Annotated in this window: 50 protein-coding genes (2 of these 50 only partly in view); 26 read left to right on the forward strand and 24 right to left on the reverse strand. The window is 74.4% G+C overall.

Annotated features, from left to right (window positions below):
• The 6 genes from ACRAKJ_RS36965 to ACRAKJ_RS36990 all read right to left on the reverse strand — a co-directional run.
• Positions 1 to 304 carry the 5' end (the start) of a ThuA domain-containing protein gene (locus ACRAKJ_RS36965; RefSeq protein ID WP_438922953.1) on the reverse strand. 335 nt of this gene lie to the left of the window's left edge, so 304 of the gene's 639 nt are visible here — the first part of the coding sequence; the start codon lies at positions 302 to 304; its stop codon lies off the left edge, out of view.
• An 11-nt stretch (positions 305 to 315) separates the two neighbouring features.
• Positions 316 to 1,608: an NtaA/DmoA family FMN-dependent monooxygenase gene (locus ACRAKJ_RS36970; RefSeq protein ID WP_438922954.1), complete on the reverse strand. Its 1,293-nt coding sequence runs from the start codon at positions 1,606 to 1,608 to the stop codon at positions 316 to 318.
• The gene (locus ACRAKJ_RS36975) at positions 1,605 to 2,624 is read right to left on the reverse strand and encodes an LLM class flavin-dependent oxidoreductase (protein ID WP_438922955.1); all 1,020 of its coding nucleotides are present in this window, start codon (positions 2,622 to 2,624) and stop codon (positions 1,605 to 1,607) included. Before ACRAKJ_RS36975 ends, ACRAKJ_RS36970 begins: the two co-directional genes overlap by 4 nt.
• A 79-nt stretch (positions 2,625 to 2,703) precedes the next feature.
• Positions 2,704 to 2,868 (reverse strand): hypothetical protein, encoded by a 165-nt coding sequence (locus tag ACRAKJ_RS36980; RefSeq protein ID WP_438922956.1) that lies wholly within the window; start codon positions 2,866 to 2,868, stop codon positions 2,704 to 2,706.
• Positions 2,869 to 2,896: 28 nt separating this feature from the next.
• Complete coding sequence (locus ACRAKJ_RS36985) at positions 2,897 to 3,535, reverse strand: FAD-dependent oxidoreductase (protein ID WP_438922957.1); 639 nt, start codon at positions 3,533 to 3,535, stop codon at positions 2,897 to 2,899.
• On the reverse strand, positions 3,532 to 4,194 hold the full coding sequence (locus tag ACRAKJ_RS36990; protein WP_438922958.1) for a TetR family transcriptional regulator: 663 nt from the start codon (positions 4,192 to 4,194) through the stop codon (positions 3,532 to 3,534). Before ACRAKJ_RS36990 ends, ACRAKJ_RS36985 begins: the two co-directional genes overlap by 4 nt.
• A 72-nt stretch (positions 4,195 to 4,266) precedes the next feature.
• On the opposite strand from ACRAKJ_RS36990, the gene ACRAKJ_RS36995 reads away from it, so the two are divergent.
• The 6 genes from ACRAKJ_RS36995 (at position 4,267) to ACRAKJ_RS37020 (ending at position 8,902) form a co-directional block, all read left to right on the forward strand.
• Complete coding sequence (locus ACRAKJ_RS36995) at positions 4,267 to 4,974, forward strand: MSMEG_6728 family protein (protein ID WP_438922959.1); 708 nt, start codon at positions 4,267 to 4,269, stop codon at positions 4,972 to 4,974.
• 75 nt (positions 4,975 to 5,049) lie between these two features.
• Positions 5,050 to 5,484: a DoxX family membrane protein gene (locus tag ACRAKJ_RS37000; RefSeq protein ID WP_438922960.1), complete on the forward strand. Its 435-nt coding sequence runs from the start codon at positions 5,050 to 5,052 to the stop codon at positions 5,482 to 5,484.
• A 104-nt stretch (positions 5,485 to 5,588) separates the two neighbouring features.
• On the forward strand, positions 5,589 to 6,428 hold the full coding sequence (locus ACRAKJ_RS37005; RefSeq protein WP_438922961.1) for an SDR family oxidoreductase: 840 nt from the start codon (positions 5,589 to 5,591) through the stop codon (positions 6,426 to 6,428).
• Between the two features lie 130 nt (positions 6,429 to 6,558).
• A complete protein-coding gene (locus ACRAKJ_RS37010; RefSeq protein ID WP_438922962.1) occupies positions 6,559 to 6,990 on the forward strand; it encodes a YciI family protein in 432 nt (143 codons plus the stop codon).
• 85 nt (positions 6,991 to 7,075) lie between these two features.
• Complete coding sequence (locus ACRAKJ_RS37015) at positions 7,076 to 8,317, forward strand: sigma-70 family RNA polymerase sigma factor (protein ID WP_438922963.1); 1,242 nt, start codon at positions 7,076 to 7,078, stop codon at positions 8,315 to 8,317.
• 150 nt (positions 8,318 to 8,467) lie between these two features.
• Positions 8,468 to 8,902, forward strand: coding sequence for a DUF6194 family protein (locus tag ACRAKJ_RS37020; protein WP_438922964.1), 435 nt, complete (start codon positions 8,468 to 8,470; stop codon positions 8,900 to 8,902).
• A gap of 99 nt (positions 8,903 to 9,001) precedes the next feature.
• On the opposite strand, the gene ACRAKJ_RS37025 is transcribed toward ACRAKJ_RS37020, so the two are convergent.
• Positions 9,002 to 9,574 carry a DinB family protein gene (locus ACRAKJ_RS37025; protein WP_438922965.1) on the reverse strand — a complete coding sequence of 191 codons (573 nt, stop codon included), beginning with the start codon at positions 9,572 to 9,574 and terminating at the stop codon, positions 9,002 to 9,004.
• Positions 9,575 to 9,639: 65 nt separating this feature from the next.
• Here ACRAKJ_RS37025 and ACRAKJ_RS37030 point away from each other — a divergent pair, with 65 nt between their 5' ends.
• Positions 9,640 to 10,743, forward strand: a complete 1,104-nt coding sequence (locus ACRAKJ_RS37030; protein WP_438922966.1) for an MFS transporter — start codon at positions 9,640 to 9,642, stop codon at positions 10,741 to 10,743.
• Between the two features lie 108 nt (positions 10,744 to 10,851).
• On the opposite strand, the gene ACRAKJ_RS37035 is transcribed toward ACRAKJ_RS37030, so the two are convergent.
• Positions 10,852 to 13,530, reverse strand: coding sequence for an AAA family ATPase (locus ACRAKJ_RS37035; protein WP_438922967.1), 2,679 nt, complete (start codon positions 13,528 to 13,530; stop codon positions 10,852 to 10,854).
• 407 nt (positions 13,531 to 13,937) lie between these two features.
• Between ACRAKJ_RS37035 and ACRAKJ_RS37040 the strand changes: the two genes are divergently transcribed.
• Both ACRAKJ_RS37040 and ACRAKJ_RS37045 read left to right on the forward strand, forming a co-directional pair.
• On the forward strand, positions 13,938 to 14,459 hold the full coding sequence (locus ACRAKJ_RS37040) for a hypothetical protein (protein WP_438922968.1): 522 nt from the start codon (positions 13,938 to 13,940) through the stop codon (positions 14,457 to 14,459).
• A 73-nt stretch (positions 14,460 to 14,532) separates the two neighbouring features.
• On the forward strand, positions 14,533 to 15,819 hold the full coding sequence (locus ACRAKJ_RS37045) for a PepSY domain-containing protein (protein ID WP_438922969.1): 1,287 nt from the start codon (positions 14,533 to 14,535) through the stop codon (positions 15,817 to 15,819).
• 73 nt (positions 15,820 to 15,892) lie between these two features.
• Here ACRAKJ_RS37045 and ACRAKJ_RS37050 read toward each other — a convergent pair whose 3' ends face one another.
• Positions 15,893 to 16,102 (reverse strand): DUF397 domain-containing protein, encoded by a 210-nt coding sequence (locus ACRAKJ_RS37050; RefSeq protein ID WP_438922970.1) that lies wholly within the window; start codon positions 16,100 to 16,102, stop codon positions 15,893 to 15,895.
• Positions 16,103 to 16,267: 165 nt separating this feature from the next.
• Positions 16,268 to 17,107, reverse strand: coding sequence for a Scr1 family TA system antitoxin-like transcriptional regulator (locus ACRAKJ_RS37055; RefSeq protein WP_438922971.1), 840 nt, complete (start codon positions 17,105 to 17,107; stop codon positions 16,268 to 16,270).
• A 184-nt stretch (positions 17,108 to 17,291) separates the two neighbouring features.
• Here ACRAKJ_RS37055 and ACRAKJ_RS37060 point away from each other — a divergent pair, with 184 nt between their 5' ends.
• Positions 17,292 to 18,986 (forward strand): hypothetical protein, encoded by a 1,695-nt coding sequence (locus tag ACRAKJ_RS37060; protein ID WP_438922972.1) that lies wholly within the window; start codon positions 17,292 to 17,294, stop codon positions 18,984 to 18,986.
• Here the strand turns inward: ACRAKJ_RS37060 and ACRAKJ_RS37065 are convergent.
• On the reverse strand, positions 18,920 to 21,052 hold the full coding sequence (locus tag ACRAKJ_RS37065; protein WP_438922973.1) for an NB-ARC domain-containing protein: 2,133 nt from the start codon (positions 21,050 to 21,052) through the stop codon (positions 18,920 to 18,922). The two genes, ACRAKJ_RS37060 and ACRAKJ_RS37065, sit on opposite strands and share 67 nt — an antisense overlap.
• 140 nt (positions 21,053 to 21,192) lie before the next feature.
• Positions 21,193 to 22,098: a LysR substrate-binding domain-containing protein gene (locus tag ACRAKJ_RS37070; protein ID WP_438922974.1), complete on the reverse strand. Its 906-nt coding sequence runs from the start codon at positions 22,096 to 22,098 to the stop codon at positions 21,193 to 21,195.
• Between the two features lie 97 nt (positions 22,099 to 22,195).
• Between ACRAKJ_RS37070 and ACRAKJ_RS37075 the strand changes: the two genes are divergently transcribed.
• A complete protein-coding gene (locus ACRAKJ_RS37075; RefSeq protein WP_438922975.1) occupies positions 22,196 to 22,558 on the forward strand; it encodes a YybH family protein in 363 nt (120 codons plus the stop codon).
• Here ACRAKJ_RS37075 and ACRAKJ_RS37080 read toward each other — a convergent pair.
• Entirely contained in the window at positions 22,539 to 23,837 is a 1,299-nt protein-coding gene (locus tag ACRAKJ_RS37080; RefSeq protein WP_438922976.1) for an isocitrate lyase/phosphoenolpyruvate mutase family protein, read from the reverse strand. The genes ACRAKJ_RS37075 and ACRAKJ_RS37080 overlap by 20 nt on opposite strands.
• Before the next feature lie 57 nt (positions 23,838 to 23,894).
• On the opposite strand from ACRAKJ_RS37080, the gene ACRAKJ_RS37085 reads away from it, so the two are divergent.
• The gene (locus ACRAKJ_RS37085) at positions 23,895 to 24,569 is read left to right on the forward strand and encodes a helix-turn-helix domain-containing protein (protein WP_438922977.1); all 675 of its coding nucleotides are present in this window, start codon (positions 23,895 to 23,897) and stop codon (positions 24,567 to 24,569) included.
• A gap of 138 nt (positions 24,570 to 24,707) precedes the next feature.
• Here ACRAKJ_RS37085 and ACRAKJ_RS37090 read toward each other — a convergent pair whose 3' ends face one another.
• Genes ACRAKJ_RS37090 through ACRAKJ_RS37100 form a run of 3 tightly spaced genes read right to left on the reverse strand, consistent with a single transcriptional unit; the run spans position 24,708 to position 27,542 of the window.
• Complete coding sequence (locus tag ACRAKJ_RS37090; RefSeq protein WP_438922978.1) at positions 24,708 to 25,712, reverse strand: hypothetical protein; 1,005 nt, start codon at positions 25,710 to 25,712, stop codon at positions 24,708 to 24,710.
• Positions 25,697 to 26,446, reverse strand: coding sequence for a protein phosphatase 2C domain-containing protein (locus ACRAKJ_RS37095; protein WP_438922979.1), 750 nt, complete (start codon positions 26,444 to 26,446; stop codon positions 25,697 to 25,699). Before ACRAKJ_RS37095 ends, ACRAKJ_RS37090 begins: the two co-directional genes overlap by 16 nt.
• Positions 26,447 to 26,501: 55 nt before the next feature.
• On the reverse strand, positions 26,502 to 27,542 hold the full coding sequence (locus ACRAKJ_RS37100; protein WP_438922980.1) for an ROK family protein: 1,041 nt from the start codon (positions 27,540 to 27,542) through the stop codon (positions 26,502 to 26,504).
• A 54-nt stretch (positions 27,543 to 27,596) separates the two neighbouring features.
• Here ACRAKJ_RS37100 and ACRAKJ_RS37105 point away from each other — a divergent pair, with 54 nt between their 5' ends.
• Both ACRAKJ_RS37105 and ACRAKJ_RS37110 read left to right on the forward strand, forming a co-directional pair.
• A complete protein-coding gene (locus tag ACRAKJ_RS37105) occupies positions 27,597 to 28,616 on the forward strand; it encodes a Gfo/Idh/MocA family protein (RefSeq protein WP_438922981.1) in 1,020 nt (339 codons plus the stop codon).
• Positions 28,613 to 29,074, forward strand: coding sequence for a heme-degrading domain-containing protein (locus ACRAKJ_RS37110; protein WP_438922982.1), 462 nt, complete (start codon positions 28,613 to 28,615; stop codon positions 29,072 to 29,074). Before ACRAKJ_RS37105 ends, ACRAKJ_RS37110 begins: the two co-directional genes overlap by 4 nt.
• Positions 29,075 to 29,281: 207 nt before the next feature.
• Here the strand turns inward: ACRAKJ_RS37110 and ACRAKJ_RS37115 are convergent, their stop codons facing one another.
• A complete protein-coding gene (locus ACRAKJ_RS37115) occupies positions 29,282 to 30,394 on the reverse strand; it encodes a serine hydrolase (protein ID WP_438924680.1) in 1,113 nt (370 codons plus the stop codon).
• A gap of 254 nt (positions 30,395 to 30,648) precedes the next feature.
• Between ACRAKJ_RS37115 and ACRAKJ_RS37120 the strand changes: the two genes are divergently transcribed.
• Positions 30,649 to 32,283 (forward strand): glycosyl hydrolase family 18 protein, encoded by a 1,635-nt coding sequence (locus ACRAKJ_RS37120; protein ID WP_438924679.1) that lies wholly within the window; start codon positions 30,649 to 30,651, stop codon positions 32,281 to 32,283.
• A 231-nt stretch (positions 32,284 to 32,514) separates the two neighbouring features.
• Here ACRAKJ_RS37120 and ACRAKJ_RS37125 read toward each other — a convergent pair whose 3' ends face one another.
• Complete coding sequence (locus ACRAKJ_RS37125; protein ID WP_438924678.1) at positions 32,515 to 34,287, reverse strand: M14 family zinc carboxypeptidase; 1,773 nt, start codon at positions 34,285 to 34,287, stop codon at positions 32,515 to 32,517.
• 162 nt (positions 34,288 to 34,449) lie between these two features.
• Here ACRAKJ_RS37125 and ACRAKJ_RS37130 point away from each other — a divergent pair, with 162 nt between their 5' ends.
• The gene (locus tag ACRAKJ_RS37130; RefSeq protein ID WP_438924677.1) at positions 34,450 to 34,692 is read left to right on the forward strand and encodes a DUF2630 family protein; all 243 of its coding nucleotides are present in this window, start codon (positions 34,450 to 34,452) and stop codon (positions 34,690 to 34,692) included.
• An 87-nt stretch (positions 34,693 to 34,779) separates the two neighbouring features.
• On the forward strand, positions 34,780 to 35,697 hold the full coding sequence (locus tag ACRAKJ_RS37135) for a MerR family DNA-binding transcriptional regulator (protein ID WP_438924676.1): 918 nt from the start codon (positions 34,780 to 34,782) through the stop codon (positions 35,695 to 35,697).
• 38 nt (positions 35,698 to 35,735) lie between these two features.
• Here the strand turns inward: ACRAKJ_RS37135 and recD2 are convergent, their stop codons facing one another.
• On the reverse strand, positions 35,736 to 37,901 hold the full coding sequence (gene recD2, locus ACRAKJ_RS37140; RefSeq protein WP_438924675.1) for an SF1B family DNA helicase RecD2: 2,166 nt from the start codon (positions 37,899 to 37,901) through the stop codon (positions 35,736 to 35,738).
• Between the two features lie 558 nt (positions 37,902 to 38,459).
• Here recD2 and ACRAKJ_RS37145 point away from each other — a divergent pair.
• Positions 38,460 to 38,972 (forward strand): hypothetical protein, encoded by a 513-nt coding sequence (locus ACRAKJ_RS37145; protein ID WP_438924674.1) that lies wholly within the window; start codon positions 38,460 to 38,462, stop codon positions 38,970 to 38,972.
• 75 nt (positions 38,973 to 39,047) lie between these two features.
• Here ACRAKJ_RS37145 and ACRAKJ_RS37150 read toward each other — a convergent pair whose 3' ends face one another.
• On the reverse strand, positions 39,048 to 40,118 hold the full coding sequence (locus ACRAKJ_RS37150; RefSeq protein WP_438924673.1) for a hypothetical protein: 1,071 nt from the start codon (positions 40,116 to 40,118) through the stop codon (positions 39,048 to 39,050).
• A gap of 148 nt (positions 40,119 to 40,266) precedes the next feature.
• On the opposite strand from ACRAKJ_RS37150, the gene ACRAKJ_RS37155 reads away from it, so the two are divergent.
• The 3 genes from ACRAKJ_RS37155 to ACRAKJ_RS37165 all read left to right on the forward strand — a co-directional run bounded on the left by ACRAKJ_RS37155 (position 40,267) and on the right by ACRAKJ_RS37165 (position 43,481).
• Positions 40,267 to 40,935, forward strand: coding sequence for a response regulator (locus ACRAKJ_RS37155; protein ID WP_438924672.1), 669 nt, complete (start codon positions 40,267 to 40,269; stop codon positions 40,933 to 40,935).
• Positions 40,932 to 42,029 carry an ATP-binding protein gene (locus ACRAKJ_RS37160; protein WP_438924671.1) on the forward strand — a complete coding sequence of 366 codons (1,098 nt, stop codon included), beginning with the start codon at positions 40,932 to 40,934 and terminating at the stop codon, positions 42,027 to 42,029. The genes ACRAKJ_RS37155 and ACRAKJ_RS37160 overlap by 4 nt, the downstream gene beginning before the upstream one ends.
• Before the next feature lie 120 nt (positions 42,030 to 42,149).
• Positions 42,150 to 43,481, forward strand: a complete 1,332-nt coding sequence (locus tag ACRAKJ_RS37165) for a DUF4153 domain-containing protein (RefSeq protein WP_438924670.1) — start codon at positions 42,150 to 42,152, stop codon at positions 43,479 to 43,481.
• Here ACRAKJ_RS37165 and ACRAKJ_RS37170 read toward each other — a convergent pair.
• A complete protein-coding gene (locus ACRAKJ_RS37170; protein ID WP_438924669.1) occupies positions 43,462 to 44,301 on the reverse strand; it encodes an alpha/beta fold hydrolase in 840 nt (279 codons plus the stop codon). The two genes, ACRAKJ_RS37165 and ACRAKJ_RS37170, sit on opposite strands and share 20 nt — an antisense overlap.
• A 195-nt stretch (positions 44,302 to 44,496) precedes the next feature.
• Here ACRAKJ_RS37170 and ACRAKJ_RS37175 point away from each other — a divergent pair, with 195 nt between their 5' ends.
• Positions 44,497 to 45,639, forward strand: a complete 1,143-nt coding sequence (locus ACRAKJ_RS37175) for a mechanosensitive ion channel domain-containing protein (protein WP_438924668.1) — start codon at positions 44,497 to 44,499, stop codon at positions 45,637 to 45,639.
• A gap of 25 nt (positions 45,640 to 45,664) precedes the next feature.
• Complete coding sequence (locus ACRAKJ_RS37180; RefSeq protein ID WP_438924667.1) at positions 45,665 to 46,072, forward strand: hypothetical protein; 408 nt, start codon at positions 45,665 to 45,667, stop codon at positions 46,070 to 46,072.
• Between the two features lie 110 nt (positions 46,073 to 46,182).
• Here ACRAKJ_RS37180 and ACRAKJ_RS37185 read toward each other — a convergent pair whose 3' ends face one another.
• A complete protein-coding gene (locus ACRAKJ_RS37185; protein ID WP_438924666.1) occupies positions 46,183 to 49,425 on the reverse strand; it encodes a S8 family serine peptidase in 3,243 nt (1,080 codons plus the stop codon).
• Positions 49,426 to 49,681: 256 nt separating this feature from the next.
• Between ACRAKJ_RS37185 and ACRAKJ_RS37190 the strand changes: the two genes are divergently transcribed.
• Positions 49,682 to 50,512 carry a hypothetical protein gene (locus ACRAKJ_RS37190; protein ID WP_438924665.1) on the forward strand — a complete coding sequence of 277 codons (831 nt, stop codon included), beginning with the start codon at positions 49,682 to 49,684 and terminating at the stop codon, positions 50,510 to 50,512.
• Positions 50,513 to 50,787: 275 nt separating this feature from the next.
• Here ACRAKJ_RS37190 and ACRAKJ_RS37195 read toward each other — a convergent pair whose 3' ends face one another.
• The gene (locus tag ACRAKJ_RS37195; protein WP_438924664.1) at positions 50,788 to 51,279 is read right to left on the reverse strand and encodes a cupin domain-containing protein; all 492 of its coding nucleotides are present in this window, start codon (positions 51,277 to 51,279) and stop codon (positions 50,788 to 50,790) included.
• Positions 51,280 to 51,380: 101 nt separating this feature from the next.
• On the opposite strand from ACRAKJ_RS37195, the gene ACRAKJ_RS37200 reads away from it, so the two are divergent.
• On the forward strand, positions 51,381 to 53,036 hold the full coding sequence (locus ACRAKJ_RS37200) for an FAD-binding dehydrogenase (RefSeq protein ID WP_438924663.1): 1,656 nt from the start codon (positions 51,381 to 51,383) through the stop codon (positions 53,034 to 53,036).
• Between the two features lie 192 nt (positions 53,037 to 53,228).
• On the opposite strand, the gene ACRAKJ_RS37205 is transcribed toward ACRAKJ_RS37200, so the two are convergent.
• A complete protein-coding gene (locus ACRAKJ_RS37205; RefSeq protein ID WP_438924662.1) occupies positions 53,229 to 55,961 on the reverse strand; it encodes a BTAD domain-containing putative transcriptional regulator in 2,733 nt (910 codons plus the stop codon).
• 157 nt (positions 55,962 to 56,118) lie between these two features.
• Between ACRAKJ_RS37205 and ACRAKJ_RS37210 the strand changes: the two genes are divergently transcribed.
• Positions 56,119 to 56,269, forward strand: partial view of a hypothetical protein gene (locus ACRAKJ_RS37210; RefSeq protein WP_438924661.1) — the start only. Its footprint extends 287 nt past the window's final position; 151 of the gene's 438 nt are visible here — the first part of the coding sequence; it begins with the start codon at positions 56,119 to 56,121; its stop codon lies off the right edge, out of view.

Consider the following 56,269-nt stretch of genomic DNA (forward strand, 5'->3'; position numbering starts at 1 on the left):
CGCCGACCAGCCGCATGTACCCGCGCGTGCCGCGGAACGCGTCGACCAGCCCGCCGTGCCACCCGGCGAGGCCCGTGCCCGACCGCACGGCCGCCTCCAGGAAGGCGAACCGGTCGTCGCTCAGCTCGCCGTCGCTCCAGCACTGCACGACCAGGTCGTAGGACGGCAGCGCCGCGTCGTAGACCTCCAGCGAGTCGGACACGTCGACCGCGAACCCGGCGTCGCGCAGGAACGGCAGGAACGCGTCGGTCGCCGCCACGGGCGAGTGCCCGGCCCAGCCGCCCCGCACCACGAGTGCTCTCACGACCACGCACCCTAGCCGGGCGGCGACTTGAGCCCCAGGTGGTCGCGCAGGGTCGGGCCGGTGTAGTCGGCGCGGAACGAGCCCCGCTCCTGGAGCAGCGGCACGACGCGGTCGGCGAAGTCGTCCAGGCCGCCGGGCGTCACGTGCGGGACGAGGACGAACCCGTCGCTCGCGTCGGCCTGCACGAGGTCGTCGATCTGCGCCGCCACGGTGGACGGCGAGCCGACGAACGACTGCCGCGCGCTGGTCTCGATGACGAGTTCGCGGATCGACAACCCCTTGGCCTCGGCCAGTTCGCGCCACTGCCGGGCGGTGCCGAGCGGGTCGCGGTGCATCCGCACGCTGGCCCGGCCGCGCGCGATGTGCTCGCCGCCGGGGTCCACGAGCGGGTCGACGGACGGCAGCGGGCCGTCGGGGTCGCAGGAGGACAGGTCGCGGTTCCACAGCTGTTCGAGGACCTTGATCGCGGTCTGCCCGCTCACCTGCTGCCGCCGCACCTCGTGGGCGAGTTCCCGGGCCTCCTCGTCGGAGTCGCCGAGCACGAACGTCGCCGCGGGCAGCACGACCAGGTCCTCGGGCGCGCGGCCGTACTTCGCCAGCCTGCCCTTCACGTCGGCGTAGAACGCCCGGCCCGCGTCGAGCGTCGCGTGCCGGGAGAAGATCGCGTCGGCCTTGGCGGCGGCGAACTCGCGGCCCTCCTCGGAGTCGCCCGCCTGGAGGATCACCGGCCTGCCCTGCGGCGAGCGCGGCAGGCCGAAGCGGCCGGAGATGTCGAACTGCTCGTCCCGGTGGGCGAACTCCCCGCCGGAGCGCCACGAGTCGAACAGGGTGGACGCGGCGTCGAGGAACCGCTCGGCCCGCTCGTAGCGCTGCTCCTGCGGCAGGAACCCGCCGCGCCGGAAGTTCTCGCCGGTGAACGCGTCCCACGAGGTGACCACGTTCCACGCGGCCCGGCCGTCGGACAGGTGGTCGAGGGAGGAGAACTGCCGCGCCACCTCGAACGGCTCGTTGAACGTGGAGTTGATCGTGCCCGCGAGGCCGAGGCGCGTGGTGACGGCGGCGAGCGCGGACAGCACGGTGAACGTGTCGGGGCGGCCGACCACGTCCAGGTCGTAGATCAGGCCGCCCTGCTCGCGCAGCCGCAGGCCCTCGGCGAGGAAGAAGAAGTCGAACTTGGCGCGCTCGGCGGTCCGGGCGAGGTGGGCGAAGGAGGAGAACTCGATGTGGCTGCCGGCCTCCGGGTCGCTCCACACGGTCGTGTTGTTGACGCCGGGGAAGTGCGCGGCGAGGTGGATCTGCTTCACCCGACGGTCCTCTCGGTCGCGGCGGTGGCGTAGCGGTTCGCGGGGCGGGGCAGGCCGAGGTGGCCGCGCAGCGTGGTGGCGGTGTACGCGGTGCGGAAGACGCCGCGCCGCTGGAGCGCGGGCACCACCTCGTCGGTGATCAGCCGCAGGTCGTCGGCGGGCGAGGTGGGCCGCAGCCGGAAGCCGGGGACGCCCGCCGCGTGCCACTCGGTGATCAGGTCGGCGAGGTCGGCGGGCGTGCCCGCGAACTCCAGCGCGTCGGGGGACGACACGTCGCCGCCGAACCCGACCGCGACGTCCGCGAAGTGCACCGGGCCGGGGGCCTCGGCGATCAGGGCCAGCGCCTCGTCGACCGTGCGCGGCGTGGTGAACACGACGTCCGCGCTGCCCCGGGCCAGTGCGAGCACGTCCGGCTGGTGCGACAGCACGGCGACGGGCGGTTGGCCCTGCGGCGGGCGCGGCGTGATCGACGGCCCCCGCACGCTGAACCACTCGCCCTCGAAGTCGACGTAGTGCAGCTTGTCCCGGTCCACGAACCGACCGGTGGCGACGTCGCGGATCTCCGCGTCGTCCTCCCAGCTGTCCCACAGCCGCCGCAGCACCTCGACGTAGTCGGCGGTCTCGGCCAGCAGCGCGGGCAGGTCGTCGAGCCCGGTCCCGCGCCGCCCGAAGTGCTTCGCGTGCTCCGGCGGCGCCACCCGCACCCGCACGCCCGCGCGCCCGGTGCTCACGTAGTCGAGCGTCGCCACCGCCTTCGACAGGTGGAACGGCTCGGTGTGCGTCGTGACGGCGGTGGGCACCAGCCCGATGCGCGAGGTCAGCGGCGCGACGCGGGCCGCGACGAGCACCGAGTCCAGCCGCCCGTCCGGCCCCAGGTCGTCCTCGATCGTCACGAGGTCCAGCAGGCCCCGCTCCGCCTCCCGCACCAGGTCGCCCCAGAAGCCGGAGGTGAACCGCGCGTCACCGTCGCGCTCCCCGGCGTCCAGCGCCACGGCGAGGTGCAAGCCCTGTGCCATCGTCGCCCCTTCCCTTCACCTGACCGGATTCTGCGTCAGGTCGGGGGGCGGGCGGCGGGCCGACCACACCCTGGGAAGCTCAGGCCGGTCCGGCGGCGCCGGGAATAATCCAGCGCGGTTCCGGTGGCGCGTCGGTGAGCACGAGGTCGGCGAGCACGAGGTCGGCGAGCACGAGGTCGGCGAGCACGCGGCCGACGGCGGGCGTGAACTCGAACCCGTGCCCGGAGAACCCGGCGGCGACCACCAGCGGACCGTGCCGGTCGAGCAGGAAATCACCCGAACCGGTCGGGGTCCACCACCGGTCCGCCGCCGTGCAGGCCGACCTTCACGCCCTCGCCGGGCGTGGCGAGCCCGTGGACGGCCTCGGGCCCGTGGTGGATGAACGGCGGCCACTCGTGCCCGGCCGGCGGCGCGAAGTGCGCGGGCTGCTCCTGCGTCACGGTCAGCGGCGGCAGCGGCACCAGCCCGTCGAGCAGCGCGCGCGTCCACGCGCCCGCGGCCACCACCGCGCGGCGGGCGCGCAGCACCCCGTTCCCGGTGACGACGTCCACGCCGCCGTCGCGGGGGCGCAGCGCGACGACGGGCGCCTCGTGCCGCACCTCGGCGCCGTGGTGCGCGGCGGCGGCCCGGAGCGCCGCGACGGCGCGGTCGGCGTGCACGCGGCCGGAGCGGGGGTGGGAGAAGACGGGGCCGGTGAAGCGGAAACCGGGCCACCGCCCGGTCGCCTCGGCCGCGGTGAGGACGCGGCCGGGCGACCCGGCCGCCGCCGGCACCCACGCGCCGTGCGACGCGCCGAACGCGTGCCCCGGCGCGAAGCGCTCCAGCAGCACGACCTCGGCCCCGCGCGAGGCGAGCTGCCACGCGGCGGCCGACCCCATGGCCCCACCGCCGACCACGACGACGTCGATCACGTGCCCGCCCCCGCGTCCCCCGCGCGGGCCACCAGGCCGACGAGCTGGTTGACCAGCCCCTCGCGCAGGCCGTCGGCGAACAGCTCGGCGGCCGGCGGCGACCCCATCTCGCGCAGGACGGCGGCGACCGCCTCGGTGGGGTTCGCGTACGGCCACAGCCCGGCCGTCATGACCAGCACCGCGCCCGCGAAGTGGCGCGCGGCGGCGTCGTCCAGGACCGGCACGCGGGTCCGCACGAGGTCGGCCAGCCGGGCCGTGCGCGCGTGCGCGCGGAGCTTGAACGCCCGCGCGGAGTCGTGGGACACGTTGCGCTCCAGCACGCCGCCCAGGCCGCTGACCAGCTCGCACAGCAGGTCCCGGCCGACCAGCGACGACGCGAGGGCGGTGGCGACCGCGACCGGTCCGCCGGTCTCGGGCAGGCGGCGCTCGACCTCGTCCAGCCAGGCGCCCCACTCCTCGTCGAGGACCTCCAGGAAGATCGCCTCGCGGCTGTCGAAGTACCGCAGCACGTTCGACTTGGCCAGGCCCACCCGGTCGCTCAGCTCGCGCAGGCTGATGTCCGCGACCCGGCGTTCCCGCAGCATCGCGCAGGCGGTCTCCAGGATCGTGCGGCGGCGCTGGGCCACCTGCTCGGGCCTGCGCGCGCGCTGGAACTCCACCCGATCAGGGTAACAGCCCGGCGGTCTCTTGGAATCGCGCGTGCCGGCCGCCGGCCGGGGTAACCGGGGCGGGTGCAGACGTTCCTGCCGTACCCGACGTTCGGCCGCAGCGCCGCCGCGCTCGACACCCGGCGCCTGGGCAAGCAGCGCGTGGAGACGTTGCAGGTCCTGCGGGCCCTGGTGTGGCCCGAGTACGGCTGGAAGCGGCACCCGGCGGTGCAGATGTGGCGCGGCTTCACGCCCGCGCTCGTCGCCTACGGCGTGGCGGTGTGCGACGAGTGGCGGCGGCGCGGCCACCGGGACGGCGTGCGCGCCGTGCTCCTCGACTACCACGGCGGCCGGGAGCCCACCTGGTCGTGGTGCCTGGCCGAGGGCCTGCTGCCGCCGTGGCTGGGCGACGAGGCCCTGCACCTCAGCCACCGCTCGTCGCTGCTGCGCAAGGACCCCGAGCACTACCGCCCGCTGTTCCCCGGCGTGCCGGACGACCTCGACTACGCGTGGCCCGGCGAGGTGTGCCCGCCCGACCTCCCGGACACCCCCGGCCTGGTCGCCTGCCGGGTCGACGCGCCACCGCTGCCCGACGAGCACCTGCCGCCCGCGCCGCCGCTCGACCACCGGCCCGGACCGTCCGTCGCCCGCGTCCCCACCGAGGCCGACCTGGAGGCCATGCGCGCCGAGGCCGAGGACCCGCGGCGGGTCCGCTTCTTCCGCCGGGGCCAACCGCTACCCCCTCCGACCAGCAGGTTCACCCTCCAGGTCGACCTGCCGAAAAAATCCTGAGGAAAACCCGGCCGCCGTGTCGATCCGGTGGGGTCCCCGTTCGTCGCCCTGGCAGACGACCGAGGAGGGACCGAAATGACCACCACCGAGACCCACACCGCCACCACCGACACCGCCGCCCGCACCGCCAAGCGCAACGACCTCGCGCTCGGCGCGTTCCGGCTGGTCGTGTCGTTCCTGTTCGGCTTCCACGGCCTGATGGGCCTGGGCTTCTTCGGCGGTGTCGACGGCCAGGGCACCGCGGTCCCGTTCGGCTCCTGGCCGGGCTGGTACGGCAGCGTCATCGAGCTGGTCGGCGCGGTGCTCGTGCTGGTCGGCCTGTGGGCGCGGCCCGCCGCGTTCGTGCTGTCCGGCGTGATGGCCTTCGCCTACTTCACCGTGCACCAGCCGGTGGCGCTGCTGCCGATCCACAACACCGGCGAGCTGGCCGCCGTGTACTGCTGGTCGTTCCTGCTGATCTCCGTCCTCGGGCCGGGCGCGTTCACCCTCCGGCGGGCGCTGCGCAAGTAGCCCCGACGACGGGTCCGCCGGCGCACCTCCCCGGGTCGGGGGGTGCGCCGGCGGCGTTGGTCCGCGGCGTGTTCAAGGACCGCTCCGCTGGGCACCCCACAGCCATGGCGGAGACCAAGATCGAACACCCGGGCCTGACCGACCAGGTGGACCCCACCCCCGACCACGGCGAGGCGAGCTACCGGGGCACCGGCCGGCTCACCGGCAAGCGGGCCGTGATCACCGGCGGCGACTCCGGCATCGGCCGGGCCGTCGCGCTGGCGTTCGCCCGCGAGGGCGCGGACGTGCTGCTGTCCTACCTGCCCGAGGAGGAGGAGGACGCCCGCGCGACGGCGCGCCTCGTGGAGGACGCCGGGCGCAAGGCGGTGACCGTCCCGGGCGACCTGACCGACGAGGCGCGGTGCGCGGACGTCGTGGCCCGCGCGGTGGACGCCTTCGGCGGCATCGACGTGCTGGTCAGCAACGCCGCGTACCAGATGTCGCAGGAGAACGGGCTGCTCGACATCACCGCGGAGCAGTTCGACCGGGTGCTCAAGACGAACGTGTACGCGATGTTCTGGCTGTGCAAGGCGGCCGTGCCGCACATGCCGGAGGGGTCGTCGATCATCACCACGTCGTCGATCCAGGCGTTCCAGCCGTCCTACCAGCTGCTCGACTACGCCACCTCCAAGGCGGCGATCGTGAACTTCACCAAGGGCCTCGCGCAGAACCTGGCCGACCGGAAGATCCGGGTGAACTCGGTCGCGCCCGGTCCGGTGTGGACGCCGCTCATCCCGGCCACCATGCCGCCCGACGCGGTCGAGGGCTTCGGCGAGCAGACGCCGCTGGGCCGGGCCGCGCAGCCCGCCGAGCTGGCCCCGCTGTACGTGTTCCTGGCGTCGGCCGAGTCGAGCTACATCACCGGCGAGGTCGTCGGCGTGACCGGCGGCAACCCGATCACCTGACGAGCGCGGGCGGGTCCCCGGAAAATCCGTCGAAAAAATCCGGGGACCGTGTCGATCCACCGTTCGGCCCGTTCGTCGCACCAGTAGCGGCCAGGATGGACCGGGCTGGTGAACCGAACGGGAGAAGTCGATGCGTTTCATGGTGATCGTGAAGGCGACCGAGGAGACCGAGGCCGGCGCCGAGGCGACCGAGCAGGACCTGCTGGCGATGGGCGCCTTCAACGAGGAGCTGGTGAAGGCCGGCGTGCTGCTGGCCGGCGAGGGCCTGCACCCCAGCGCCAAGGGCGCGCGGGTGTTCTTCGACGGCGACCGGCGCACCGTGGTGGACGGTCCGTTCACCGAGACCAAGGAGCTGATCGCGGGGTTCTGGCTGCTGGAGGTGAAGTCGCTGGAGGAGTGCGTCGAGTGGGTCAAGCGGGTGCCGAACCCGACCGGCGCGCAGTCCCAGATCGAGATCCGCCAGGTCTTCGAGTCCGAGGAGTTCGCGAACGCGCCGCAGGAGCTGGTCGACCGCGAGAACGAGCTGCGCGCGGAGCAGGGCTACGGCGTCAAGCAGGGCTGAGGCCCCCGCGCGCCCCGCGCCGCGGCTCGCGTCGTGCGACCGCCTTGCCGACGCGCGTCGGTAGCTGGTCTGATCCTGGACCGTGATGGCTACCGACGCGCGCCGCGCGGTCGAGGCGGTGTGGCGGATCGAGTCCGCGCGGGTGATCGCGGGCCTGGCGCGGATGGTGCGCGACGTGGGCCTGGCCGAGGAACTGGCGCAGGACGCGCTCGTCAGCGCCCTGGAGCAGTGGCCGGAGACCGGCATCCCGCGCAACCCCGGCGCGTGGCTGATGACCGCCGCGAAGAACCGCGCCGTCGACCAGATCCGGCGCAGGCAGAACTACCAGCGCAAGCTGGAGCAGATCGGCCGGGACACCGAGCAGGACCACGCGCCGGACGCGAGCACCGGCGTGGGGGACATCGACGACGACCTGCTGCGCCTGGTGTTCACCGCCTGCCACCCGGTGCTGTCGACCGAGGCGCAGGTCGCGCTGACCCTGCGCCTGCTGGGCGGCCTGACCACCGAGGAGATCGCCCGCGCCTTCCTGGTACCCGAGGCGACGGTCGCGCAGCGGATCGTGCGGGCGAAGAAGGCGCTGGCCAAGGCGGGCGTCCCGTTCGAGGTTCCGGCGGAGGACGAGCGCGACGCGCGGCTGGCGTCCGTGCTCGGCGTGATCTACCTGATCTTCAACGAGGGCTACTCGGCCACCGCCGGCGACGACTGGATGCGCCCGGCGCTGTGCGAGGACGCGCTGCGGCTGGCCCGCGTGCTGGCGGGCCTCGCCCCGCGCGAGCCCGAGGTGCACGGACTGGTGGCGCTGCTGGAGATCCAGGCGTCCCGGGCCAGGGCGCGGGTCGGCCCGAACGGCGACCCCGTGCTGCTGCTGGAGCAGAACAGGGCGCGCTGGGACCAGCTGCTCATCCGGCGCGGGCTGGCCGCGCTGGAGCGGGCCGAGGCGCTGCGCGGGATGGCCGGGCCGTACGCGCTCCAGGCGGCCATCGCGGCGTGCCACGCGCGGGCGCGCACCCCGGAGGAGACCGACTGGACCCGGATCGCGGGCCTGTACGAGGCGCTGTCGCTGGTCGCGCCCTCCCCGATCGTGGAGCTGAACCACGCGGTCGCGTGCGGGATGGCCTTCGGCCCCGCCATCGGCCTGGAGCTGGTGGACGAACTGGTCGACGAGCCGGCCCTGAAGGGCTACCACCTGCTGCCGAGCGTCCGCGGCGACCTGCTGGTGAAGCTGGGCAGGCGCGCCGAGGCGCGGGCGGAGTTCGAGAGGGCCGCCGACATGACCCGCAACAGCCGGGAACGCGCCCTGCTGCTGGCCCGCGCCGACGCCTGCTGACCGGGGCCGGTGGCCGGGGCCGGCGGGCGGCGGGCGGCGGGCGGCGGGCCGTGACCGAGCGGTTCAGGTGCGGTTTGAGGGTTTCCGGGGCGCTTCCTGGCGGTAGTGCTTCGGAAGTCCCAAGAAGCAGTTCAATGAAATGCTTCAAGCATGGATGCTGAGCAGGTGGCGCGGTACGTCAACGAGACCTTCGACGGGGTGCGGGCACCCGTCGCGGGCGGCGACACGTTCTTCCTCTACGACCCGGACGGCGACCTCCCGCCGGAGCGGCAGGTGCCGTTCGCCACGATCGTGACGAACGACGCCCACGACGACAGCTCCGCGCTCGACGGCACGGACGACTACCGGCTCAACATCGGCCTGACCCGGGCGGGCTTCGCGGCGGTGGTCGGCTCGCTGCCGGACGAGGTCGACCACACCGCGCGGGACGTGCTGATGCCGCACCCGGTCTACGGCGGGCAGCACTGGGTGTGCGTCGTCTCCCCGGGCGACGCCACGTTCGAGGCGGTGCGGCCGCTGCTGGCCGAGGCGCACGCCTTCGCCGCCCGCAAGCACGCCAACCACGCGCGCCGCTCCCGGAGCTGACGGTCGGGCGCGACGGACACGGCCAGCGCGGCCGGGGCGATCAGGGCGGCCGGGGCGATCAGCGCGGCCGGGGCAGCGGGTTCCGGGCCCGCACCCCGGTCACCCCCCGTCCCGACCCGCCGCCCCGGCCGCCCGCTCGACCTCCGCGCGCCGGGCCGCCCAGAAGGCCGCGTCCCGACCCTGCCGGGCCACGTCCGCCCCGTCGAGCTGCTCGCGCAGGATGTCGGCGTGGCCGGCGTGCCTGCTGGTCTCGGTCAGCACGTGCACCAGGACGGTGAACAGCACCACGTCGGGCCGCGGCCACCAGGGCACGTGACCGGGCGAGTCGACGGCGAGCGCGGCGATGGTCGCGTCGGAGTGCTCCCACGCACGCCGGTAGCGGCCGGTGATCTCCTCGCGCGTCTCGTGCTCGGTCGCCCACATGTCGGCACCGCGCCGGTCGAGGTCGTCCCACCGGGGGACGGGCTCGGGGAACGGCCTGCCGAACACCTCGCCGAAGTACCGCGCCTCCGACAGGGTCAGGTGCTTGACCAGCCCCAGCAGGTTGGTCCCGGTAGCGGTCAGGGGGCGGCGGACGTCGTACTCGGACACCCCGTCGAGCTTCCCGAGCAGCTCCTCGCGGACCTCCCGCAGGTCGCCGTGCAGGTGGTCCTTCGCGAAATCGTCGATCATGGGCACGAGCCTGCACCACCGCCCCGCGCCCCGGTCGGGTCCGGACCGGCCGGCAGTCTGGGGCCATGGGGAACGCGACCGCCGGCGACCTGCGCGGGAACGGCGACTACGCGCGGTTCTGGGCGGCCGACACGGTGTCGCTGGTCGGCGCGCACGTCACCGCGCTGGCGTTGAAGGTGCTGGTGATCGACGTGATGGGCGCGTCGGTCACCGCGCTGGGCGTGGTGGAGGCCGCGCGCTGGCTGCCGTACCTGCTGTTCGGGCTCGTCACGGGCGTGGTGGTGGACCGGGTCCGCCGGCTGCCGCTGCTGGTGGGCGCGGACCTGGCGCGCGCGGTCGTGCTCGGCCTGGTCCCGCTGCTGTTCGCGCTCGACCTGCTCGCCCTGCCGGTGCCGGCGGTGCTGATGGCGGTGTTCGGCGCGCTGGTGAAGGCCCTCGGCGCGCCGCTCGGGTTCCTGCTGGACGCGGTGTCGTACCTGGTGTCGGGGGTGCTGCTGCTGTCCCTGCGCGGCGAGGAGCAGCCGGTCCGGGTCGAGCGGCGCGGGCCCGTCCTCCGGCGGCTCCGGGACGACCTGCGCGACGGCGTGCGGTGGGTCTACCGGCACCCCGTCCTCTCCCCGCTCGCCCTCACCTCGCACGTGTGGTTCCTCTTCACCGCCGCCGCGGGTGTCGCCTCGACCGCGCTGGTCCTCGACGAGCTGGGGTTCGACGCGTTCGCGTTCGGCGTCACGTTCGCCGTCGGCGGGCTCGGCGGCGTGCTGGGTGCGTCGCTCTCCACCCGCGCCGGCGAGCGGTTCGGGGTCGGGGTGGTCCTGGTGGTCGGGCGGTGGGTGACGCCGGCCGGCTGCGCGCTGTTCCCGCTCGCCGGCACCGGCGCGCCGGGGCTCGTGGTGCTGTGCGCGGCGCAGTTCCTGTTCTTCCTCGCCATCGGCCTGGACGGCCCGGTGGAGATGGGCTACCGCCAGACGATCACGCCGGACCGCCTCCGCGGTCGGATGAACGCCACCATGCGGTCGGTCAACCGGGGCGCGGTCGTGCTCGGCGCGCCCCTGGGCGGGCTGCTCGTGGACTCGCTGGGCCCGCGCCCGGTGCTGTGGACCGCGGTGGCGGGCCTGGTGGGCCAGGCGGTGTGGATCACCGCGTCGAAGGTCCGCACCGCCCGCCTCTGACCGCGCCCGCCCGTCGCCGGCAGTGCGTGGCCGCCGTGCTGGGCCGCCGTGCTGGGCCGCCGTGCTGGGCCGCCCGCCCCGCTCGTACGCGGAGTGGGCGCGGGACCGCTACCCGCGGCCCTGACGGCGGTGGCCCGCGGCCTCGCGGGCGATGTCGGTGCGGGAGCGGACGCCGAGCTTCGCGAGCACGTGCGAGACGTGCGTGGCGACCGTGCGGCCGGACAGGAACAGGCGCTCGCCGATCTGCCGGTTCGACAGGCCCGCCACGACGAGGTCGGTGACCTTCAGCTCCATCGGCGTGAGGCTGTCCCAGCCGTGCGTGGCCCGGCGGTGCTTGGCGTGCGCGCCGCGCCGCACGCCGTGCTCGCGCAGCCGGGCCAGCAGGCGGGTGGTGTCCCACTCCGCGCCCAGCTCCTCGTGCACCTCCACGGCCAGGCCCATGGCGGAGCGCGCGGACGACCGGTCGCCCGCGGCGGCGAACAGCACGGCGGCGGCGGCCAGCGCCTTGGCCCGGAACAGCGGGCGGCCCGCCACCCGGTACTCCTCGGCGGCGCGCAGCAGCCCGTCCGGGTCGCCGTCGACCAGGGCGCGGCAGAAGAGGGCGGAGGCGCGGCGGTGCGGCACGGCGGGGCCGACCGCCAGCGCCTCGGCCCGCGCGACGACGGCGGACGCGTCCTCGCCCAGCTCCACGGCCAGCCGCGCGGCGTCGGGCAGCAGGTCCTCGACCGACTCCCAGCCCGCGTCGAGCACGGCCAGCGCCTCGCACACCTTCCCGGCCTGCTCCAGCTCCAGGCTCACGGCCAGCGCCAGCGGGCCGACCACGTGGCCCTCCAGCCCGGCGCCCACCGAGTCGAGGTGGCGGCGGGCGCCCGCCGAGTCGCCGCGGTGCAGGTGGATGAGCGCGGCGACGCCGTGGTCGCAGCGCGACGCCAGGGGGTGCTTGAGGTCGTCGGCGAGCAGGTCGACGTCGACCAGCGCCTCGTCCCACCGCCCGGCGTCGAGCAGGAGCTGGCCGAGCGCGCTCTGCGCCTGGGCGAGCCGGACGAGGTTGCCGACCTGGTCGGCGGCGTGCCGGACGACCTGCGCCGAGGCGATGGCCTCCGGGCCGCGGTCCAGCTCGCCGAGCGTCACGGCCTGGTTGACCTGGAGCAGCAGCCGCAGGTCGGAGGTCGCGGGCTCGCCCATCGCGACCGCGAGGGCGCGGTCGAACAGCGGCAGCGCCTCGACCATCCGACCCCGGACCATGGCCACGATCGTGCGCACGTGCAGGGCCCAGCTGGTGGCCCAGCGGTCGCCGTCGCCGTCGGCCAGGGCCGCCGCGGCGAGGCGCTCGGCGTCGTCGAGCTGCCCCATGTCCCAGTGGGCGCGGGCGGCGAGCACGAGCAGCCGGGCGCGGTCCGACGGGGTCAGGGACGGCAGCGCCAGCGCGCGGTCCACCTCGGTCAGCGTCTCGGCGGAGCGGCCGGTCATGCTGCGGCACTGGGCGAGCGTCCAGTGCAGGTCGACGAGCACGCCGTGCTCCAGGCCGGCCAGCGCGACCGACTCGGCGCCGTGGTGGTCGCCGCAGCGGAACCGCGCCTCGGCCAGGTGGGCGAGCAGCACGACGCGCCGCCCGCCCGCGCTCGGCGAGGTCACCACCCGGCCGAACAGGTCGACGGCGGCCTCGGGGGCGTGCGCGACGAGCGTGGAACCGTGCGCGACGAGCCAGTCGGCCACCCAGTCGGGGACGCGGTCGTCGGCGGCGAGGAGCTGGCGGGTCACCCGGTCCACGCCCGCGCCGGTGTCGGCCAGCGCGCGGGCCGCCTCGACGTGCCACGCGCCGCGCGCCGCCTCGGGCACCTCGTCGTACAGGGCGGTGCGCACCAGCGGGTGCCGGAACGACAGGCCGGCCGTGCCGTCGACCAGCACGCCCGCCACGGTCGCCTCCTGGAGCGCGGGCAGCAGCTCGACCACGCGGCGGCCGAGGACGGCGGCCAGGTCGGCGACCGGGAAGTCCACGCCGAGCAGGGCGGCGGCGACGAGGACGCGCCGCACGTCCTCGCCGAGGAACCCGATGCGGTCGGCGATGGCGGCCGACAGCGACGGCGGCACGCCCAGCTCGACGAGCCGCGCGACGCCCGTGGCGTCCACCTCGACGACGCCGCCGCGCAGCAGCGCCTCGACCAGTTCGACCAGGTAGAGGGGGTTGCCGCCGGCGTCCTCGGCGAGCCGCGCCAGCGCCTCGTCGGGCGCGCCGCCGGCGAGCGCGCCGACCAGCTCGACCACGGCGGCCGGGTCGAGCCGCGGCAGCGGGAGGCGTTCCACGCCCTTGCGCAGGGCGGCCACGTCGTCGCGGCGCGGCAGGGGCCGCAGCACGCCGACGAGCAGCAGCGGGAGCTGGTGGACGAGTTCGGCGAGCCACCGCCACACGGCCACGCTCGCCTTGTCCGCCCACTGGAGGTCGTCGAGCACCAGCACGACGGGGCCGATGGCGCACAGGTCGTCCACCCGGGCGAGCAGGCGTTCGGCGGTGACGGCGGAGCTCTCCGCGCGGCCGGCGGCCAGCGCGTCGAGCAGCGGCAGCAGCGGCAGGGGGCGGCCCAGCTCGTCGCCCGCGCCCCGGCAGACCCGGAAGCCCTTGGCCGCGGCGACCTCGCAGGCCGCCTTGACCAGCGCGGTCTTGCCGATCCCGGCCTCGCCCTCGACGAGCAGCGCGGCGCCCCGCCCCTGGGACAGGTCGTCCACCAGCGCCAGGAGGCGGCCCAGTTCCCGCTCGCGCCCGGCGAGGCGGAGTGTGACGGCGCGCACACCGCGAGAATACGACGCTAAGCCGGCGTTAACAAGGTGTTACTTTATTTCGAATTAACTTGAATGCCCCCGTGGCCCGCCGTTTGTTCACGTCGATTACCCTCCACCCCTCGACGAGTGCTGCGAGGGTAATCGTCGAATTCCCCGTCCCCAGTAGACCGGAGAACGCATGCGAATCGGACGAGTGCTCATGGCCGTCCTGCTGGTCACCACCTTCACCACGGCCGCGGCGATGGCCACCGCCCCGTTCGGCGGATTGCCCTACAACTGAGGGCGCGGTATTCCACGCGAATAGGCGTGACGAGCGGTGAATGGGGGTCGCCCGGACAACGTGGTCCGGCGGGCCCTGCCGCGATCCTCCCCTCGGGCCTTCTTCCGCACCCGTCCGGCCGCTACGCTGCGGAATCGTGGCACCGGCCCCCACCCGAGGAGCCGCGCGCGTGGTGCGCTGCGGCGCGGTCGGTGTGTCCGCGGGCCTGCTCGCCGTCCTGGCGCACGCGTCCGGCGGCGGCCACCTGCCGTCCCTGCCCCACGTGCTGGTCTTCGCGCTGGCCATCGGCTGGACGTGCGTGCCGCTGACCGACCGCAGGCTCGGCGTCGGCGAACTGCTCTGCCTGGTCGGCGTCGTCCAGGTGGCGGCGCACGTGTTCCTCGCCGTGCTGTCCGGGCACGAGCGGGAGATCGCGCCCGCGCCGTCGATGCTGCTGACCCACGCGGTCGCCACCGCGGTCGTCGTCTCCGCCCTCGCGGGTTTCGAGGGCGCCGTGTTCCGGCTGGCCGCCGCCCTGGCGGCCGTGCTGCCCCGCCGCCTCGCCCCGGCGCCCGCCGCGGCGCCGCTGCGCATCCCCATCGCCGCGCACCCCGACCACCCGCTGTCGGACGTCCTGCGCCGCCGGGCGGTCCCCCGCCGCGGCCCGCCCCGCCCCTAGGTACGCGTCCCTCCCCCGCGCCACTGCCCCGAACCGGGACCGGTGGCGACTCCCCGTACCCAGGAGCCTCCCCATGTCCGAGTCCTGGCGCGGCCTCGTGCTGCGCTTCCACTTCTACGCCGGCGTGCTCGTCGGCCCGTTCGTGCTGGTCGCCGCCCTCACCGGCGTGCTGTACGCGGCCACGCCGCAACTGGAGTCGGTGCTGTACGCCGACCACCTGCGGGTGCCCGAGTCGTCCCGGTCCGTTCCCCTGTCCCAGCAGGTGAAGGCCGCCGTGGACGCCCGGCAGGGCGACGTGCCGGTGGCCGTGCGGCCCGCGCCCGAACCCGGCGCCACGACCCGCGTGCTGTTCGCGGGCGACGGCGACGCCCGGCCCACCGTGTTCGTCGACCCGGCGGACGCGCGGGTCGTCGGCACGCTCGACACCTACGGCACCAGCGGCGTGCTGCCGCTGCGCACCACGATCGACGCCGTCCACCGCAACCTGATGCTCGGCGAACCCGGCAGGCTCTACAGCGAGCTGGCCGCGTCCTGGCTGTGGGCGGTCGCGCTGGGCGGCGTGTTCCTGTGGTTCAGCCGCCGCCGCGCGCAGCGCGTCAAGACCACCACCAGGCGGCACGCCACGCTCGGCCTGTGGGTGCTCGTCGGCGCGCTGTTCCTGTCCGCCACCGGCCTGACCTGGTCGACCTACGCCGGCGAGAACGTCTCCGCGCTGCGCGCCGCGCTGAACTGGAGCACCCCGTCCCTCGGCGCGGGCGACCACGCGGGCCACGACATGACCAACCCCATCCCGCCCGCCACCGGTGAGATCGACTCGGTCGTGGCCGCCGCGCGGGGCGTCGGGGGCATCGACGCGGGCCTGGTCGAGGTCACCCCGCCGCCGATGGCCGGGATGCCGTGGCACGTCACCGAGATCGACCGCGGCTGGCCCACGCAGGTGGACGCGGTGGCCGTCACCGGCGGCGCGGTCGTGGACGAGGTGCGGTTCAGCGACTACCCGCTGATGGCGAAGCTGGCCCGGTGGGGCATCGACGCGCACATGGGCAGCCTGTTCGGCTGGCCCAACCAGGTCCTGCTGCTCCTGCTGGGCCTCGGCCTGGTGACGCTGGTCGTGCTCGGCTACCGGGTCTGGTGGCTGCGCCGGCCGACCCGCGGCTTCGGCCGGCCCGTGCCGCGCGGCCAGTGGCGCAAGGTGCCGCGCGCGCAACTGGTCGCGGTCCTGGTCGTGGCGGCGCTGGTGGGCTGGTTCGTACCGCTGCTCGGCCTGTCGCTGCTGGCGTTCCTGCTGGTGGACGCGGCCGTCGGGGCGCGCCGCAAGAAGGTCGCGGCGACGCCGGAGCCGCAGTCGGAGACGGTGTAGGGAGCGGGACGGGCAGGTCGGCGGCCCCGCCGGGTCGCCGACCGCGCCACCGCCCACCGCGCGAGGCGGCGGGTCAGCGGCGGACGTCGCCGAGGAATGCGCGCCACGCGTGCGCGGGGAAGCGCAGCGGGCCGCCCGCAGGATTGCGGGAATCACGCACGAGGGCGCGGTCGGGGGAGAACGACACCTCGACGCAACTGCCGTCCTTCGACGCGGAACTCTTGCGCCACTCGGTCCGCTCCGGAACACCCCGGACGAGCCGACCGGATTCTCCCGAAGTCACCAGGTGTCCCCCTGCCCGCAATGCCCCGACGTGGACGCGGTCCATTCGAGCGTATCCACGCGGGCAAGAGGGCAACTACCGCCGAGAGAGGGAGCGGGCTTGCTCCCGGCACGGGGAGCAAGCCCGTCGCCGTGGAATGACCTGGGACGACGCGGTCGGGCGTCGTTATCCGCCGAGCATCTCGCCGAGCACCCGGTCGACGACCTGGTCGAGTTCCGCCGCCGGCACGGCCAACCGCTCCAGCTCCATGAAGGTCTCGACGTACGACTTCGCGGTGTCGGGGTCGTTCTGGACGATGTTCGTGCCGCCCGGCCTTTCCACGAAGACCGCGCGGTCCTGGTCGCCGGACGGGAATTCGTAGACGGAGAACGACCCGTGCATTCCCTGGTGGACGCCGCGGTCGAAGGTGATGACCTGAACGGTGATGTTCGGCTGGCGGTTCACCTCCTTGAGGTGTTCGAGCTGTTCCCGGATCACCTCCGGGCCGCCCACCCACCTCCGGATGGCGGCTTCGTCGAGGATGAAGAACCCCTCGACGCCGATCTGCTCCAGCAGCATCTTCTGCCGCTCCAGCCGGACCGCGGTGAGCGGGGCCACCCGCTCCGGCGGGTGGTAGAGCGAGAGCACGGTGCGCGCGTACGCCTCGGTCTGGAGCACGCCCGGCACGACCAGCGCCTCGAACTGGCGGACCAGCGAACTGGCTCCCTCCAGGCCGAGCAGCGTGACCATGGTGGGGCCGAGGTGGTCGCGGTACTCGTCCCACCAGGCCCGCCGGCCCTTGGCCTTGGCGAGGTCGACCAGCTCCCCGACCACCTGCTCGTCGGTGACGCCGTAGAGCTGCAACAACGCGCGCAGGTCGGTGACCGACACGCCGACCTGCCCGTTCTCCATCCGGACGACCTTGGAGGGCGACCAGTCGAGTTCGGCGGCGACGTCCTTCTGGGTCAGTCTGCGGCGTTCCCTGGCCTTCTTGATCTCCGTGCGCAGTCGCCACTGCTCTGCCACGGGGTTCGATCCCCGAGTCGGGCTGCTCATCGCCCCACACTACCAGCACTCTGCTACCTAGCAGACTGCCTCTCGCAAAGAGCTATCTAGCAGAACGACACATGCATCTAGCTATACAGCACATCGCCTAGTATCGTTCTGCTTACCTACAGTGCGTAGGTACCCCACAGGGGCAGGAGGCGAGATGACCTCTACCCACGCGAGAAGCAGCCTCAGGGCGGAACGGACCCTGTTGGTGGTCGTGCGGAACTTCACCTCGCTCGACCGCCTGTTGACCGTCGTGCGGGGGTTCGACCCGGGTGTGCCGCTGGCGATCAAGTTCACCATCGACCTCGGGTCGGGCTTCGCCCGTGAGCTCAAAGATCACCTGAAGGTGTTGCGGTGCCACTTGCTGCCGTGGCAGCAGGCCAGGGCGCGCGCCTTCGACCTCGTCCTCGCCGCCCACTCGACGCCGCGGCTCGGCGAGCTGACCGGCCCGGTCTTCGTCATCCCCCACGGCGCGGGGCACGCCCGCATCGTCCCCTTCGCCACCGGCGACGAGGTCTCACCGGCGGGCATCGCGCGCAGCCAGCTCACGCACCGCGGCCGGGTGGTGGCGACCGTCGTCGGGCTCGCCCACGAGGAGGAGTTCGACCGGCTCGCCCGGAGCTGCGCCGAAGCGGTGCCGCGCGCCGCGGTCATCGGCGACCCGGTGATGGACCAGCTCGTCGCGAGCACGCGGGCCCGGCCGCACCACCGGCGGCGGCTCGGCGTCGGTCCCCGCCAGAAGCTGGTGCTCGTGAGCAGCACCTGGGGCGGGCGGTCCACCCTCGCCACCACCCCCGGCCTGCTGCTGGACCTGCTCTCCCTGCTCCCCGCGGACGAGTACCGCGTCGCGTTCGTCCGCCACTGGAACGTCGAGGGGCACGACAGCCGGTTCGAGGTGGACCACCAGCTCCGCGCCGCGCGCGAGGCCGGGCTGGTGGTCGTCCCGCCCGACTCGTCCTGGGGGGCGACGCTGCTGGCGGCCGACGTGGTGATCGGCGACCACGGCTCGGTCACCCTCTACGGCGCGGCGCTCGGCCTGCCGGTCCTGCTGGTGTCCGACGGGGGCGCCGACGTCGCCCCGGACTCGCCCAACGCGCGGCTCTGGGAGGCCGTGGACCGCCTGGGCCCGGCCCCCGGCGTCCGGGCGCAGGTCGAGTCGGCCCTGGAGCACCACGTGCCGGAGCGGTTCGGGGAGCTGACGGCCCGCGTGCTCGGCCGGCCCGGCGGCGCCTGGCAGGCCCTGCACGACGTGGCGGCCGACCTGATGCGCCTGCCCCGGGTCCGCGCCCGCGTCCACCCGGTGCCCGACGCCGACCCCCTGCCGACCCCCCGCACCACCGCCCACCGGGTGACCACCCGGCTGGTGGACGTCGCCGCGGGCGGGGCGCGCATCGAGGTGGAGCGGTTCCCGGACCTAGCCCCGCGGCACGCCCCCGAGGGGGACCCGTTCCCGGTGGTCGACGTCGACCGGGAGGCGGACCCGACCCGCCTGGCGAACGCCGAGGTGCTCGTCGGCACCGAACCGCGGGCCGAGCACGAGGTCGCCGACTGGGCGGAGGGGGTGTTCCACGACCACCCCGGCGCGCTGATCGCGGCCGCGACGGACGGCGGGCACTGCACCGTGGCGTTCCGGGGCGGCGCGGTGTGGCGCGTGAACTGCGCCGACCCCCTGGTCGCGGCGAGCGCCCTGCACTGCTGGACCGCGGCCGGGTTCACGCCCGACCCGCTGGTCCGGCTGTGGGTGCGCGTCGGCGCGGACGTGGTGCAGGTCAAGGTCCGGGCGGCTCACCTGCGCCCCCGCGCGATCCAGCGCCGGACGTCGTCGCTGCGCGGGCTGCCCGCCGCGCGGTAGAGCTGGTAGAGGCGCTCGGCGGAGTCGCGGAACAGCACCTGGTCGCGGTCCCGCTCGGCGACGCCGACCAGCACCTCCAGCGCCTGCGCCTCCTTCACCGGCTGGTCCCGGTCGCGGGTGGTCGTCACCGCCTCGGTGAGCACCTGCCGCGCGTCCGCGTACCGGCGCAGCGCCTCGTACGCCCTGCCCAGGGCGATGTGCACGCGCGCGGCGGCCATCTCGTCCCGGAGGTCGACCAGCAGCGCCGAGGCCCGCCGGAGCACCGGGAGCGCCTCCGCCGCGCGGCCGGCCCGGACGAGGGCGTCGCCGAGCTGGTAGCCCTGGAGGCCGTCGCCCCGGCGGTCGCCGAGCCGGCGGTTGCCCTCCTGCGCGGCGCGGAACGCGTCGACCGCGTCCTGGTGCAGCCCGCGCTCCCGGTGCAGCAGGCCGTACGACTCGGCGAGCAGCGCCCGTCCCCGCTCCCGGCCGGGGGCGACGAGCGCCGCGCGGTCGAGTTCCGCGCGGGCCTCGTCGAACTCGTGGCGCTCGACGTGGGCACGCGCGAGCTGGTTGCGCATCCGGGACTCGGCGTCGCGGTCACCGAGCCGCACGGCCGCGGCCACGCCCAGCCGGTGCGCCTCGATCCAGTCCTCGTAGTGCTTCCGGCTGTGGTAGAGCGCCCAGAGCGCTTCGCAGAACTGCCACACCTCGACGTGCGCGCCGAGGTCGGCGGCCAGCCGGACGGCGGCGAGCAGGTTGGCCCGCTCCGCCTCGAACCAGGCCATGCCCGTCGCCGCGTCGCGGTGCGGCGCCCAGCGGGAGAGGTCGTGCTCGGCGAGCCGCCACCGGGAGGCGCCCAGCACGGCGCGGTCGGCCGCGGCCGCACCGAGCAGGTACCAGCCGACGACGCGGCGTTCCGCGGCGACCCGGGCGGCGGGTGGCTCCTCCCGGTCGGAGCGGGCCCGCGCGTGCAGGCGGACCAGCTCGTGGAACCGGTAGCGGTCGGGCGCCCACTCCTCCAGCAGGTTCACCCCGCACAGCACGCCGAGCACGTCCTCGGCGGACTCCGGGGTGGTGCCGGCCGCCGCGGCGGCGGCGCCGGGCCCGAAATCGGGGCCGGGGTGCCGGCCGAGCGCGCGGTAGAGGTGGCGCGCCGCGTCGGGCAGGTCCTCGTACGCCGCGTCGAAGATGTGCTCCACGAGGTGGTCCCCTTCCACGGAGAGGCGGTCGAGCCGGGCGCGGTCGTCCTCGATGTGCCGCACGTAGCGGGCGATGGGCCAGCGCTTGCGACGGCCCAGCTCGGCCCCGGCGACCCGCAGCGCGAGGGGCAGGCCCGCGCACAGCCGCACGACGTCGCGCACGGCGGCCTGGTCGTGCTCGGCGCGCCCGTCCGCGACCATCCGCGTCAGCAGCGACGCGCCGGCGACCGGTTCCAGGGGCCGCACCTCGATCGTCTCCGCGCCGTCGACGGTCAACCCGCTCAGCCGGGACCGGCTGGTCACCAGCACCACGCTGCCCGGCGACCCCGGCACGAGCGCGCGGACCTGCGCGGGCGAGTCGGCGTCGTCCAGGAGCACCAGCACCCCGAGCCGCGCGGTCGTGCTGCGGAACAGCGCGACGCGCTCGGGGAAGGCGGCGGGCACGTACTGGGCGTGCACGCCCAGCGCCCGCAGGAACGCGGCGACCACGTCGGGGACGGCCACGCCGCCGGCGCCGCGGTAGGCGGCCAGGTCCGCGTAGAGCTGGCCGCCCTCGAAGAGGCCCGCGTTGCGGTGGCCCCAGTGCAGGGCGCACGCGGTCTTGCCGACACCGCGCATCCCGGTGAGCACGGCCACGGCGGGCCCGGCCCGGTCGCGCGCCGCGAGCCGGTCGAGGGCGCGGACGCAGTCGTCCCGGTCGACGTGGGCGTGCGGGGGCGGCGGGAGCTGCCGGGGGACCGCGGTGGGCGGCGGCGCGGACACGAGGGTCACCTGGCCGATCACGCCCGCCTGCACGACGCCGCCCCCGACCGGGCCCGCCACCTCGTTGTGCGCGCGCCCCGGTTCGGCGGCGGGCGCCCCGTCCTGGATCGTCGGTCCTGGCGTCATCTGCTGTCCCCGAGGCGGTTGACCACCCAGTATCGCCGGGTGCTCCGGCCCGCCGGGAGGCCGTCGACCGACTTCACTCGTTCGGCGGTCCGGTCGGTCGGTTCGGCCGGATCGGTCGGATCGGTCGGGGGCGGGGTCGTTCAGCGGGGACCGGGCACGGCGAACGCCCGCCGGCAGTGCGCGAGCAGCTCGCGCACCGCGGGCCCCTCCCCGCCCGGCCCCTCCCCGCCCCGCCACACCAGCAGCAGCAGGGACGGCACGTCGGCGTCCACGATGGCCAGGGCGGTGAGGCGGTCGCGGTACGCCGCCGCCATCGACTCGCTGAGGATGCCGACGCCCAGGCCGCGGGCCGCCAGGTCGGCGATGGCGTCGGCCGCGCCCGCCTGGAACGTGATCACCGGTTCGACGCCGTGCGCGGCGCACGTCCGGTCGAACACGGCGCGCAGCCCGGCGCCCGGCGGCATGCACACGACGGGCCGGTCGGCCAGGTCGCGCAGCCCGACCCGGCCCCGCGCCGCCAGCTCGTGCCCCGGCGGCACCACCGCGACCAGGGGTTCGGCGATGATCGTCAGCGCCCGGACCCCCTCCGGCCGGGCGGTCGCGGACCCGACCAGCGCCAGGTCGAGCGCGCCCGCGCGCACCGCGTCGACCAGCCGGTCCGAGCTGTCCTCGCCCAGCGAGACCTCGACGCCGGGGTGCGCCCGGTGGAACGAGGCCAGGGCGTCGAACAGCGGGGTGACCGTGCAGCCGACGACCATGCCGACCGCGATCCGCCCCCTGATCAGGTCCGCCACCTCGCCCACCGCCTGGCCGACGGCGGCGGCCGAGGCGAGCGCCGCGCGGGCGTGCTCCAGCGCCGCCTCGCCCGCGACGGTCAGCGTGGCGGTCCGCCCGGACCGGTCGAACAGCTCCGCGCCCAGTTCGCGCTCCAGCCGCCGGACCTGGGCGCTGACCCCGGACTGGCTGATCCGCACCCGCTCGGCGGCACGCGTGAAGTTCCGCTCCTCGGCGACCGCGACGAAGTACTCCAACTGCCGAAGTTCCACAACCTGCGATTCTAGTTGCCAGAAGAACGATCTGTTGGACTTCTGGCCGGGTCCGCCGCAGGCTGGTGGTGCCACCACCCCGATCGAGGAGGACACCGTGGAGCGCGAGAAGGCCGTGCGGCCCGAGGACATCACCCGCCTGTTCGTCGAGCGGTCGAACGCGGGCGACGCGGACGGGGTCGCCGCCCTCTACGAGGAGGACGCCGTCCTGGCCTACCCGCCCGGCCGGGTGACCGCGGGCCGCGAGGCGATCCGGGCGCTGTGGGCGGAGGTGCTCTCGCACGGCCCCCGCTTCGAGCCGGAGGAGCCGCTGCCGACGCTGGTCAGCGGCGACCTCGCGCTGACCTCGACCCCGCCGCGGGACGGCGCGGGCGCGCGGGCGCAGGTGGTCCGCCGCCAGCCAGACGGGAGCTGGCTGCGCGTGCTCGACCAGCCCGAGTTCACCGCCCCTCCGCGCTGACGCCGAGGGCGTGCAGGCCCCGCACCCGCTCGTAGGTCGGCCCGGCGGGGACGCGCCCGCCGTCGCGCACGGCGAGCGCGGCCCGCACCGCCTCCCCGAGGGCGGCGCGGAACAGCAGCGAGCCCGTGCTGACCCGCCGCACGCCCAGGTCGCGCAGCACCCGGACGTCCAGCTGCGCCAGCACGTTCAGCGGTCGGGGCACCGCCCGCACGAGCGCCTCGATGCCGCGCTCGTCGGCCAGGCCGGGCACGAACACGCCGTCCGCGCCGGCGTCGGCGTACCGCAGGGCCCGGTCGGTGGTCGAGGCGCGGTCCACGCCGAGCCAGTGCGTGTCGACGCGGGCGTTGACGAACAGGCCCGGCGCGGCCCCCTTGACCGCCCGCACCAGCCGCGCGTGGTCGGCGGGGTCGGCGAGCCCGGCGCCGCGACCGTCCTCGACGTTGACGCCGGCCACGCCGATCCCGGCCAGTTCGGCGGCCAGCTCCGGGCCGTCGTACCCGGCCTCGACGTCCACGGTGACCGGCACGGGCAGCCGCACGAGCCGCCTGGCCAGCGCCACCGTCTCCGCCCGCGCACGGCCCGCCGCGTCCGGCAGGCCGTGCGCCGCCGCCACGCCCAGGCTGGTCGTGCCGATCGCCGGGAAACCGGCCTCGACGAGGGCGGCGGCCGACGCGTGGTCCCACGCGTTCGGCAGGACGAGGAAGTCCTCGTGCAGCCGGTGGAACGCCCGCGCGCCGTCCACCAGCGCCAGCGCGTGCTCCCGCGCGGGGCACGCGTGCCGCCCGGCGCCGAACCACGCGCCGGCCAGGTCGACCTCGACGACCGAGCCGTCCGGGGCGACCCGCCGCGTCACCGGCACCGGCGGTTCGGCGCCCGCGACCATCGCCCTCGTCGCGTCGCACGCCTGCACCAGCAGGCCGACCCGGTTGGCGGTCGCCTCGTCCCACGACCCGCCGCAGGCCGCGACCAGCCGGGCGACCGCCGCGTCGGCACCGGGCGTCGTCGGCAGGTGCGGCTGGTAGCAGCGGGCGACGAGCGCGACGTCCCCGGCGACGGACGGCGGCAGTCCCAGCGCCCGGGCCGGCACCGCCACCGGCTCCCCGGCGCGCCGCAACCGCGCGGGGTCGACCGCGGCCAGCTCCCGGAGCACGAGGGCGCGCCGGCGCCGGTGCGCCTCGCCCCCGTTGAACCGGGCGACGGACGCGCGCAGCCACGCGACCCCGTCCTCCGCCGGGGGCACCGGCACGACCACGTGGTCCTCGCTCAGCAGTTCGTCCACGGCGGTCACGCTAGGGGCGGGACGCTTCGGCGAGGGCCGAAGCGACGGCGGCGCACAATGGCGGGCGTGGCAGCGGAGGAACTGGCCGGCCTGGCCGCGCTCCTGGCCGACCGCACCAGGGCGTGCTTCCTGCTGGCGCTGCTGGACGGGCGGGCCTGGACGCCCGGTGAGCTGGCCGCCGAGGCGGGCGTCGCGCCGTCCACGGCGAGCGAGCACCTGGCCCGGCTGGTCGACGGCGGCCTGCTCGTGCGGCGGAGCCAGGGGCGGCACCGGTACGTGCGGCTGGCCGGGCCGGAGCAGGCGGCGCTCGTGGAGGGCTTCCTCGCCTACCTGGGGCCGACCGCTCCCCGGCGCACGGGGCTGCGGGCGGTCACCGCGGACGAGGCCCTGCGCCGGGGCCGGACGTGCTACGACCACCTGGCGGGAGAGCTGGGCGTGGCGGTGACCGACGCCATGACCGCCCGGGGCCTGCTCACCGCGGACCTGGGCCTGACCGGCGCGGGCCGCGCGTGGCTGGCCGACCTGGGCTTCACCCCGCCGCCCCGGCGACCGGCGGCGAGGGCCTGCCTGGACTGGACCGAGCGCCGCTCCCACCTGGCCGGGGCGGCGGGCGCGCACGTCTGCGCCCACCTGCACCGGGAGGGCTGGGTGCGCCGGATCGGCACGGGCCGCGCGGTCCGCCTCACCGCCGCCGGGGAGACGGCGCTGCACGACCTGCTCGGGCTCGGCTGACCGCCCCACCCGAGCCGCGCCGCACCCCACCCGCGCCGGACCGTGCCGTGCCGCGCCATGCCGCGCCGCGCCGCGCCGGACCGCGCCGGACCGCGCCGCGCCGCGCCGAGCCGTGCCGTGCCGTGCCGACCCGTCAGGTCAGGTCAGCCGGGCCGCCAGGTCGCGCGCCTTGGCGAACTCCTCGTGGTGGTCGCCGAAGTACGACCAGGGCCACCGCGACGCCCGGTCCCCCACCTCCGCCACGTGCCCGAGGAACCTCCGCACGTCCTCGCGCTTCAACCCGGCCACCGCCTCGACCCCGGCGTAGTAGGCGGCGAAGACCTGGTTCGCGCGCACCCACCGCGGGTGCTCCCGCTGCTCCTCGCCCGCCGCCAGCAGGTGGTCCGACACCGCCGCCACCTCCAGCCGCACGACCCGCCGCGCCAGGTAGTCGATCGACCGCCACCGCCGGCGGAAGCTCACCGACTCCGCGTCGCGCAGCGGCACCTCGATGTGCGCGGCCGGCACCAGCGCCAGCAGCGGGTGCCCCGCGGCCAGGTCGGCCACCCGGACGCGGGCGAACTCCAGCATCCGCTCGTGGCTGCCGTACCACTTGTCGGTCAGCATCTGGAGCCGGTGCTCGTTGGCGGACACCAGGTCCGGGCACAGCATCTGCACCCGGGCGAACACCTGGTCGCCCTCCTCGTCGCGCTCCGGCGCGCCCAGGGCCAGGCTCATCAGCTGCCCCCACGGCGCGACGTCCTCCGGGGCCAGCTCGGCGGCCCGCCGCAGCGCGGTGCGGGCCTGGTCGGCGAGGTCGAGGAACCGGGCCAGCCGGTCCTCCTCGGTGTACTGCGCGTACGACGCGCCGCGCTCCTCCCACGCGGCGGCGTTGAGCGCGCTGCCGAGCAGCAGCAGGCTGTCGGCGTCGTGGCGCTCGTCCACGGCGGAGTGCAGCGCGGGCAGCGCGTGCTGCCCGGCCTCGCCGAGCACGTCGACGCGCAGGTCGCGGCGTTCGGGGTCGCGGGTGGCGGCGAGGAGCGCGCGGGCGGGTGCGGTGTCGCCCGCGACGAGGGCGCGGGCGGCGCGTTCCAGCTCGTCGTCGCGCCAGGCCAGGTCGACGGTGGGTGGCAGGTCGGCGGGCACGATCAGCGGCGCAGCCACTTCGGCAGCCACGACGCGTTGCCGGCGGGCAGCACGTCCACGACCACGCAGGTGATGTTGTCCGGCCCGCCGCGCGCGTTGGCCGCCGAGATGAGGGCCTGCACGGTCTCGTCGCCGTCGGCGGTCGCGGTGAGCAGCTCGGCGATCTCGGCCGGGGCGACCACGTCGGACAGGCCGTCCGAGCAGATCAGGTACCGGTCGCCCTCGGCCGCGTCCTGGTGGAACAGGTCCGGGTCGTGGGCGCTGCCTGCCTGGAGCGCGCGCATCAGCATCGAGCGGCCGGGGTGCTCGCCCGCCTGCTCCGCCGACATGCGGCCGTCGTCGACGAGCGCCTGCACCATCGTGTGGTCGCGGGTGATCTGGGTCAGCTCGCCGTCGCGCACGAGGTAGCAGCGCGAGTCGCCGATGTGGCCGACCGCGAACCGCTCGCCGTCCCACCACAGCGCGGTGAGCGTGGTGCCCATCCCGCGCATGTCGAAGTTCTCCTCGGCGAGGTCGGTCAGCCGGATGGCGATCTCCCGGGCCGCGCCGTTCAGCTCGCCGAGGGGGTCCTCGGCGTCCAGGTCGAGGTCTGCGAGCACCGCGACCGCGATCGAACTGGCCACTTCGCCGTACGCGTGGCCGCCCATGCCGTCGGCGACGGCGAAGAGGCGGTCGCTGAAGTAGACCGAGTCCTCGTTCGCTTCACGGCGCAGGCCGGGGTCCGTGCCGACGGCGTACCGGAGCGCATGCATGCCGGATAGTGAATCACCCGCACGGGTGCCCGTGAGCAGGGCATCTCCAATTCGGTCAGCGGGGACGGCCGTAGAACTCGCTCAGCACGAGCATCGCGGCCCCGGCGGCCACCACGTCATCACCCAGCGGGGTGATCGACACGTCCACCGGGAGCCACTCGTCCTTGGGCAGCCGGGCGCGGACCCCGTCCAGGTAGGCGGCGGGTTCGGCGAGCACGGCGCGGCCCGCGAGGACGACGTGGTCGATGTCGAGCAGCTGCACCAGGTCGGCCACGGCGACGCCGACGACGTCGGTCGCCCCGACCAGGTCGCCGCGCGCGGCGGCGAGGTTGTGCAGGACCTCGACGCACCCGGTGCGCCCGCACACGCACGGCGGGCCGTCGAGCTGGAGCGTGGTGTGCCCGTACTCGCCGGCGTTCGTGCGCACGCCGCGGTGCACGCGGCCGTCGAGCAGCATCCCGATGCCCAGGCCCGTGCCGACGAGGACGAGGACGGCGTCGCGCAGCTCCTCGCCGCGCCGCCACGCCTCGGCGACGACGGCCGTGTTGGTGTCCTTGTCCACGACGACGGGCAGGCCGAGGCGTTCCTCGGCGAGGGCGCGCAGCGGCACGTCGTGCCACGCGGTCAGGCCGGTCGGGTCGTGCACGAGGCCCGTGCGGTGGTCGAGCGGGCCGACGAACCCGATGCCGACGCCGAGCAGCCGGTCGTCGCGCATCCCGTCGACCAGGCGGGTCAGCTCGCCGACGAACGCGGGCGGGTCGAAGTCGTGCGGCAGGGGCGCCACGGCGCGGTCGAGCACGGTGCCCGCGAGGTCGGTGAGCACGACGCGCAGCTCGTCCCGCTCGACCTGGGCGCCGAGCGCGAGGCGGCTGTCGGCGACGAGTTCGAGCAGCGTGCGGGGTTTGCCGACGCCGACGTTGCGGGTGCCGGACTCGACGAGCAGGCCGTCCGCGATGAGCCTGCTGACGACCTTCGACACCGCCTGCGGGGTGAGGCCGCTCCGCGCGGCCAGCTCCACCCTGGTGACGGCGCCGGACCGGGCGAGGCCCAGCACCACCGCGTCGTTGTATCCCCGCAGGAAGCGCAAGTTGGGCACGTGGCCATCATCGCACGTCTGGCTTTTATTAAACAGCGTTGCTTTAATAGCCTCATGTCTCTCCGCACCGGACTGCTCGGCTACGGCATCGCGGGGCGGGTGTTCCACGCCCCGCTGATCGCCGCGACGCCCGGCCTGGAGCTCGCGGCCGTGGTGACGACCGACCCGGGGCGCCGGGCCGGGGTCGCCGCCGAGCACCCGTCCGCCGCCGTCCTGGGCGACGCCGAGGAGCTGTTCGCCCTGGACCTGGACCTCGTCGTGGTCGCCACCCCGAACCGCACCCACGTGCCGCTCGCGCTCGCCGCCGTCGAGGCCGGCGTGCCGGTCGTGGTGGACAAGCCGTTCGCCCCGTCACCGGCCGACGCGCGCCGCGTGCTGCGCGCCGCCGAGCGGCGGGGCGTGCCGGTGACCGTGTTCCAGAACCGGCGGTGGGACGGTGACTTCCTCACCGTGCGGTCGCTCGTCGACTCCGGTTCACTGGGCCGGGTCGCGCGGTTCGAGTCGCGGTTCGAGCGGTGGGTGCCGGAGGTGCGGGACGGCTGGCGCGAGTCGGGTGCGCCCGAGGAGGCGGGCGGGGTGCTCCACGACCTCGGCGCGCACCTCGTGGACCAGGCGCTGGAGCTGTTCGGCCCGGTGACGTCGGTGTACGCCGAGCTGGACCGGCGGCGGGACGGCGTGGCCGTGGAGGACGACGCGTTCGTGGCGTTGGCGCACGCCTCGGGGGTGCGGTCGCACCTGTGGGCGAGCGCCGCGGCGGCCGACCACGGGCCGCGGTTCCGGGTGCTCGGCTCCGAGGCGGCCTACGTGTCGCACGGGCTGGACCGGCAGGAGGACGCGCTGGCCGCGGGCAAGCCGTTCGAGGACCTGTCGACGACCGGCCGGCTGGGCGTGGTCGGCGCGGAGGAGGACGTCGTCGGCCTGCCCGGCGCGTACGTCGAGTTCTACCGGCTGCTCGTCGCGGCCCTGACCTCCGGCGGGCCGCTGCCCGTGGACCCGGAGGGGGTCGTGCGCGCGCTGGAGGTGATCGAGGCGGCGTTCGGGTCCGCCCGGACGGGACGGGTGGTGTCGCTGTGAGCCTGCTGGACGAGCTGGTCGACCAGGAGGGCCGGTTGGTCTTCCGCGCCTTCGACAACGAGGTGGCGCTGGAGCTGGGCGCGTTCCTCCTCGACGCCGCCCGAGCGCGTGCGCTGCCGGTGACGATCTCCGTGCGCCGGGGCGCGCAGCGCCTGTTCCACGCCGCCCTGCCCGGCACGTCGGCCGACAACGACGAGTGGATCGACCGCAAGTCCCGCGTCGTCGACCGGTACGGCCAGAGCTCGTTCCGGGTCGGCGAGTCCTTCCGCGCGGCGGGCCGGGACTTCGACCGGGACTCCCGCCTGGACCCCGACCGCTACGCCGCCCACGGCGGTGTCTTCCCGGTCCTGGTGGCCGGCGTGGGCCCGGTGGGCACGGTGGGCGTGTCCGGCCTGCCCCAGGCGGAGGACCACGCGTTCGTGGTGGAACAGCTGGAGAAGTTCCTGTCCACCCGCTGACCCCGGCGCCGGCCGACCGCCCTCGGCCGCCGCCGTGCCGCGACGACGCACCCCCAGGCGTCGTCGGGCAGCCGGGGAGGGCGACCACCGGTCGCCCTCCCCGCGCAGCCGCGTCGCGGGGAGGGCCGCCGACGACCCTCCCCGCGCGTCACGCCCCCAGCGGAGCACCCGGTCAGCAGAACACCCCGGTCGGGCAGAGCACCCCGGTCAGCAGAACACCTCGTTCAGCAGCTCCTGGAACCCGTTCACCTCGCCCGGGTCCGGCGCCGAGGTCAGGGACACGGTCAGGCGGGTCTTCGCGTTCGCCGTGCCGACCACCAGGCTGGAGTAGCCGGGGATGCCGCCGCCGTGGCCCCAGACCTCCGCGCCGCACGGCAGCGTCGACCTCTCGACGCCCAGGCCGTACTCGGTGGACACCGGGGTCAGCGCCGTCAGCTCCGCCTGCTGCGCGGGGCGCAGGAGGCGGCCCTCCAGGAGCGCCTCGGCGAACCGGTCGAGGTCGGCGGTCGTGGAGATCATCCCGCCCGCCGCGTGCGCGACCGACGGGTTGATCCTGGTGATGTCGTCCACCTCGCCGCGCAGGCGCTGGTAGCCGTGCGCGTGCGGCCCCCTGATGTCGACCGCGGCACCCGGCGCGTACGTGTCGCGCAGGCCCAGCGGGCGCAGGACGCGGCGCTCCACGGCCTCCCCGTACGGCCTGCCGGTGACCTTCTCCACCAGCAGGCCCGCGACGACGTAGTTGGTGTTGGAGTAGTTCCAGCCCGTGCCCGGTTGGAAGTCGAGCGGCTTCGAGGTGGACAGGGCGACCAGCTCGGCCGGCGCCCACGTCCGGTACCGGATGGGCTCGTAGCCCTCCGGGTCGTTCGGCAGCGCGTCGGTGTAGTTGTAGAGCCCGCTGGTGTGCTGGAGCACGTGGCGCACGGTGATCCGGTCGCCGTCGGGCAGCAGGCCCGGCAGGTGGCGGGACACCGGCTCGTCCAGCCCGACGCGGCCCTCGCCGACCAGCTGGAGCACCACGGTCGACACGAACGTCTTGGTGATGCTGCCGACCCGGAACCGGCCGTCGAGCGGCACGGGGCGCGGCGAGCCGACCTCCGCCGTGCCGGCCCGCGCGGTGAACTGCCGCCGGCCGTCGGTCACCCGCACCTGGACGCCCTGCGCGCCGGTGCCCGCCATCAGCTCGACCGACCGCTGGACCACCCCGCGGTCGACGCGGTCGCCGGTCGGGGCCGCGACCGCCGTCCCCGCGAGCCCCGTCGCCCCCAGCCCCGCGACCGCCATCCCCACGGCGGTCGCCAGGGCGATTCCCCTCTTGCCCATCAACGTGTCCTCCCTCTCGACGTCGAGGACACCGAGTCTGGCCACGCGGACGTGCGCCGGCGTCACCCCCTGGTGGACGGCGGCCGGCGACTTTAGGCTCATCCACCCTTAGTGGTCAGCGGCCCGCGGAACCGATTCCGAAGCCGCCGGGACTACTCCGTTCGAGTGACGGCAATGGTCTAGACCTTGACCGTGAAGTGGTCTGAACCACATGGTGACATCCACCCTGCACTCCTTTCCTGACGAGGAGCACGATGTCCAAGATCCGATGGCATGTCACAGCGGCGGCCGTAGCGGTCGCCACGTTGGCGGTGGGCCTGGTCGTCGCCCCGGCCGCGAGCGGCGCGGGCGGTGTCTCCGCGACCTTCACGAAGGGCTCGGACTGGGGCACCGGGTACGAGGGCAAGTACACGATCCGCAACGGCTCCAGTGCCTCCCTGAGCACCTGGACGGTCGAGTTCGACCTCCCCTCCGGCGCCAAGGTCACCTCCGTCTGGGACGGCAGCCAGACCACCAGCGGCCAGCACGTCACCGTGAAGCCGACCTGGAACGGCAGCGTGGGCGTCGGCGGCTCGGTGAGCTTCGGCTTCAACGTGACCTACTCGGGCGCGTACTCCGCCCCGACCAACTGCAAGCTGAACGGCGCGTCGTGCGACGCCGGCGGGACCAACCCGACGACGACCACCACGACCACCACCACCACGACGACGACCACGACGACCACCACCACGGGTCCGACCACCACCACGACCACCGGCACCCAGCAGCCCGGCGGCAAGAAGAACCTGGGCTACTTCACCCAGTGGGGCGTCTACGGCCGCCAGTACTTCGTGAAGAACATCCACACCTCCGGCTCGGCCGCGAAGCTGACGCACATCAACTACGCGTTCGGCAACGTGCAGAACGGCCAGTGCACCATCGGTGACGCCTACGCCGACCACGACATGGCCTACACCGCCGCGAACTCCGTCGACGGCGTCGCGGACACCTGGGACACCGGCGCCCTGCGCGGGTCGTTCAACCAGCTCCGCAAGCTGAAGAAGATGTACCCGCACATCAAGGTGCTGTGGTCGTTCGGCGGCTGGACCTGGTCCGGCGGCTTCGGCCAGGCCGCGCAGAACCCGGCCGCGTTCGCCGAGTCCTGCTACAAGCTCGTCGAGGACCCGCGCTGGGCGGACGTGTTCGACGGCATCGACATCGACTGGGAGTACCCGAACGCCTGCGGCCTGACCTGCGACACCTCCGGCTTCAGCTCGATGAAGACGGTCTCGCAGGCCCTGCGCACCCGCTTCGGCGCCAACTACCTGGTCACCGCCGCCATCACGGCGGACGGCTCCAACGGCGGCAAGATCGACGCGGCCGACTACGGCGGCGCCTCGCAGTACCTCGACTGGTACAACGTCATGACCTACGACTACTTCGGCGCGTTCAACGCCCAGGGCCCGACGGCCCCGCACTCCCCGCTCACCTCCTACACCGGCATCCCGCAGCAGGGCTTCAACTCCGACGCGGCGATCCAGAAGCTCAAGAGCAAGGGCGTCCCGGCGGCCAAGCTGCTGCTCGGCATCGGCTTCTACGGCCGCGGCTGGACCGGCGTCACCCAGGCCGCCCCCGGCGGCACGGCGACCGGCGCGGCCCCCGGCACGTACGAGGCGGGCATCGAGGACTACAAGGTCCTGAAGAACACCTGCCCGGCCACCGGCACCGTCGCGGGCACCGCGTACGCGTTCTGCGGCAACAACTGGTGGAGCTACGACACCCCCGCCACCATCGGCGGCAAGATGTCCTGGTCCAAGAGCCAGGGCCTCGGCGGCGCGTTCTTCTGGTCGCTCGACGGCGACACCTCCAACGGCGAGCTGATCACCGCGATCAGCAACGGCCTGAAGTAACACCCCGGAGCCGCCCTCGCGAGCGGCACCCGAAGGGCCCCTGCGGTTTCTCTCCCCCCGCAGGGGCCCTTCGGCGTTCCCGGACCGGCGCGCTGGTGCTCGGCGGCAACGCCGTGGCGCGGGCCACGACCACCCCCGACGCCTCGTGCGTCACCTCGGACCCGCTCGGCCTGGTCGACCGCAGGCCCTCCCGGTGCGTTCCCCGCGAATCCGGTGAACCTCGTGGGAGCCCTACAGGGTGAGGCTCCACGAATTCAGGTAACCGGTGTCGGCCGAGTAGACGTCCTGCACGCGCAGCTGCCAGTTGCCGTTGCGCGCCTCGGCGGAGACGTTCGCCGTGTAGGTGGTGTCGATGTTGTCGCCGGAGTCGCTGTTGGACGACTTCAGCCGGTACGACGTGCCGTCCGGCGCGACGAGGTCGATCACCAGGTCACCGCGGTAGGTGTGCACGGCGTGCACCTCCACCTGCGAGGTGGACGAGGCGTTGCCCGTGCACCCGGCGACGGTGATGGTGCTGGTCACGGCCGCGCCGTTGTCCGGGATGGCCACGTCGACGTCGTTGGTGGCCTTCGCGCAGCCGGTGGGCGGGGTGCCGCCGTACGGGGCGGTCGCCTTCTTCGCCGAGTACATCAGCATCGGCTTGACCTTCGGCCAGAAGGTCGACGCCTGGCACGAGTAGGCCGGGAAGAAGCCCGAGCAGGTGCCCGACGACGGACCGATCTCCCACACGAACGAGGCGACGCCCAGGTCGTCGTACACCCAGTCGTCGGTCGCGCCCGCCGCGTTGTAGAGCACCTCGCCCGGCTGCCCGTACTGCCAGCCGCCGGCCAGGCCGGCCAGCTCGCGCGCCATCGTGCGCAGCGGGGCGTCGTTGCCCGTCTTGTACTGGGTCGTCCAGCCCCACGGGAACAGCACCAGGTTCGAGTAGCTGTGCATGGAGACGACCACGCCGGTGGTGTCGGTCGGGGCCGCGTCGGTGACGCCCGTGCCGCGCCGGTCCCGGTACAGGTTGCGCCACAGCGCCTGCAACGCCCGCGTCTCGACCTCGGAGTTCGCGCTCGGCCCCTTGTAGGTCTGGTCGCACGGGTTGGACGACGTGCCCTCGCCGCCCCAGTGGGAGTCGGTGTTGCGGTTGAGGTCGACGCCGATCTGCGACGACGACGTGCCCGAGCAGCCCGACCCGTTCGTGGTGTTCGCGTTCTTGCGCTGGTAGCGCGGCGAGTTGCCGCCCTGCTGCACGATGTTCACGCCGTCGGGGTTGGCGATCGGCACCACCCACACCTCGGTGGTGTCGAGCAGCGCGGTGACCTCGGCGTCCGTGCCGTAGCCCTGGGTCAGGTGGTCGATCCACCGCCACGCCACGTCACCGGTGGTCAGCTCGCGGGCGTGCAGCTGGCCCATCACGAAGAACCGCGGCTTGGGCGCGGTGGGGCTCAGCGCGCAGTCGCCCGCGTTCTTCTTGGTGATGCAGACGGCGCGCAGGTCGTAGCCGCCCGCGCCCTGCGTCTTCTTCCACGAGTCGCCGTAGTCGACGACCGAGGTCAGCGCCGGGTGGTTCTGGGCGACCAGGTCCAGGTGCGACCAGTGGGCGTTGATCGTGCGGTAGCCGCCGTAGTAGGTCTCGTTGATGTCGGCGGCCTCGAAGGTGGGCGACTGCGACTTCTTCGCCGGCGGCTGCCACTGCGGGGCCGGCAGCACCTCGTCGACCACGGCGCTGAACCCGGCCGTCTTCAGGCTCGCCCCGGTGGTGGGGTCGCCGAGGACGAACAGGTGCTCGCCGTCGCGGTCCTCCAGCACGTCGAAGCCGCGCCCGAGCAGGTCCTGGGCGGCCTTCCCGAGCGGGGCGTGGACCTTGTAGACGTAGGTGGGCGCGCCCTGGGACTGCGCCTGGGCCTCGGTGACCCCGGGTGCGGGGCCCGCGGTCGTGGGGCCGGCGGTGACGACCGCCAGCCCGACGACACCGGCCGTGGCCAGTGCCAGCAGTGAACGTCTTGTCGACTTCACGGTGTTTCCTCCTAGGCAGGGTGATCGGAGGATGGGGCACAACCGGCCCGTTGCACACCCGCCGACCGGTCATTCCCACCACCGTCCGCCCGTGCGGTGGACGTCGTGTTTCGGCCGTTGGGCGAGAGGTACCCCGATCTTGGTCCGGATGGAGGAGGAGACGTGACTGACGAAGAACTCGTCGCGCGCATCACCGCACTGGTGGACGAGGAGCACCGGCTGGAGGGCTCGCGCGTCGGCGAGGGCCTGAGCGACGGTGACGCCCGCCGGCTGCGCGACCTCGAAGTCGCCCTCGACCAGACGTGGGACCTCCTGCGCCAGCGCCGCGCCCGCCGCGCGGCGGGCCTGGACCCGGACGGGGCCGAGCCCCGCTCCCCCGGCACCGTGGAGGGCTACCGGCAGTAGGCGCCGGCGCGCCGCGCCGCCCCCGGTCCGACGAGTCGCGGGGCGGGGCTTGACCCGGCCCCAGGGGCAGTCGGCACGGTCTCCGGCGTGGAGGATGTGCGGGTGGCGAAGCTGCCGGGGACGCGGCTGTCGGGGACGAGCACGCCGGGGACGAGCACGCCGGGGACGGACACGCCCGGGACGGGCACGCCGGGGACGCGGCCGTTGGGCATCGGGGAGTTCTCCCGGCGTTCGCGGCTGTCGGTGAAGGCGCTGCGGCTCTACGAGCGGCAAGGGCTGCTCCGACCGGCGTCGGTCGACCCGGCCAACGGCTACCGGCGGTACGCCGAGGACCAGTTGGCGCAGGCGCGCCTGGTGGCCCTGCTGCGGCGGCTGGACATGCCGCTGGCCGTGGTGGCCACGATCGTGGCCGCGCCCGGGGACCGCCGGTCCGACCTGGTCGCCGAGTACTGGGACGGGGTCGAGCACCGGGTGGCCGTGCAGCGCGGGCTCGCCGCGCACCTCCGCGTCGTGTTGACCGGAGGCGAGGGGTTGTCGGACATGTACGAGATCAGTCAGCGGGACGTGGCGGCGCAGGTCGTGCTCACCGAGCAGCGGCACCTGCGGCAGCCGGAGCTGGTGGGGTGGATCGGCGCGGCGATGAGCCGGGCGGAGGAGGCGGCGGCGCCGTACGGTGGCGCGGCGGGCGCGCCGTACGTCGTCTACCACGGCGAGGTCAACGAGGACAGCGACGGACCGGTCGAGCTGTGCTTCCCGATCGCGCCGGGCGAGGCGGCGGTGACGGCGGCGCACCGCGTGGAGGAGGCGCACCGCGAGGCGTACGCGCGCCTGCCGAAGGCGCACGTGGTGTTCCCGCAGGTCCTGTCGGCGTTCGACGCGGTCGCCGCGTGGCTGGAGGGGAACGGCCACGCGATCGCGGGGTCGCCGCGCGAGGTCTACTTCGCCGACTTCGCCGCCGCCGGGCCGGACGACGAGGTGTGCGACGTGGCGTTCCCGATGCGCTGACCGGGCGGGGTCCCCGGCTCCCCCGGGAGCCGGGGCTCCTAGAGCCGGTGGGACAGGCGGTGGGCGAGGGCGGTGTGCCGGCGGCCCGCGCCCACCGTCCGGACCGCTTGACCGATGGCCTTCCGGGAACCCACCAGGACGACGAGCTTCTTCGCCCGGGTCACCGCCGTGTAGAGCAGGTTGCGCTGGAGCATCATCCACGCGCTCGTGGTGATTGGGACGACGACGCACGGGTACTCACTGCCCTGTGAGCGGTGAATCGTCATGGCGTAGGCGTGGGTCAGCTCGTCCAGCTCCCCGAACTCGTAGTCCACGTCCTCTTCCTCGTCGGTCCGAACGGTCAACTTCTGCTCCACGTCGTCTATCGCCGTGACGATGCCCAGCGTCCCGTTGAACACGTTCTTGTCGTAGTTGTTGCGCATCTGGGTGACCTTGTCGCCCACCCGGAACACCCGGCCGCCGAACCGGCGCTCGGGCAGCCCCGGCGTGGACGGCGTCAGCGCCTCCTGGAGCAGCGCGTTCAGCCCGCCCGCGCCCGCCGGACCCCGGTGCATCGGCGCGAGCACCTGCACGTCGGTGCGCGCCTTCAGGCCGAACTTGCGCGGGATGCGGTTCGCGACGACGTCCACGACCAGCGCGGCGGCCTCCTCGGCCTCCTCGACGGGGAACAGGAAGAAGTCCGGCATGCCTTGCACGATCGGGTAGTCGCCGGCGTTGATGCGGTGCGCGTTGGTCACCACGCCGGACTGCTGCGCCTGGCGGAAGATGTGCGTGAGGCGGACGTTCGGCACGGGGCCGCCCTCGGCGAGCACGTCGCGCAGCACCTCGCCCGCGCCGACGGACGGCAGCTGGTCGACGTCGCCGACGAGCAGCAGGTGCGCGCCCGGCGCGACGGCCTTGACCAGCTTGTTCGCCAGCAGCAGGTCCAGCATGGACGCCTCGTCGACCACGACGAGGTCGGCGTCCAGCGGTCGGTCGCGGTCGTAGGCGGCGTCACCGCCCGGCTTCAGCTCCAGCAGCCGGTGCACGGTGCTCGCCTCGTGCCCGGTCAGCTCGGTCAGCCGCTTGGCCGCGCGACCGGTCGGCGCGGCCAGCACCACGCGAGCGCCCTTCGCCGCGGCCAGCTTCACGATCGAGCGGACCGTGAAGCTCTTGCCGCACCCCGGGCCGCCGGTCAGCACGGCGACCTTGCGGGTCAGGGCGAGCTGCACGGCGTCGCGCTGCCGGTCCTCCAGGGACGCGCCCAGCCACGCAAACGCTTTCGCCCAGTCCACGCGCCGGAACGCGGGCATCCGCTCGGCGTCCGTGCCGAGCAGCCGCAGCAGCTGGTTGGCCAGCGAGATCTCCGCGCGGTGGAACGCGAGCAGGTAGATCGCGGGCTCGCCGTCGGGCATGACCTCGCGGACCACGCCCTCCTCGCCGACCAGCTCGGCCAGGCACTCGATGACGAGGCCCGCGTCGACCTGGAGGATCTTGATGGCGGCGCCGATCAGCTCGTTCTCGGGCAGGTAGCAGTTGCCGTCGTTGGTGGCCTCGCCGAGCGTGAACTGGAGGCCGGCCTTGATCCGCTGCGGGCTGTCGTGCGGGATGCCGACGGCCTTGGCGATCACGTCGGCGGTGCGGAACCCGATGCCCCACACGTCCGTGGCCAACCGGTACGGCTCCTCGCGCACGACGTCGATGGCCTTGTCCGAGTACTGCTTGTAGATGCGCACGGCGAGCGAGGTGGACACGCCGACGCCCTGGAGGAAGACCATGACCTCCTTGATGGCCTTCTGCTCCTCCCACGCGGCGGCGATCATCTTCGTCCGCTTGGGGCCGAGCTTCGGCACCTCGACCAACCGCTGCGGCTCGTGCTCGATCACGTCGAGCGCGTCGACCCCGAAGTGCGTGACGATCCGGTCCGCCAGCACCGGCCCGATGCCCTTGATCAGGCCGGACCCGAGGTAGCGGCGGATGCCCTGGATGGTCGCGGGCAGCACGGTCGTGTAGTCGTCGACGTGGAACTGCTTGCCGTACTGCGGGTGCGACCCCCACCGGCCGCGCATCCGGATCGACTCGCCGGGCTGCGCGCCCAGCAGCGCGCCGACCACGGTCACCAGCTCCCCGCCGCGCCCGGTGTCGACCCGGGCGACGGTGTACCCGGTCTCCTCGTTGGCGAAGGTGATCCTCTCCAGCACCGCTTCCAGCACAGCCTCGCCCACGCGGCCACCCTAGGCGGCGGCACCGACAGCGGCGCCGACCGGCCCTCGGAGCACGAGCGGGGCCCACCTCTCCGCAATTATGTGGATTACCGGCGATGGGCCCGGAACAATCGCGCAACCGCATTCCCATTAAGTGTGACGCCCATCACAAACCCATTTCCGGAACCGGTACCGCTCTCCCGTCTTCCCAGGTGGGTGGAACGATGGGGAGAACTCCCGCCGCCAACCCCGGCGGGAGGCGGTATTCGCCGTCGGGTGGCGACGAGGCGATCGCCACCACCCGATGCGACGAGGAAGGGAGCCCTGATCGTGGAATCCGGTTCCGACCCGCCACACCCCCGCTCCTCGTACCGGGCCACCCGGCACGAGGGGCCGACCGCTGTTGTCCCGGCGCTGGCCGAGGTCCCCGCGGGGAACGGGCGACGTCCCGTTCGACCGTGAGGGCCGCGGTGGCCGTCCCCCATTCCCCCTGAGGAGGGAGCACTACCCGAGTTCACCCACAGCGCCGGGACAACGGCGGCCCGTCGACCACGGCCTGCTCTCGGTTGTGCGCTGTGAATGGACATCACGAACACCACCGCGTCCGCGGCGGGATCGGTTGCGCCCGACCCGACCCTGGAGGCGGTCGTCCTCGCCGCGTCCGGTCTCGGCGTGCTCGGCACCGTGCTGATCGTCCTGGCGCGGAGCGGGCAGTTGAAGCCGCTGATCGCGGCGGTCGCCCGAGTGATCACCGTGCCCCTCGCCCTCCTCCAGCACGTGGTGGAGCGGCAGAGCGCCAACGCCCGGCGTCGGCGCGAGTGGCGCGACAAGCTCGACCTCGCGGAGCGGGTGAAGGACGACCCCGACCTGCTGGCCGCGCTCAGGTCCGTGCACGCCCTCGTGGAGGGGCACGAACAGCGCCGGTCGGAGGACGACGTCGACAGCCCCACCCCGCCCGACGAACCACCCACCTCCCCCGGCACGGTCGTCGCGCTCGACCGGCACCGGGCCCGCGGGCGCTCACCCCGCCGCGGGCCGCGACAGAACCGGACGCGACAGGACCGGACGGGGAACGGCGGCGGTTCGGCGTGAGGACGGGCCGAACCGGTGGCCAGGTGGACGGCGCGGTACCGCGCCGACTTCCTGGCCACCGGTCACCCCTCCGCGTCACGGCCAGCGCACGGCACGCCCCGCCACCTCGCCGACCACGACGCCGGCGGCGTTGAGGCCCGCCACGAAACCCTGCACCTCGGCCCCCGGCACGGGCAGCAGCTCGACCTCGCCCGTCGACGACCAGCGGACCGGGCGGTGCCGGGCGCCGCCCCGGGCGATGCCCGCCTTCACGCCCGAGTCGGCGACCAGCTCGACCTGACCGCCGCCGTAGTCGTCGGGCAGGTCGAGCGAGGTGAGCGCGCCGTCGAGGTCCCAGCGCACCGCCTTGCCCTCCCACGACCCGTACGCCGCGCCGTCCGCGCCGAGCGCCCGCAGCACGCCCTGCTCGGTGGCGGGCAGCTCGACCGCCCCCGCGCCGTCCCAGCGCACGGCGTAGCTCGTGCGGTCCTCGCGGGCGAACTGGGCGATCGCGTGCGGGCCGCGCACGGCCTCGACCCACGTCCGGGTGCTGCCGGGCACGGTCACCGGCCCGGTGGGCACGCCGTCGTCCCAGCGCACGAGCCGGTCGGCGGCGTCGACGCCCGCGATCGCGCCGCCCGCGTCCACGGCCTCGGCGCGGACGCCGCCGGGCAGGGTGGTGACGCGGCCGCCGGCGTCCCAGCGGACGGCGTGGTACGCGCCGCCGGCGTCCGAGGCCGTGCCCACGGCCACCCCGGCCGGGTTCACCGCGAACACCTGGCCGTACCGGCCGCCGGGCAGGGTGTCGAGCGGGGTCGGCGAGCCGTCCGGGCCCCACCGGACGGCCAGCGGCCCCGCGGTGCCGTAGGCGCGACCGGCGGCGTCGACCCCGACCACGACGCCGACCCGGTCGGGCAGGGCCAGTTCGGTCGGCACGCCGTCGGCGGACCAGCGGACCGGCCGGTTCCGGCCGTCGACCCGGACCGAGCCGACGACCACGCCCGCGTCGTTGACCGCGACCGCCCTGCTCGCGGTGGCCCCCGGCGGCACCGCCAGGACCTCGACGCCGGGTCCGGCCGCGGAACCGACCTGCGGGACCACCGGGACCACCACCGCGCACCAGGCGACCACGAGCGCCGGCACGCCGTTCAGCAGCACACGTCGCACGACCGTCCTCCTCCCTCGGAGCCCGCCCGCACCCCAGCGAACCAGGCCGGACCGGGACGGGAAACGCTCCCGAACGGGTGGTCGCCCTCCACACGACGTTCACAACTCTCCCCGTCCGCCTCCACGGCCCCCACCTAGAGTCGGTCGCATGACACGTCGGGTTCTGGTGGTCGAGGACGACCTGACGATCGCCGAGTCGGTGGCCGCCCGGCTGCGGGCCGAGGGGTTCGAGGTCCTCCTGGCGCACGACGGGCCGTCCGCCGTGGACCGCGCCGGCGACGTCGACCTGGTGGTGCTGGACGTCATGCTGCCCGGCTTCGACGGGCTGGAGGTGTGCCGGCGCATCCAGGCGCGGCGGCCCGTGCCGGTGCTCATGCTGACCGCGCGCGGCGACGAGACGGACCTGCTCGTGGGGCTCGCGGTCGGCGCGGACGACTACCTGACCAAGCCGTTCTCGATCCGCGAGCTGGCCGCCCGGGTGCACGCGCTGCTGCGGCGCGTGGAGCGGGCGGCGTCGGCGGCGTCGGCCCGGATCTCCCTCGCCGACCTGGAGATCGACCTGGCGGAGCGGCGGGTGCTGCGCGGCGGCGAGGAGGCGCACCTGACGCCGACCGAGTTCCAGCTCCTGGTGCACCTCGCCGAACGGCCGCGTGCCGTGCAGTCGCGGGAACGGCTGCTCAGCGAGGTGTGGGGCTGGCACGACGGCACCGGCACGCGCACGGTCGACAGCCACGTCAAGGCGCTGCGGCGCAAGCTCGGGACGGACCTGATCCGCACCGTGCACGGCGTCGGGTACGCGCTGGAGGTGCCGCGGTGAGCCTGCGGTCGGCGGTCGAGACGGTCGCGGAGCTGCTGCCGCGCCCGCTGGACCCGGTGCGGTCGATCAAGCTCAAGATCGGCATCCTGCTGCTGTCGGCGTTCGCCGCCGGGTTCGCGTTCTTCTGGTACCGGATCGGCTGGCTGCCGACGAACACGACGATCGGCACGATCGCCATCGTCATCGTCACGTCGCAGGTGCTGGCGCACGGCATGACCCGGCCGCTGCGGGAGATGACGGCGGCGGTGCGGGCGATGCGGGGCGGCGACTACAGCCGGCGGGTGCGGGCGACGGCGCGCGACGAGGTCGGCGAGCTGGCCGCCGCGTTCAACCGGATGGCGGCCGACCTCGGCGCGGCGGACCAGCAGCGGCGCGAGCTGATCGCCAACGTGTCGCACGAGCTGCGCACGCCCATCACGGCGTTGCAGAACGTGCTGGAGAACGTCGTGGACGGCGTGGTGGAGCCGGACTCGGCGACCATGCGCACGGCCCTGGCGCAGACCGAGCGGCTCGGCAGGCTGGTCGCCGAACTGCTCGACCTGTCGCGCATCGACGCCGGCGCGCACCGGCTGGACAAGGCCGCGTTCGCGCTGGGACCCATGCTCGCCGACGTGGTGGCGGAGGCCGCCGTGGCCGCCCGGGGGGTGCGGTTCACGGTGGACGTCACGCCGCCGGGCGCGACCGTCCACGCCGACGAGGCCCGCTTGGCGCAGGTGGTCGCGAACCTGCTCGACAACGCCGCGCGCCACGGCCCGGCGGGCGGCGAGGTGCGGGTGACCGCCTCGGTCGGCGAGGACCTGGTGCTGGAGGTCGCGGACGACGGGCCGGGCATCGCGCCCCAGGACCGCGAGCGGGTCTTCGAGCGCTTCACCAGGGGCGAGCGGGCCGGCGGCGGGGGCACCGGCCTGGGCCTCAACATCGCCCGGTGGGTGGTCGACCTGCACGGCGGCACGATCGCCGTGGTCGACGGGCCGGGGTGCCGCATCCGCGCCGTGCTCCCGGCGACCGCCCCGGAAACCGCCCCGGGGGCAGTCCCGGGCGCAGCCGCGGAACCGGCCCCGGGAACAACCCGGGAGGCCGCCCCGCTCCCCTGACTCCCTGCTCACCTGCCCCCGCTCCCCCGCTCCCCCGCTCCCCTGATCTCCCGATCCCCGCCCGACCGCCGCGCGGCACGACCCCGACGTCGGTGCCGCACGCCCCTGGAGGACGACCCGATGACCCCCGACCGCGTTCTGCTGACCGGGGCGGTGGCCGGGGTGGCGGCCGCCGTGCTGCTGCCGCCGGACCGCCCCGGCCTCGGGTGGGTGCTGACCGCGCTGGTGGTCTTCGGCCTGCTGCGCCGGGTGCGCCCCGGCTGGGCGGCGCTGTCGACGGCGCTGTTCGCGGTGGGCGCGTTCCTCGCCGCCGAGTGGCTGTTCGCGCTGTGCGCGGTGGCCGGGTGCGCTGCCGCGTCGCTCGCGGTCACCGGGGGGCGGACCGCGCGCGGGCTGGCGCTGGGCTCGGTGGCGGTGCCGGTGGCGGCGGTCCGGTCCCTGCCGCGGCTGGTGCGCGGGGTGCGAGACGGCGGCACGCCGGCGGCGGCGCGGCCGGTGCTGGTGACGGCCGCGCTGCTGGTGGTGTTCGTGCCGCTGCTCGCGGGGGCGGACGAGTCGTTCGCGGACCTGCTCGGCGCGCTCACGCCCGAGGCCGACGGGTCCTCGGTGGTGCTGTTCCTGCTGGTCGGGTTCGTCGCGGTGGGCGCGTGCCACCTGCTGGCCGTGCCGGTCGACCTGGAGGGCGGGGTCACCGCGGCCCGCCGGTTCGCCCGCCGGGACTGGGTGCTGCCGGTGGGCGCGCTGGTGGCGTTGTTCGCGGCGTTCGCGGGCGTGCAGGCCACCGCCCTGTTCGCGGGCGACGCGCACGTCGTCACCACGGACGGCCTGACCTACGCCGGGTACGCGCGCACCGGGTTCTGGCAGCTGCTGGCGGTCACCGTGCTCACCCTGGGCGTGATCGCGCTGGTCGCGCGGTTCGCGCACCGGGACACCGACCTCGACCGGCGGTGGCTGCGCGGCCTGCTCGGCGCGCTCGCGGTGCTGACGCTGGTGATCGTGGCGAGCGCGCTGGCCCGCATGTGGCTCTACCAGCAGGCGTACGGGTTCACCGTGCCGCGCGTGCTGGTCCTCGCCTGCGAGCTGTGGCTGGGCGTGGTCTGCCTGCTGGTGCTCGCGGCGGGCGTGCGGCTCGACGGCGGGTGGCTGCCCAGGGCGGTGGTGGCGAGCGGGTTCGGCGCGCTGCTCGCCCTCGCCGCGCTCAACCCCGACCGGTTCGTCGCCGAGCGCGCCGTCGACCGCTGGGAACGGACCGCGAAGATCGACCTGGCCCACCTGAGCGGGCTGTCCGACGACTCCGTGCCCGCCGTCCTGCGCCTGCCCGACCACCTGCGCGACTGCGCGTTCGCGATGCGCGGCCGGTTCGCGGCCGACGACTGGCGCTCCTGGAACCTGGGCCGCGAGGTCGCCCGCCGGGAGACCGCGGCGGCCGGCCTCACCGCGTGCAGGCCGTGACGTGCTCGGTGACGAGCGCCGCCAGCGCGCGGGGGTGGGTGACCGGGGCCCAGTGGCCCGCGTCCAGGTCGCGCCGCCGCACGGTCGTCGCCCACCGCTCCACGTCCCCGACGACGGCGTCGGTCACGTACTTGTCCCGCAGCGGTCGCACGAGCTGCACGGGCACGTCGGTGCGCCGCACGCGGGGCGAGCGGAGGCGGGGCGCGAAGTTCGCCCGGTAGAGCGCCATCCCGTTCACGCCGTCGCGCACGATCGTCGGCGCCACGTCGACGGACACGCCCTCGACCCGCCGCAGCACGTCCGCCCAGCGCGGGCCGATGACGTGCCGCCAGACGAGCGGCGCGAGCACCGGCACGTGGAACGCCACGACGTACCAGGAGCGCAGCAGCTGCCGGAGGTGGCCGGGCGTCCTGCGCTCGCGCACCCAGTGGCCGACGTGGTCCAGGCACGGCCCGGAGAGCGACGTGTAGGACGCGATGGGCGCGCCGGGCGCGGTGACCGCCTCCCACGCCTGGATCGAGCCCCAGTCGTGCGCCACGACGTGCACCGGCTCGTCCGGGCTGACGGCGGCGGCCACCGCGAACAGGTCGCGCGCGAGCACCGGCAGCCGGTAGGCGGCCAGCCCGCGCGGCGCGGACGACGCCCCGGCGCCGCGCACGTCGTAGGTGACGACGTGGAACGCCTCGGCGAGCACGTCGGCCACGCCGTCCCACACGCGGTGCGTGTCGGGGAAGCCGTGCACCAGCAGGACGGTCGGCGCGGACCGGTCGCCGCGCTCGAAGACCGCCAGCCGCGCGCCCTCGGACTCCACGTACCTCATAGTTACTCCCGGGTAACTCGGCAAGCCCCGTCACCGTAGCCGAGGTCGCCGCCGTCCCGCCGGCCGAGGAGCACGGGCGCGCGGCCCCCGCTGCCCGCGCCGAAGAGTGGCGAAACTCTCCCGAACGGGTGAACCGACTGCGGGGTGGGTACGGACCCCAGGACGTGCCCGTGCCCACGAGGAGGTGCCCGTTCCGTGCTCGCAGCCGTCCTGACCTTCGCCGGCTCACTGCTCGTCGCCCTGGTGGTGGTGACCCTCGTCCACCGGGTGGTCCGCCGCATCGGCAAGCGGTCCGCCCTGTTCGCGGGTCTCGCCCGGTACGCGCACAAGCCCGCCCTCGCGGTGGCCGTCCTGGTCGCCGTCCAGTTCTCCTTGGGATTAGTCGCACGAGGCGACTGGCGGCCCGGCGTGCTGCACGCGACGGGCATAGCGCTCATCCTCGCCGGCGCGTGGCTGCTCGCCGCGCTGCTCGTGGTGATCGAGGACGCGACCCTCGCCCGCATCCGGGTCGACGTGTCCGACAACCGGCACGCCCGGCGCGTGCACACGCAGATCACGTTGGTCCGGCGGGTCACCGTGGTCGTGGTGAGCGTGCTCGCCGCCGCCGCGGTGCTCATGACGTTCCCGAGCGCGCGCGCCGCCGGCACCTCGATACTGGCCTCGGCCGGTGTCATCGGCGCCATCGCCGCCCTGGCGGCGCAGTCGCTGCTGGGCAACGTGTTCGCGGGCGTGCAGGTCGCGTTCAGCGACGCCGTGCGGCTCGACGACGTGGTGGTCGTGGAGAAGCAGTGGGGCCGCATCGAGGACATCACGCTGACCTACGTCGTCGTGCACCTGTGGGACGACCGGCGGCTCATCCTGCCCACGTCGTACTTCATGAAGACGCCGTTCGAGAACTGGACGCGCACCCAGTCCGCGCTGCTCGGCACCGTCGAGCTGGACCTCGACTGGACGGTGCCGGTCGAGGACCTGAGGCAGGAGCTGCGGCACGCCCTGGAGGGCACCGACCTGTGGGACGGCCGCGTGTGCGTGCTCCAGGTGACCGACGCGGTCGGCTCGTTCGTGCGGGTGCGGGCGCTGGTCAGCGCCTCGGACGCGGGCCGGCTGTGGGACCTGAGGTGCGTCGCGCGCGAGCACCTGGTGGCGTGGCTGCGGTCCCACCACCCCTCGGCGCTGCCGCAGGTGCGGGTCCGCGAGCTGCCCCGGGCCGCCGGTCGCGTGGTCGAGCAGCCGCCGAACGGCTCGGTCGACAACAGGGTGTTCGGCGAGAGCGCGGACGGCCAGGAGCGGGTGCAGGCGTTCAGCGGGCCGGAGCAGCCCGCCGTGCAACCGAGGTGAGGCCGTGTCCCGTCCTGGAGGCGTGATGAGAAGACTGCTGGTGGTCGGCTGCCTGGGCGTGGCGCTGGCGGGCTGCGGGGCGCACCCCGCGCCGGCCGGCTCACCCGACCCGCTCACCACCGCACCGCGGAACAGCGCACCGGAGGTGGCGGTGCCGTCCTCGTTGAGCCCCCGGGGCGAGGAGTCGGTGGCGGAGGCGAAGGCCGGCGGCGTGCCCACCGTGACCCTGACCATCGCCACCGACCAGGGCCGGGCCGGGGACGTCGTGGCCGCGCTGGAGCGCCTGGGCGCGACCGTGGAGGCGTCGGACGCGGCGACCGGCCACGTGCGGGCCGTCGTGCCGGTGGACCTCGCCGTGGACGTGCCCGCCCTGTCCGGCGTGAAGCAGGTCGACGTGGACCAGCCGCTGTCCAACCGCGACCCGGAGCCGTAAGAGGCGACCCGGAGCCGTAGAAGGCGACCCGGAGCCGTGAAAAGGCCCGGGGCCACCCCGCGCGTGCGGAGTGGCCCCGGGTCGTTCGTCGATCGGTCGGACGACGTCGGTCAGACGACGTTCTGCACGACCACCGCGCTGCGGCCGACGACCGCGCCCTCCGCGGTCTGCACGGTCAGCTCACCGCGCAGCACGCGGCCGGCACCGGCCTGGCCCAGGGCCGTGACGGTGCCCGGCACGGTCCACGACGAGCCGGCCACGTGGTCGGCGTTCGCGTCGGCCACCGCGACCGAGCCGAGGCCCGCGGCGGTGAAGACGTCGATGTAGTCGTACTCCGTGGTGCCCGCGGGCACCTCGTAGCCGTCGACCTGGACGCGCCAGGCGCCCGCCGCCGGGTTGGGGATCGTCACCGACTCCTCGGAGTCGCCGTCCGCCTGCTGCTTGGCGAGCACGCAGGTGCCCGTGGTGCAGTTGTAGACGAACAGGTCGAGGTCGGCGGCCACGTCACCGGTGCCGCCGATCGTCGCGCGCAGCTCCGACGAACCCGGCGCCACGGTCAGGTCGTAGACCTGCGACGCGCCGTCCGCGATGGACGGGCGGGCGACCTTCGCGCTGCCCAGGGGACCGCCCACGAGCCGGCCGTTGAACGCGGCCAGCGTGTTGGTGACGGTGTAGGCGCGCTCCACCGGGGTGCCCGCGGTGGCGGACGGGATGGTGTCCGGGTTCGGGCTGACCGTCGTGCCCAGCACCGACGCGCTCACCGAGTACGGCGCGTCACCGGTGTCGGAGGTGCGACGCGCCTCGACCACGATCTCCCACGTGCCCGGCAGGGGGTTGCTGACGGTGCGGCTGGTGGGCGAGCCACCGGCGCAGCCCGCGCCCGCGTCGGGGTTGTAGCAGTTGGTGGACGAGGTGGTGTCGAACGGCACGCCGTACGGGTCGTAGCGCAGGAAACGGACCTGGCCCTTGCCCGCCTCGCCGCCGGCCGCCAGGTCGACCTTCAGCGCGCTGGTGCCGACCGGCACCTTCACGAAGAAGGACTTCGACTGGTTGCGGGCGATGGTGCCGGTCTTGGTGACCGCGTACTTGCCCGCGGCGGTGAACTCGTCGGCCGCGAAGACGGTGTTCAGGGTGAACGCGTCGACGCCGCGGGTGGACGCGTTGTCGAGCTTCAGCACGGCCGAGTGCGCGCCCGCCGTCTTCGGCTTCACCTTGACGTCGAACGACACCGGCTTGTTCAGCGGCAGCGTGACGAGGGACTTCGACGAGAACGTGCCGTCGTTGCCCTGCCAGCGCACCGTGAACTGCTGGTTGCGGTCCGGACCCGTGGTGCGGGTCAGGGTGTAGGTGCGGGTGTACTCCTGGCCGATCACGACGCCTTCGCGGTCGTGGATGCCGATACCCGTGTTCGGGGTGGCCAGCAGCGGGGAGAGCACCGTGTTCACGGCCACCGAGGCGGTGACGTTCTGGGTGTTCGGGTGCGCGTTGAGCTGGGTCCACGCCTTCTTGGTGTCGAACAGACCAGCGCCCTGCTCGTACGCCTGGAGGGAGGAGACCCACTTGGCGCCGGACTGGATGGCGTTGCGCAGCTCGGCGACCGGCGGGCGCTGCCCGTCGTGCTCCGCCTTGTACGCCGAGATCAGCAGCGCGGCCGCGCCGGTGGCCTGCGGCGAGGCCATCGAGGTGCCGTTGAGCATCGCGTAGCCCGGGGGCAGCTCGAAGGTGCCGGCGACGGGGCCGGGCACCTGCCACTGCGGGGTGGTGGAGATGGCCGAGCCGGGCGCGACGATGTTCGGCTTGAAGCCGCCGTCCTCGCGCGGGCCGCGGGAGGAGAAGCCGTGCAGGCCCTCCTTCTGCTTGGTCACCGAACCGTAGTTCGACAGCCAGGTGTCGGCGGTGATGTACGAGCCGACGCTCATCGCGTCCGTGGTCACCGACGGGTCGCCGACGGTGTTCGCGCCCGCGCCGCTGTTGCCGGCGGAGATGAACACCTGGATGTTGTACTCGGCGATGGTGCGGTTGTAGAGCTCGGACCGCGCGTTGTTGCCGTCGTTGAGCGCCGGCAGGCCGCCGATGGAGATGTTGACGACGTCGGCGCCGTTGCGCGCCGCGTACAGCAGGCCGTCGATCAGGCCGCTGTTGGTGCACGACGGGGTGGTGAGGCAGACCTTGACGGCCATCAGCTTCGCGCCGGGGGCCGCGCCGGTCATCTTGCCGCCGAACATCTTGTTGGCGGCGGTGATGCCCGCGACGTGCGTGCCGTGCTGGGCCGAGATGCCGATGTTGACGTACGCGGTGCCCGCGTTGTCGTAGATCGACCGGTCGGTCTGCACGACGAAGGCGATGGTGTCGAGCACCGGGGTCGACGGGTTGTCGACGCCGAAGTGGCCGACGTCCTTCTTGTACTTGTAGTCGATCATCGCGGTCTGGTCGGTGAAGTCGCCGTCACCGTCCACGTCCACGCGGACTTCCTTGGTGGTGACGTCCTGCAGGACGCCGAACGCGTCCACGCGGTCACCGTCGCGGTTGATGTCGCCGCCGGTCTCGCTGGCCGCCAGGCCCAGGTCGCCCGAGGACTCGCGGAACAGGCCGAAGCTGTAGGGGCCGCCGGCGGTCGGGGCCTTGTAGGTGGCGCCGCCGCTGGTGAACGTGCCGGTGAACCGACCCGCGACCTGCACCCACGTGCCGTCGCCGGAGTTCGTGGCGTTCGCGTTGTACCAGTCGACGATCTTGCGCTCACCGGTCGTGGTGGTGGCCAGCGCCGGGTGGTCCAGGTCGATGCCGGAGTCCATGATCGCGATGGTGGTGCCGCGACCGTCCCACTTGGGGTTCTGGTCCGTGAACTGCGCCGCGTTGGTGTCCTGCGTCGGCATGTACGGGTTCTTCTTGGGCGTCTTCGCGCCCGGCGCCGGCTGCGGCAGCGGGGTGGTCGCGCCCTCCGGCTTGGGGTCGTCGAGCTCGACGAGCCCGTCGACGTCCACCGCGTTCACGGAGGCCAGCTTCGCCGCCTTCTCGGCGTTGGCGCGGGGCACCGACACCTTGAGGTAGTCGACGTCGGCCTCGGTCTTCTCGACGACACCGCCGAGGGCCTTGAGGTCGTTGGCGGCGGAGTCCAGCTTGCCCTCTTCGGCGGCTACCAGGAGCGTGACGTTGTCCTTGCCGGCCTTCTCGGCCTCGGCGAGGAGCTCCAGGTCCTGCTTGTCGAGTTGCTTGTCGGCGGGCGCGGGCGCGGTGGTGGGCGCTTCCTGCGCGAGTGCCGGAGCGGCGGCGAAGCCGAACCCAGTGGTGCCCAGCACGGCGGCCAGCAGGGCCGCACTGGTGCGGTGTCTCCACCGGCTTCCTGAGTTGATCACGGCGCAAACCCTTCGTGGGGAAAGATAGGCGCAAGCACATCTCCCCGGGTCACGCCGGGCAATAGGACGAACAGCCCCATACGGAAGTCCTAATTGGACTGTTCAGGCTATTGCGCGAACGCGCGAGAAGTGCCGCACGACTCGGGAACGGGCGCGACACGTCCAGTCAAGAGCCGACCGGCCGGAATGTCAAACACTGTCAACGGTGAACCGGTGACGTGCGTCGGAAATCGGTAACAAATCGCACATCGGCGCGATGGCGAGCACACTGGTCGGCACCGTGGACGCCGAACCGATCGACCGGGTCGCCGACGAGCTGTACGCCCTGCCGCCGGCGGAGTTCGTCGCGGCCAGGGACGCCCACGCCCGGCTCGCCGCCGACCGGGGCGACCGGGCGCTGGCCAGGCAGATCGGGGCGCTGCGCAAGCCGACCGCGTCCGCGTGGGCGCTCAACCTGCTGGCCCGCGAGGCCCCGACCGACCTGGCCGGCGCGGTGGCCCTGGGCGACGAGCTGCGCACCGCCCAGGAGGAGCTGCGCGGCGGCGCGCTGCGGGAGCTGGGGACGCGGCGGCGGGCCGTGCTGGGCGGGCTGGTGCGGCGGGCGGAGGAGCTGGCCGAGCAGTCCGGGCGACCGCTCGGCCCGGACGCCGTCCAGCAGGTGCGCGCCACGCTGACCTCGGCGTTGGCCGACGCCGTGCTGGCGGCCCGCATCCGCGCCGGCCGCCTCGTGAAGCCGGCCGAGCGGTCCGGGTTCGGGCCGTCGCGGGCGGGCGCCGCGCCGGTGCCCGACGACCTGGCCCCGCGCCGCGAGCAGCGCCGGGAGCGGCAGCTCGCCCAGGCCCGCGACGACATCACCGCCGCCCGCGAGGACGTCCGCAAGGCGGACGCCACCGTCACCGAGGCCGAACGGGTGCTGGAGGAGCGCGAGGAGCGCAGCGCGGCCGTGCGCGCCGAGCTGCGGCAGGCGCAGAAGGCCGAGCAGGAGGCCGCGACGGCCGCCGAGCGGGCGCGGCGCCGCGCCGACAACGCCCGGCAGAGGCTCGCGAAGGCGGAGACCAGGATGACCGAGCTGCGCGGCGACGCGTGACCTGCGGCGACGGTCCACCCGCGCCTGACCTGGGGTGATGCGCGACACGCGGGCGTCATCCGGGGAACACCCGTTCGACACCGGCCGTTCTACCAGTGGTCGGCACGTGGACGCCGCACCGCACGTCAGGACCGCAGGGGCCACTCCCCCCGGGCCCCGACGCGGTACCTCTCCCCGAGACGTGGCAGGTGCGCCCACGCACGCCCGACCGCCGTCGGCCGGACGGTTCCCCCACCGAACGGCCGACGGCCTCCGACCCCCTCCCCCGGAAGCGGTCAGACCATGTACTGGTCGTGCCGCGCGTACAGCTCGGTCCACTCCTCCGGGCTGAGCCGCCGACCCGATTCGCCGATCTCCGCGAGTTCGCGGAAGTACTCCTCGCGGGCCGGGCCGGGCGCGAACAGGATCAGCATCGACGCGGGCTCGTCGGTGTCGTTGCGGAACGCGTGGACGCCGCCCTCCGGCACGTGCAGGAAATCACCGGGCGCGGCGTCGACCCACGTTCCGCCGTCGAACAGCCGGACCGTTCCGGAGAGCACGTAGAACGACTCCGAGAACGTCCGGTGGAAGTGCGCGGCCGGACCGCCCGCGCGCGGTCCCATCCGCCACTCGAACACGCCGAACCGACCGCCCGTGACGTCACCCGGGCCCACCAGCCGGGCCTGCGTGAGCGGTCGGTCGACGGTCGGCACGTCGGCCACCGGCCGCCACACCGCGCTGATCTCGCCCGCGTCACCCGTGTACGGCGTGCCACCCGTGTACGACATGGGGTCCCCCTCCTCCGGCGCGTCCACCGCGACCGACGATGTGTCGAAAATGAAACTTATTCAAATACAGCCGGCCTCGACCTTCGACCTAGACTCGTCCGATGCCACATGACGCGGACGTCATCGTCGTCGGCGCGGGTCTCGCGGGCCTCGTCGCCACCGCCGAACTGGTCGACGCCGGCCGCAAGGTCATCCTGCTCGACCAGGAGCCCGAGGCGTCGCTCGGCGGCCAGGCGTTCTGGTCGTTCGGCGGGCTGTTCCTCGTCGACTCGCCCGAGCAGCGCCGGCTCAAGGTCCGCGACTCCGCCGAGCTGGCGCTCCAGGACTGGCTGGGCTCGGCCGCGTTCGACCGGCCCGAGGACCACTGGCCGCGCAAGTGGGCCGAGGCGTACGTGCACTTCGCGGCGGGCGAGAAGCGGTCCTGGCTGCACGCCATGGGCGTGCGCTGGTTCCCCCTCGTGCAGTGGGCCGAGCGCGGCGGGTACCTGGCGGGCGGGCACGGCAACTCCGTGCCGCGGTTCCACGTGACGTGGGGCACCGGGCCGGGCATCGTCGCGCCGTTCGAGCGGCGGGTGCGCGAGGGCGTCGCCCGCGGCCTGGTGGAGCTGCGCTTCCGGCACCGCGTCACCGGCCTGTCCGTGACCGGCGGCGTGGTGGACGGCGTGACCGGCGAGGTGCTGGAGCCCAGCGCGGTCGGGCGCGGCGAGCCGTCGTCCCGCGCGGTCGCGTCGGACTTCGCGCTGACCGCGCAGGCCGTCGTCGTCACGTCCGGCGGCATCGGCGCGAACCACGAGCTGGTGCGGCGGAACTGGCCGTCCCGGATGGGCACGCCGCCCGAGCACATGCTGTCCGGCGTGCCCGACCACGTGGACGGGAAGATGCTCCAGGTCGTCAACGCCGCCGGCGGCGAGGTCGTCAACGAGGACCGCATGTGGCACTACCCGGAGGGCATCGCCAACTACGCGCCGGTGTGGGGCAGGCACGGCATCCGCATCCTGCCCGGCCCGTCGTCGCTGTGGCTCGACGCCACCGGGTCCCGGCTGCCCGTCCCGCTGTTCCCCGGCTTCGACTCGCTGGGCGCGCTGGAGCACATCGTCAAGACCGGGCACGGCTACTCGTGGTTCGTGCTCAACTCGCGGATCATCGGCAAGGAGTTCGCGCTGTCCGGGTCGGAGCAGAACCCCGACCTGACCGGCAAGGACGTGCGTGCCGTGCTGAAGCGGGCGCTGCCCGGCGCCGTGGCCCCGGTCGAGGAGTTCGCGAAGCGCTCCGACGAGTTCGTCTTCGGCCGCACCGCCGCCGAGCTGGCCGAGGGCATGAACGCCCTGACCGGCGCGTCGCTCATCGACGCCGGCGCCCTGCACCGCACGATCGTGGAGCGCGACCGCCAGGTCATCTCCGGGCTGGGCAAGGACGCCCAGGTCAACGCGATGCGCGAGGCCCGCAGGTTCCTGACCGACAAGCTCATCCGCGTGGTGGAGCCGCACCCCCTGCTGGACCCGAAGGCCGGGCCGCTGATCGCCGTGCGCCTGTCCGTCCTGACCCGCAAGACCCTGGGCGGCCTGCACACCGACCTGTCCGGTCGCGTCCTGCGTTCCGACGGCACCCCGCTGCCCGGCGTCTACGCCGCCGGCGAGGCGTCCGGCTTCGGCGGCGGCGGCGTCCACGGCTACCGGGCCCTCGAAGGCACCTTCCTCGGCGGCTGCCTCTTCTCCGGCCGAACCGCCGGCCGAGCCGCCGCCACCGCCACCGCCTAACCCGCGAGAGTCCAACGCTCAGACCCCGAGAGTCCAACGCTCAGGACCCTTGAGTTCTACATTCGCGCCTAACGCTGTAAGGCCCGAACGTAGAACTCACCGGGCCTGGACGTTGGACTCTCGCGACCTGGACGTTGGACTCTCGCGACCTGGACGTTGGACTCTCGGGGCCTGGGGGTTGGACTCTCGCGGTCAGGGGTGGGGTACCAGGTCCAGTTTGCGGGCCACGTCGTCGGCGTCCGCCAGGCGCAGGTCGCGGTACAGGCGGAGGGCGGAGAGCCAGTGCGGGCGGGCGGCGTCGGGGCCCTCCGACTGCTCCAGGACGTCGCCTATCGCACGGTGGCAGAGGGCTTCCTGGTAGCGGTCGCCCAGGCGGACGGCCAGGGCCAGGCCGGCCCGGTAGGACTCCAGGGCCTCGTCGGCACGCCCCAGTTGCTGCGAGGCCGCGCCGACGGTGTGGAGGGTCGCGGTGTGCGCCTTGGACGGTGCCGAGGGGAAGAGGCCCAGGGCCTCGGTCGCGTGCCGGAGCGCCTCCTCCGGCTGGTGCTTGCGCAGCAGCACGTTCGCCAGGTTGTTCTGCACGCTCGCCTGCGACCGCTTGTCGCCGACCTCGCGCGCGACCTCCAGCGCCTCCAGGATCACGGCCTGCGCGCGGTCGAGCTGGTCGTCGGCCATCAGGCAGTAGCCGAGGTTCGCCAGGGCCGCCAGCTCCAGGTCCCGGTCACCGCCCGCCAACGACGCCGCGCGCGTGCACGCCTCGATCGCCTCGTCGATCCGCCCCAGGTCGGCCAGCGTCGAGCCGAGCCGCAGCAGGAACGTCGCCTCGGCGTACCCGTCCCCCAGCGACCGCGCGGCGACCAGGCCGATCCGGCACAGCGCCAGCCGGTCCAGCCGGTTGCCGCGCCGGAAGTGGAACGCGTCCAGGCACAGCGCGAGCTGCCACGTCCGCTCCCGGTGCCCGGAGTTGAGCGCCATGTCCAGCGCCAGCCCCAGGTTCGCCTCCTCCAGCGTGAACCAGTCCAGCGCGGCGGCGTGCGACGGCAGCTCCGGGAACGACGCGGGCCGGTGCTCGGGCGGCCCGAACGGTCGCACGTGGTCGGACAGGTGCGCCCGCGCCGAGTCGGCGACGTGCAGGTAGTAGTCGAGCAGCCGCCCGGTGGCGACCTGGTTGTCCACGTCGGACTCGGTCGCCGCGAGGTGGTGCGTGAACAGCCGCACGAGGTCGTGCCGCGAGTACCGGTCGGGCGTGGACTCGTGCAGCAGGTTCGCGTACGCGAGCGTGCGCAGGTGGGTGCGGGCGCTCACCGCGTTGATGTCGAGCAGCGCCGCCGCCGCGTAGCTGTCGAGGTCGGTGCCGGGGTGCAGGCCCAGCCGCCGGAACAGCCTGGCCGCGCCCTCCGGCAGTTCCCGGTAGCTCACCGCCAGCGCCGCGTGCACCCCGCGCCCCGCCTCGGGCAGCGACAGCGCGGACAGCCTGCCCTGCTCGTCGCGCAGCTCGTCGACCAGCGACTGGATCGTCCACCGGGGTCGGGACGCCAGCCGCGCGCCCGCGATCCGCAGCGCCAGCGGCAGCCGGTCGCACAGCTCGCACAGCTCGGCGACGGCCTCCGGCTCCTGGTCGATGCGCTGCCGCCCGAGCAGCGCGGCCAGCAGGTGCTCGGCGCTCTCCTCGGGCAGCGTCGGCACGTGCAGCGACGTCGCGCCCTCGGTGACGACGAGGTCGTCGAGCCGGTGCCGCGACGTGACCAGCACCAGGCACCGGGCCGAGCCCGGCAGCAGCGGCCGGACCTGCTCGGCGGACCGGGCGTTGTCCAGCAGCACGAGCACCCGCCGCCCGGCGAGCAGCGACCGGTACTGGGCGGCCTGGTCCTCCAGGTCCGCGGCGATCTGCGAGTCGGTCAGCCCGAGGGCGCGCAGGAAGCCGACGAGCGCGACCCGCGGGTCCAGCGGCTCGGTCTCGTCGAACCCGCGCAGGTTCACGAACAGCTGGCCGTCCGGGAAGCCGCCCGCCGCCCGGTGCGCCCAGCGCAGCGCCAGCGCCGTCTTGCCCACCCCGGCCGGGCCGACGAGCAGGCCGATCGCCGAGTCCTGGCCGGTCAGGCTGGTCTCCAGGTCGGACAGCTCCAGCTCGCGCCCGACGAACCCGCGGTGCTCGCGCGGCAGCTGGGCGGGCGCGCGTTCCACGACGGCGGGCTTCGGCGCGGTGTCGCCCGCGAGCACCGTCTGGTACGCCTCGCGCAGCTCCGGCCCCGGGTCGACGCCCAGCTCCTCAGCGAGCCTCTCGCGGGTGCGGTGGAACAGCTCCAGCGCCTCGGCCTGCCGCCCCGTCCAGTGCAGGCCGAGCACGAGCCGGGCCACGAGGGCCTCGCGCAGCGGGTTGACGTCCACCGCGTCGCGCAGCGCGGACACCACCTCGGCGGCCCGGTCGAGCCGGAACAGCCGCGTCGCCAGGTCCTGGACGGCCACCAGCCGCTGCTCCTCCAGCCGCGCGGACACCGCCTCGCGCAGCTGGTCGCCGGGCACGTCGGCGAGCACCGGTCCCCGCCACAGCGCCAGCGCCTCGCGCAGCACGACGACGGCGCGCTCGTCGTCGGCGTCGCGGGCGGTGGTGACCAGGTCCTCGAAGCGGAGGGCGTCGACGGCGTCGCGGGTACCGGTGAGCACGTAGCCGGGGGCGCGGGTGACGAGGGACACCCCCTCCGCGAGCACCTTGCGGAGTTGGGCGATATGTCCTTGAAGGGCGGCTTTGGCCTGCGGTGGCGGTGAGCCGTCCCACACCAGGTCGAGCAGCCGGTCGCCGGACACCACGCGGTTCAGCTCCAGCGCGAGGGCCGCCAGGACGGTCCTGCGCTTCGCGGCACCCAACCGGACGGCTTCCCCACCTGCGGAAACCAGCTCAACGGGGCCGAGCAGGTTCACCCGCATGCTGAAGACCTTTCGGCGTTGTCACCGTGTGGTCACCGAGTTTCGCACAGTCGTTCGCGCGTTCCCGCAGGCCGCGTTGGGGGCGCGTTGGCCAGGCGTTGGAGGGGACCGTCAGGCTGGCTTCAGTCCAGCAGCCTGCCTTCGCGAGGGATACCCGATGTACATCGCCGAACCGGGGGATGAAGCGGCCCCGCCCCAGGCCGTTCCGCGCACCGTGACCGAACCCCTGACCGTCGGCGGGCAGGTGGTGGCGCTCCAGGAGACGGTGAACTCCGGGCAGGTGTCGCTCGACCCCGCGACGGGCGAGG

This window comes from Saccharothrix sp. DSM 118769 (genome assembly GCF_052936295.1).

What these genes read in the sequence shown, in the direction of transcription:
- ACRAKJ_RS37065 (WP_438922973.1), bottom strand. Translation starts at nt 21,052, where the DNA reads ATGACGCCAGGACCGACGATCCAGGACGGGGCGCCCGCCGCCGAACCG.
- ACRAKJ_RS37170 (WP_438924669.1), bottom strand. Translation starts at nt 44,301, where the DNA reads ATGAGGTACGTGGAGTCCGAGGGCGCGCGGCTGGCGGTCTTCGAGCGC.
- ACRAKJ_RS37105 (WP_438922981.1), top strand. Translation starts at nt 27,597, where the DNA reads ATGTCTCTCCGCACCGGACTGCTCGGCTACGGCATCGCGGGGCGGGTG.
- ACRAKJ_RS37015 (WP_438922963.1), top strand. Translation starts at nt 7,076, where the DNA reads ATGGCTACCGACGCGCGCCGCGCGGTCGAGGCGGTGTGGCGGATCGAG.
- ACRAKJ_RS37095 (WP_438922979.1), bottom strand. Translation starts at nt 26,446, where the DNA reads ATGCATGCGCTCCGGTACGCCGTCGGCACGGACCCCGGCCTGCGCCGT.
- ACRAKJ_RS37030 (WP_438922966.1), top strand. Translation starts at nt 9,640, where the DNA reads ATGGGGAACGCGACCGCCGGCGACCTGCGCGGGAACGGCGACTACGCG.
- ACRAKJ_RS37145 (WP_438924674.1), top strand. Translation starts at nt 38,460, where the DNA reads ATGGACATCACGAACACCACCGCGTCCGCGGCGGGATCGGTTGCGCCC.
- ACRAKJ_RS37005 (WP_438922961.1), top strand. Translation starts at nt 5,589, where the DNA reads ATGGCGGAGACCAAGATCGAACACCCGGGCCTGACCGACCAGGTGGAC.
- ACRAKJ_RS37025 (WP_438922965.1), bottom strand. Translation starts at nt 9,574, where the DNA reads ATGATCGACGATTTCGCGAAGGACCACCTGCACGGCGACCTGCGGGAG.
- ACRAKJ_RS37060 (WP_438922972.1), top strand. Translation starts at nt 17,292, where the DNA reads ATGACCTCTACCCACGCGAGAAGCAGCCTCAGGGCGGAACGGACCCTG.
- ACRAKJ_RS37020 (WP_438922964.1), top strand. Translation starts at nt 8,468, where the DNA reads ATGGATGCTGAGCAGGTGGCGCGGTACGTCAACGAGACCTTCGACGGG.
- ACRAKJ_RS37045 (WP_438922969.1), top strand. Translation starts at nt 14,533, where the DNA reads ATGTCCGAGTCCTGGCGCGGCCTCGTGCTGCGCTTCCACTTCTACGCC.
- ACRAKJ_RS37180 (WP_438924667.1), top strand. Translation starts at nt 45,665, where the DNA reads ATGAGAAGACTGCTGGTGGTCGGCTGCCTGGGCGTGGCGCTGGCGGGC.
- ACRAKJ_RS37000 (WP_438922960.1), top strand. Translation starts at nt 5,050, where the DNA reads ATGACCACCACCGAGACCCACACCGCCACCACCGACACCGCCGCCCGC.
- ACRAKJ_RS37120 (WP_438924679.1), top strand. Translation starts at nt 30,649, where the DNA reads ATGTCCAAGATCCGATGGCATGTCACAGCGGCGGCCGTAGCGGTCGCC.
- ACRAKJ_RS37195 (WP_438924664.1), bottom strand. Translation starts at nt 51,279, where the DNA reads ATGTCGTACACGGGTGGCACGCCGTACACGGGTGACGCGGGCGAGATC.
- ACRAKJ_RS37155 (WP_438924672.1), top strand. Translation starts at nt 40,267, where the DNA reads ATGACACGTCGGGTTCTGGTGGTCGAGGACGACCTGACGATCGCCGAG.
- ACRAKJ_RS37200 (WP_438924663.1), top strand. Translation starts at nt 51,381, where the DNA reads ATGCCACATGACGCGGACGTCATCGTCGTCGGCGCGGGTCTCGCGGGC.
- ACRAKJ_RS37190 (WP_438924665.1), top strand. Translation starts at nt 49,682, where the DNA reads ATGGCGAGCACACTGGTCGGCACCGTGGACGCCGAACCGATCGACCGG.
- ACRAKJ_RS37205 (WP_438924662.1), bottom strand. Translation starts at nt 55,961, where the DNA reads ATGCGGGTGAACCTGCTCGGCCCCGTTGAGCTGGTTTCCGCAGGTGGG.
- ACRAKJ_RS36975 (WP_438922955.1), bottom strand. Translation starts at nt 2,624, where the DNA reads ATGGCACAGGGCTTGCACCTCGCCGTGGCGCTGGACGCCGGGGAGCGC.
- ACRAKJ_RS37115 (WP_438924680.1), bottom strand. Translation starts at nt 30,394, where the DNA reads ATGGGCAAGAGGGGAATCGCCCTGGCGACCGCCGTGGGGATGGCGGTC.
- ACRAKJ_RS37010 (WP_438922962.1), top strand. Translation starts at nt 6,559, where the DNA reads ATGCGTTTCATGGTGATCGTGAAGGCGACCGAGGAGACCGAGGCCGGC.
- ACRAKJ_RS37085 (WP_438922977.1), top strand. Translation starts at nt 23,895, where the DNA reads ATGGCGGGCGTGGCAGCGGAGGAACTGGCCGGCCTGGCCGCGCTCCTG.
- ACRAKJ_RS37165 (WP_438924670.1), top strand. Translation starts at nt 42,150, where the DNA reads ATGACCCCCGACCGCGTTCTGCTGACCGGGGCGGTGGCCGGGGTGGCG.